Consider the following 41,802-nt stretch of genomic DNA (forward strand, 5'->3'; position numbering starts at 1 on the left):
CCATCAGAGATGTGTATAAGAGACAGGACCGTCTCGGAGGTTCTCTCGAAGTATCTGGGCTCGAGTATCAGAGTGACCGATTCGGATGCCGACTGAGCACAGACCACGTGCCGGTGGGCGATACATCTTTACTCGAGACGCACGTATCGTCGTTTCCGATGGACGGTGAGTACGATTTCTGGCTGCTCGATCTCGACGGGACGCTCGTCGACGTCGAGTGGTCGTATACTCGTGAGGTGTTTGACCGGGTTGGCGACCGCCTCGACCGGGAGTTCACCGACCGTGAAGCCGACGTCCTCTGGAACGGCTTGACCGGCTCCCGAGATCGGCAACTCGAGAGCTGGGATATCGACCCGCAGGCGTTCTGGGATGCCTTCCACGAGGAGGAAGACCCACTGATTCGGGCCGAACAGACCTATCTGCATGAGGATGCAGCGTTCGTCGCCGGCCTCGACGTGCCGGTCGGCCTCGTGACCCACTGTCAGGAGTTCCTCTGTGAGCCGGTGCTCGAGCACCTCGACATTCGGGACTGGTTCGATGCCCGCCTGTGTTGTACCGAACAGACCGGCTGGAAACCTGACCCCGAACCCGTCCAGTGTGTGATGGACGACCTCGGCGTCGGACACAACGGCCATCAGGGGGTGCTCGCAGGCGACGGCTCGAACGATATCGGCGCGGCCTGGAACGCCGGACTCGACGCGATCCACGTCGAACGCGTCGGCCACGAGCGCCGCGGCCAGTGCGTACGTGGCGATTATCGTGTCCGGTCGTTCGACGAACTGTTCTGAGAGCGCTGTTGAGCGTCTCCGTGTGCGGTCTCGAGTCACACCACCAAATCGCGGTCGCGTCCACTCGAGTCAACCGAGACCGAAAAGGATTCACGAGTTCGGTCGGAGAGTGTGGTAGAACCCCGATGAAGTACTGTCTCAACTGCGACTGGCGGGCGAGCGCGACCGACGATTCGGACCGATCCCCATCCCGACGGGCGATCGACCACCACGTCGAGACGGGGCATACGGTCGATTCGAGCGACGGGACCGTCCCGTCGGCGACCGCGACGATTCCCGAGGCGGCGCTCGGTCTCGAGCGCTCGAGCGACTGAGACGGACTGCGGTCGTCACTCACCGCCGATCACTGCTTCGCCGCCCGTGACCGGGACAGCAGGCCGTATGACACCGCTGACCCGGTTATCGCGCTGTCACTCGCTCACTTGAGCGGTGGCTGTTCGCTGGCCGGCTGGAGTTCGTCGTCGACCAATGTCTCGTAGGCGCGTCGGAACCGCTCGGAGAGCGCCTGGTGGGAGATTCCCAGTTCGTCGGCCAACTCCTCCATCGAGATCCCACGCGGGATCTCGAAATAGCCGTGCTCGAGGGCGGCTTCGAGGGCTTCCTGTTGTTCGGGTGTGAGTCGCGTCTCGCTTTCGGTCACGCCGCTGACGTCGGTGACACGCCGCAGATCGGCTGAGAGGCCGTTCGCCTCGAGTCGGTCGTACGCGTCACAGAGCGCCGTTCGATTTCGAAACCGGACCCGTACCTGCCACCAGCCGTCGGTGCCCCACATCTCGAGTAGGGACCCGCCATCCGCGAGCAGGTCATCGCGGAGTCGGGGCGCGTCGTCGACGAAGCTGACATCGAAGAGGAGCCGTGACTGGGTTTCGACGAGCAGTTCGTAGCCCTCGACCGACGGATCTGCCTCGAAGGCTTCGGTTGCCGTCTCACGGTCGACGCCGGACACCCAGAGGGAGGGCCGTGTCTTCGACACGGAGGACTCGAGTTCGAACGTGGCTTCGGGTGCGTACTCGAGTGCCGTCCCCAGTGTCGTCTCCGCCGCGGGTAGCCGGAATTCGGCGATCGTGGACATCACCAGTCGTACACCGTACTGGCGTAAAAATCACTGTTCTGGAGTGTCTGATTGTCTGTTTCGTTGAATCGAGCCGTCCCCGTTGCCCGCGTGGGTTCCCGTCAGTGCTCCGTGGGCGGTTCCTCGAGGGCGGCCGCGAGTTCCTGTACGCTTTGTTTGGCCGTCCGATCCGGGTTTGCGAATACCCGCACTGGCTGGTCGCCGAGGGAGACGAAGCCGAGGTCGAGTCGGTCGGCAGTCGAACGCAGCCCCAACCCAGCGTCGGCGTCGCCGGCGATCACTTTGCGGGCGGGACTCTCGTGGGCACGGAGCCCGAGGTCGAAGCCGTCGATCGCCGCGACGAGCGCTTGGCGGTCCGTGCCGCGGTCGGCTGCGAGATCGTCGATTTCGGCCTCGAGACTCGAGCGCAGCCCCGAGTCGGCCGTTCGGTTGACAAATCGAAGGTCGCGATCGACCAGATCAGCCAGCCCCTCGAGTTCCTGTGGGTTGCCGGCTCGAACGACAAGCCCCCACTCTCGGCTCCAGCGGCCGAGTTCGTCGGCCTCGAGGTCGCGCTCGAGCGGGCCCGCAATCACGGCGACGTCCGGGACGCCCTCGCGGAGTCTGCGCACGGCCGGCCGTGAGCCGACCGACAGATAGCGTGGGTTCTCGAGGCCATCGAGTAGCCGGTTCATCGCGGGGTCGTCCTCGCCGACGCCGAGCAGCGTGGGTGGCCGGACGTCCGACGAGAACAGATCGACGGTTACCGATTCTCCTTCCTCGAGGTAGTCGGTCTCGGGGGCGACGGTGACGACGCCGTCGGCTTCGGCGAGGCTGGTCGTCGCGCCGCTGCCTTTGTCGACGGGGTAGACGAGCGTCTCGTCGTCGTCGTTCTGTGCGAGTCCGACGGGCATCAGTCGAAGCCGTCCCTCTCCGTAGCGTTCCGATCTGGCCATCCGTCCCGACACGGTCGCCGCCGTCGGCTCAGCCAAGCCAGCAGCGTTGCGGATCGCCGGCGCGACGAACGTTCGGAAGACCATCATCGCGGAGACGGGGTAGCCGGGAAGGCCGACGTAGGCCGACGACTCCAGTCGGCCGACAAGCATCGGCTTGCCGGGTTTGACGCTGACGCCGTGGAGCAGGAGTTCGCCTTGCTCCTCGATGATCCGGTAGATGACGTCGACGGCACTCGCGCTGGTCGACCCCGACGAGAGCACGAGATCGCACTCGCTGGCGGCCTCCCGCAGCACGCGTTCCATCTCCGCTTGATCGTCGCCGGCGTGGGGGTAGAGGACGGCTTCACCGCCGGCGTCTTCGACCCCTGCGGCGATCGTGTAGCTGTTGACGTCGTAGATCTCGCCGCGTCCGCTATCGAGATCCTCGCCCGGACGTACCAGTTCGTCACCAGTCGAGACGATGCCGACGCGTGGCTTTGCGCGGACGGGCACCTCGTCGACGCCGAGTGCGGAGAGCAGTCCGATATCCCGCGTCGTGATCGTCGTCCCAGGGCCGAGTGCCCGCTCGCCCGCGGCGACGTCCGCGCCGGCGAACATGACGTTGTCGCCGGGAGCGACCGACGTGCGGATCAGCACCTCATCGCCGTCGTCGGCCGTCTCGCTCACGGCGTTGTCCGTCGAGCGGGCCTCGACACGATCCGTACGCTCGACGGGGACCATCGCATCCGCACCCGACGGCATCACCGCACCCGTCGAGATTTCGACAGCTTGGCCGTCCTCGAGATCGATCGTCGGCTCCTCGCCGGCATGGACCGCCCCGACGACCTCGAGACGGGCGGGATCGGCCTCGTCGGCTCCGAACGTCTCCCGTGCCCGAAGCGCGTAGCCGTCCAGACTCGCCCGGTCGAACCCCGGCACGTCGAGTTCGGCCTCGAGTCGAGCGACGAGCACCCGGCCACGGGCCTCTTCGAGCGTGACGCGGTCGATTCCACCCTCGAGCGACAGCGAGTCGATCGCCTCGCGGGCCGCCTCGGGGGAGGCGAGATCGCGAAACTCCTTGCGGTTCATACCCGCAGTTGGTGGGCCGGGGGTAAAAACGTCGGTCGAACAGGACGCTGATTCCGGGACTCGACCAAGCGGACACCGGGATGCCGTCGTCCACTCCCACCACTACCGCAGCGTTCGGCCCGTCAGAACTGTCTATGATAATCGTGATGAGATAGATGTCTTTTTCACACTGAGTTCCATATCGGTTGGTATGGCTACCCATGGCTTTCAGAACGGCGGTGACACGACCGTTTCTCTTCCCACGGTCATCCCGTTCGATTTTCCGCATCTTACTCGATTGAGCTGGGAGCTCGGATCACGTGTGGTCGACGACGATGGCATCTTACACAGCAAGTGGGAGCAGGCGGGCAGCCGCTGGTCGCTGTCGATTTTCCGTGTCACAGAACACACTGTTATCCTGTGCGTTCGCACCCCTGTCGGTCGCGAGCGGTTTTACGGCGCTGCGAAACTCGACCTCGAGCGGGCGCTGCCACATCTCGAGTCGGCATCCAACTGGCACCGGTGTGAGTAACGGCGCAGGCGGCCGTCCACCGGTTCTCCGCCGGCTCGAGGGGAACGGTTACAACCCTCCCGCTTGAGTCGAGTGGTATGGTACGACTTGCCGACTCCGATCGCGAACGGATCGCTGCCCTGTTCGATCGCCACCTCGAGGTTGGCCTCCACCACGGCGCACAGCTGAGTGTCTTCGTCGACGGCGAGCAGGTCCTCGATCTCGCGGGTGGGACGACCGGGCCGGACGGGATCGAGGAAACGCCGACCCAACGGCACGTCCTCTTTTCGTGTACGAAACCGTACACGGCCGTCACCGCCCACTCGCTCGTCGATGACGGCCTCCTCGCATACGATGACCGCGTCGTCGATCACTGGCCCGAGTTCGCCGCTGACGGCACCGAAAAGGCCGAGATTACCGTTCGACAGGTGCTGAGTCACACTGCCGGCTTGCCTCGAGGGGAGATCGACGACCAGCCCGATCTGTGGACCGACTGGGAGGCCGTCGTCGAGGCGCTCGAGTCGGTGGACCCGATCTACTCGCCGGGTGCGGTGCCTGCCTACCACGCGCTCACGTTCGGCTGGCTGGTCGGCGAACTCGTCCGCCGGGTGACGGGAACGCCGATCGAGACGGTCGCCGCCGAACGTGTCTTCGAGCCACTCGGAATGGACGACACCGGGATCGGGCTTCGGGCGGACGAGGACGACGACGTCGCGACGCTCGTCGCGTTCGAACCGTTCGACCGCTGTCGCGACCCCGGCGAGGGGCTGGGCGATCATACTGCGGTCGCAGCACCGTTCAATACCGAGGCGATTCACCGGGCTGTCATCCCTGCTGCCACCGGCATCGGAACGGCGGCCGATATGGCTCGCTTCTATGCCTGTCTCGCCAACGGCGGCGAACTCGAGGGTACGCGTATCCTTTCACCCGAGACCGTCGACACGATGACCCGACTCGAGGCCGAAACGGAGGCCGACGGCACGCTTGGACGGGAGGCTCGGTTCTCGCTTGGCTTCTGGAAGGGCGGGACGACGGTGGCACCCTACGGCTCTCTCTCACCGAAACACGCGTTCGGACACGCCGGACTCGGCAGTAGCGTCGGGTGGGCCGATCCCGAGGAGACCATCGGCTTTTCGTACGTGACAAACGGCGTCCGAGACGGTTCCTACGAACACGTCGCTCGAGTGAACGCACTTGCGGATGCGGTTCGACTCGCGATACAGTAACAGGCGGAATCGACGCCGCGTCAGCGGCGGCTCAGATCAGTGCCCGGAAGACGTCACTGAGCAGGACTAAGAGCACTCCAGCGGAAATAACCAGGAGTAAGAACCCGAAGAAGATGATAATCGCTTGTTTTCCGGTCAGCGTTTCGCCCTCCAGAATTTCGTTCACGTCCATGCGTACCGGTCGGATACACACACAAACCTCTTAAACGATGGTGTTTTTCGATGCCGTCAGACGCGGTCGCGGCGGTACAGTGGGCCCAGTCCTGTCCGCTACGCGTTTGGCTCCCAGTTCTGGACGGCGACGGATTCACCTGCTGGGACCCCTTCGCGGTCGTCGTCGACGACGACCCAGCCGTCGGCTAACGCGACACTCGAGAGCACGCCCGAGCCGCTCGCTCTGGTCGGCGTCGCCGTGAACGCGGGCTCGTCGCTCCCGATATCGTCCCCCTCGCGGGCCTCGAGTTGGACCCGTGCGAACGTTCGCGTCCCGGGTTCGCTCGGAATCTTGCGCTCGAGTGTCGCCCGTGTCGTCGGATGGGGGTCGGGCTCAGTGCCCTCGAGCCAGCGCAGCGTCGGCCGGAGGAACTGGACGGCGTTGACGATACAGGCGACGGGGTAGCCGGGCAGGGCGAGGACGGGGGTATCCTCGACGAGACCGAGACAGACGGGATGGCCGGGTTTGAGGCCGACGCCGTGGACGAGCACCTCGCCGAGGTCGTCGATCACCTCCGGCAGCAGGTCTCGCTTGCCGACGCTCGAGCCGCCGGTGGTGACGACGATGTCGTTCGTCAGATCCCGCTGAATCGCGACGCGAAGCGACTCGCGGTCGTCGGTGACGACGTCTCGATACGTGGCCCGGCCACCCCAGCGTTCGACCAGTCGGGAGACCGTCAGCCCGTTGGTTTCGATGACCTCGCCCGGACTCGGATCGCCCTCGACGAGTTCTTCACCAGTCGGAACAACGCCGACCGTCGGCCGCTTCGCGACCGAGACGGTGGCGTAGCCGGTCGACCGCAGGAGACCGAGATCGGAAGGCCGCAGTCGATGGCCTGCCTCGTAAAGCGGTTGACCCTCCTCGACGTCCTCGCCGACCGGGGCGACGTTTTCACCTTCCGCCACCGCGTCTTCGACCTCGAGTTCGCCGGCCGACTCGAGCGTCTCGACGTGTTCGATCATGACGACGGCGTCCGCTCCTTCGGGAAGCGCGCTGCCAGTGTGGACGCGCGCGGCCGTCCCGGGATTGACGCGGGCGTCGCCGCCGACGCCGTCGACGAGTCGAAGCACTTCGGGGGAGCGGGCGCTGGCTCCGAACGTGTCCGTGGCGCGAACGGCGTAGCCGTCCATCGCCGCCCGCCGGTAGTGAGGGACGTTTCGGGCGGCCGTGACGGGTGCCGCAAGCACCCGTCCATCCGCGCGCTCGAGGTCGACAGTCTCCGTTCTCGATCCGGCCCCGTCACCGTCGCGTGCGTCCTCGACGGCGGCTCTGAGTATTTGGCGCGCCTCGTCGACCGGCGTCCGTACCTTGAACCCGGCCTCCTTGCGCTCGCTGTCGGCACCTTCCATACCCGAAGTCGGGTTGGGGGCGTCAAAAGCGTAGGGGCCAGCGAGCACTCGCCGTCCGTCGGCCACGGAAGGCGTCGAATCCACCGCTACCGCGGGGTTTTTCGTATCGGCGTTCGAACCTGTGACTATGTCAGCGCTCCGTGATGCACTGCGGGACCTCTCCGAGGACGTCTTCTTCGATCTGCTCGAGAGCGAGGACGCCTACCTGCTCGTGCTCGATATCCCGGGTGTGTCCGCCGAGACACTCGAGCTCTCGGTCGAGGACGGTCGGATCTCGATCGACGCCCACCGCGAGAAAGAACCCGACGGTGACTTTCGCTACCTCGAGGAGAACCGGCCGCTCTTTCTCGAGTTCGATCTCCCGCTACCAGCGGACGCGCTCGGAACGACGTCCGAGGCCATCGTCGAACGCGGTGTACTCGAGTTGACACTCCCCAAATCGTCGTCAGGTGGCGAGACGACGATCGATGTCGTCGACGAGGACACCGACTAATCCGAGGTGAGCAAGACTGGTCTCCCTCCGCGCGTACAAGCGCTTCGTGGTCGTCGTCTGGCAGTTTCTCCCCTTACTGATCGCCTACGCTCGCGATCGACGTCGGTTTTTCCTGTTCGGTCGCCCACGACAGGTTGACCCCGAAACCCACCGCCACCGAGCCGAGGTGTTACTCGAGTCGCTGTTGACCCTCGGGCCGACGTTTATCAAACTCGGCCAACTGCTCTCGACGCGACCCGATATCTTGCCGCCGTCGTACATCGAGGTCCTTGCGTCGCTGCAAGACGACGTGCCGCCCGCCGAGTGGGCGGGCGCGAAGGCGGTGCTCGAGGACGAACTCGGCCCGCTCGAGGACAACTTCGCAGCGTTCGAAACCGAAGCGATCAGCGGGGCGAGTCTGGGACAGGTGTATCGGGCACGGCTCGATGCCGAGACCGATTCGGGGAGGGACAACCTCGACTATGGCCGTGATGTTGCCGTCAAGATCCGGCGGCCGGAGATCGAACCGCTCGTCAAGGCGGATCTGCGGGTGATCCGGTGGTCGCTGCCGATCCTGTTGTACTTCGTTGGTGAGTCACGAGCGTTTTCCCTCGAGAACCTCGCCGACGAGTTTGCAAAGACCATCCGCGAGGAGATGGACTACGAGCGCGAGGCGGCGATGTTACAGGAGATCCGTGACAACTTCGACGGCGACGACCGCTTTGTCATCCCCGACGTGATCGAGAGCCACTCGGGACCGCGTGTGCTCACGATGGAGTACATCGAGGGGACGAAGATCAACGACGTCGAGGAACTCGATCGAAAGGGGATCGACCGCACACAGGTCGCGGAGGACCTCCAGCGGTCGTATCTCCAGATGATCATCGACGACGGCGTCTTTCACGCCGATCCGCACCCGGGCAATCTCGCGGTGACCGACGAGGGCCAGGTCGTCTTCTACGACTTCGGGATGTCCGGTCGGGTCGACGAGTTCATCCAGCAGAAGATCGTCGAGTTCTACATCGCCGTCGCCAACCAGGACATCGACGCCATTCTCGACGCACTGACCGAGATCGGCACGCTCTCGCCCGATGCTGACCGGGCCGTGATGGCCGAGGTGATGGAGTTGGCGATTCAGGACGCCCGCGGCGAAGACATCGAACAGTACCGGGTCAACCAGATCATCGGCCAGATCGAGGACTCGATCTACGAGTTCCCGTTCCGGCTGCCGAAAAACCTCGCGCTCGTCCTGCGGGTCGCGACCGTCGTCGAAGGGGTCTGTGTCACCCTCGATTCGGAGTTCGACTTCATCGACACCGCGACCAGCTATCTCACCGAACAGGGCTACCGCGAAGAATCCATCCGGAAGTACCTCGAGGAGTCGGGCCAGCAACTCCGTCGAACTGGCGAGTCGCTGACCCGAATCGCGCCGAAAGCCGAGCGCACCCTCGACCGACTCGAGCGCGACGACCAGTTCATCCGCATCGGCGTCGAGGACTCAAACGGCGTGTTCACGACGCTCGCCAAACGGATCATCTACGGCCTGTTGCTCACCATGTCGCTGTTTTCGATGGGGGTCCTCTATGCACTCGAGGCCCCCGAAGCGTCGGTCGTCGCTGCGGTCTTTTCGGCCGTGGTCGTGATCCAACTCTACCGATCGTTTCGCAAGCCGCGGTCGACCCGTGTGCGCCCGCAGTTCACCCGACAGAACCTGCGCCAGCGACGTGACGAGGAGTAGCCGAGCCAGCGCGCACAACCGCGGTCAAACGTTTTTCCGTTGGCGCTCTATAACGTGGTATGGCCTACGACCGGCTCGCGGCGCTGTCGCTATCGATCGACGACGTCTCACTCGAGCGACTCGAGCGCGAGACTTCAAGTGAGTTTGCGCGCGTAACGACCGAAATCGCTCTTACTGGCCCCGACGACGACGGCACAACCGTCGTCGGCCGAGGCGAGGACGTCACCTACGAGGCCGACGAACACGACGCGCTGGCCCACTCCGGACTGCCCGACCTGACCGGCGACTACACCATCGACTCCGTTTCCTCACGTCTCGAGTCAGTCGATCTCTTTCCCGCAGGCCCGCCCGACCGCGAAGAGTTTCGAAACTATCGTCGCTGGGGGTTCGAGAGCGCTGCGCTCGACCTCGCGCTTCGACAGGCCGGCACGAACATCGAGAGCGAACTCGGGCGCTCGCTCGAGCCCGTTCAGTTTGTCGCCAGCACCCGCCTCGGCGAGCCGCCGACGACCGACCGGCTCGAGGCGCTTCGCGAGCGGGTTCCCGATCTCGAGTGCAAACTCGATCCGATCCCCGAGTGGGACGAGGATCTCGTGGCCGACATCGTCGATACGGTCGGCTCGGACGGCGTTCGCATCCTCGACTTGAAAGGCCAGTACGAAGGGACCGACGTCGACGTCCCTGCCGACCCCGAACTGTACGCGCTCGTCCTCGAGGCGTTCCCCGACGCCGTCCTCGAGGACCCTGCACTCACCGACGAGACGCGGCCGCTGTTCGACGACCCCGAGGTGCGCCGTCGCGTCTCGTGGGACGCCCCGATTCACGGCGTCGACGACATCGAGGCGCTGCCGTGGGAGCCCGACTGGCTCAACGTCAAACCCTCGCGCTTTGGCTCGCTCGAGTCGCTGCTCGAGGCAATCGACTACTGTGTCGACCGGGACATCCGCTGTTACGGCGGCGGCCAGTTCGAACTCGGCGTCGGCCGCGGGCAGATTCAGTTGCTGGCGTCGCTGTGCTACCCTGACGGGCCGAACGACGTTGCGCCGCGAGCCTACAACGACCCCGAACTCGGCGCATCGTTGCCCTCGAGTCCGCTCGAGCCACCGGCCGAACCGCATGGGTTTCGGTGGTCTGACTCGGGCTCCGACTGATGCGATCAGCCGCCGTCGTGAGTGGCTCCGTCCGCTGGTCATCGACTGCGGCCGCGCCGACAGTTACCCCACAGCACCGTCGGCGAATCGTCGTCCTTGTCGGCGCGTTTGACGTCTCGACAGAGCTCGAACGCACCGTAGCGCTCTCGCTCGAGCAGCCGAGCTGCCAGCTCCGGGGCGACCGAGACGCGCCGACACTCTCCCTCGACGAACAGGCCACCGGGACCGAACGTGAACTCGACGTCGTAGTGGTCGACGCGTTCCTCGCGTTCGTCGAGGATGGGATGGATCGCCTCGAGGACGGCTGCCACGTACTCGAAGAGAAGCGTCATCCCGGGCGCGTCGGTCGTCTCGAGATCGACGCGGACGATGGGAACGACCAGCGGTGTCTCGGTCTCGCTGTCGACGACGGCGATCCGACGAACCGTCGGCGACTGCTCGAGATGGGTGGCGGTGCCCGTCTCGAGGCGCTCGGCGAGTCGTTCGTCGAGGTCGTTGGCGAGTGTATGCCGACCGCGGGGTTGCCACCGCCGGCGGACGACACGCGCCAGCCCCACACCGATCAGCAGGACGACGCTCACGCCGACGCCGGCGATGAGAGTGTCGATCATTGTGGATCGCTTGTCGGGCCAGCCAGTAGTGGATTCCTGTTGGAGCAGTGATGCGTGTCCCTGTTGGCCCACAACCCTCGAGCGGCCGGTGTTGACGTGTTAACGGACCAACTCTCTCCAGCGGCCATTCCAAACGGTTTATGGCCGTCGGTTGATTACCCCGGGACATGGCGAAACAGCAGACCGAAGTTCGCGAACTCCAGGAAGGAAGTTACGTCATAATTGACGACGCAGCCTGTAAAATCAACGCCTACTCGACGGCCAAGCCGGGTAAACACGGCAGCGCAAAGGCCCGTGTCGAGGCCAAAGGCGTCTTCGACGGCAAGAAGCGCTCGTTCTCCCAGCCCGTCGACGCGAAGATCTGGGTCCCGATCATCGAGCGCAAAAACGGACAGGTCGTCTCGGTCGACGGCGATGACATGCAGGTCATGGACTTAGAAACGTACGAAACGATCACCATGCGTATCCCCGAAGACGCAGACGTCTCCCCTGACGAGAACATCGAGTACCTCGAGATGGAAGACCAGCGAAAGATCGTCTAATGTTTCCCGGGGCGACTGCCGAACACGAGGGGACCGACACACACGGACACGAGTCCGATGATGACGGCACCACCGACGCGCGAGGCCGAGAGGCCGGCCGCGGTGGCGCGAACTTCGTGGTCGTCGGTGCGCCTCTGGACGCCACGACGACCTTTCAGCCGGGGACCCGATTCGGTCCCCGACGCATCCGTACGTTTGCAGAACCGTTCGACGATTACGACCGTCGAACCGACCAGTACTTTTCGGAGCTCGGTGTCGTCGACCACGGCGACGTCCGCGCATGGGATGACGTCGAGGCGTACCTCGAGTGGCTCGAGGGAACGCTGCGAGACGTCGTCTGGGACGACGCGATCCCCCTGACGCTTGGGGGTGAACACACCGTCTCGCTCGCGGGTGCACGCGCGGTCGAACCCGAAGTCGTCGTCTCACTCGACGCCCATCTCGACCTCCGCGATGCCTACGACGGGAATCCGCTCTCACACGCCGCCGTGATGCGCCGGATTCTCGACGACACCGACTCGGTCGAGGAACTGATCGTCCTCGGTGCTCGAACCGGCAGCGAAGCCGAGTGGGAACGGGCGGCCGACGACGACGTGACCGTCGTCGCTCCCGAAGCCGTCGGCGACTGGTCGTTCGGGGACCGACTCGAGGGCCGAGACGTCTATCTGAGCGTCGACACCGACGCGGCCGACCCCGCGTACGCGCCGGGGACGGGGACGATGGAGCCCTTTGGCCTCGAGCCACGCGAACTCCGCGATGTCGTCCGCGACGTCGCACCGCACACGAGCGGCTTCGATGTGGTCGAGGTCAACGACCGTGACGACGGCCAGACCGCATCGCTCGCGGGCAAACTCGTCCGGGAGTTCGTCTTTTCGAACGCGGAAGCGGCGTCGGACGCGTCGCGCTCGGCGTAACTGCGCCGTTATTTTTCGTCGGTATCGACGACTCGCGCCGATCACCAGCGTTATGCTCGCTCCAGCGACCCACACGCGTATGTCGATCAGACCGTACGATCCGGCGTCGGATGCCGACGCCCTCTGGGCGTTGAAACGGGCCTTCGAAACCGGACTCGGAGCCAACACCGGCAGCGACGAGAAAGAAAGTCGATACGCCGACAAGCTCACCGACGACTACCGTGAGGGCTATCTCGAGTGGGTCGACCGCTGTGTCGCCCACGACGAGCGGAGCGTGCAGGTTGCCGTCGCTGACGACGGTCCCGACTCTGCCCTGACCGGCTACGTCTTTGTCCTTCCCGACAGCCACGCCTACATCTGGGACGCCGCCGTTCTCAACGAAATCTACGTCGACGAGCCGTTCAGAGGGACCGGCGTGGCGGACGCGTTGATCGACGCCGCCGTCTCCGCCGTCCGCGAGCAGGACCTCCCACTCGAGCGACTCGTCCTCGACGTCGACCGGGAAAACGACCGCGCACAGGCGTTCTACGAGCGCCACGGGTTCGACCACTGGGGCGAGCTGGTCGCTCGGGAGCTCTGAGCAGCCGGTTTACGGTCAGAAAGGCGCTGCTCTCGAGGCCACGGCACCATCGCACGACTTGTGTGCCGCCACCAGCAGGTCGAACGCGCTCCGAGTCGCGAGTTCTCGGGCCGCCTCAACGAGTGGTCGCTCGAGGGACGCATCGATCCGCAGCGGCCAGCAGTCGCTGTGTGTCCCGGTGACTTGCACGTGCACCGCACACGTTGATACTGGCCATCAGTGACGGATGATCTGATGATGGCACCGACACCTCCAGTGAGCAGGCTGTGGCCGTTCGGTGGTGCTCCCGTATGAGTGAACTGCCGCCGATGACGTCGGTCAAGCGGTGGCTCGTCACGACGAACCACAAGGACGTTGGACTCCTCTATCTCGCCACGTCGCTGTTTTTCCTGCTGCTTGGTGGCGTCCTCGCGTTGTTGTTTCGGCTCCATCTGTGGGAGGCGGGCGGGACGGGGCTGCTCTCGGGCAACGAGTTCAATCAGGCCGTCTCGGCACACGGACTGTTGATGGTGTTCTGGTTCCTGTCGCCGATCGCGACGGGGTTTGCGAACTATTTCGTTCCGCTCCAGATCGGGGCGAAAGACCTCGCGTTCCCGCGACTGAACGCCATGAGCTACTGGTTCTATCTGTTCTCGGGGCTCCTGTTCGTGATCTCGTTCTTTCAGGGCCGGACGTTCGCCGGTGGGTGGACGATGTACGCGCCGCTGAACGTGCCGATGTACACGCCTGCGATGGAGGCGGCGACCGGCGGCAACGGGGCAGTCCTCGCGTTGATCCTGTTCGTCCTCTCGATCACCATCGGCACGGTCAACTTCATCACGACGATCCACCGCTCGCGCGCGGAAGGGCTCGGCCTCTGGAACATGCCGCTTTTCACCTGGTCGTGGCTGTTGACGGTCTGGATGATGCTGTTCGCGTTCGCCGCACTGCTGGCCGCGTTGTTGTTGCAGGCGACCGATCGCGTCTTCCTCACGCAGTATCTGGCCACCGATCAGGGCTCGAGTCTGCTGTGGGGGCACCTGTTCTGGTTCTTCGGCCATCCAGAGGTGTACATCGTCTTCTTCCCCGCGTTGGGGATCATGTTCGAGACGTTCCAGACGTTCACCGGCCGACGACTTGTCGGCCGCAAGTGGGTCATCATCGCGATGGTCCTCGTGGCCGTTCAGTCCTTTTTGGTCTGGATGCACCACATGTTCCTGACGACGATCAACTTAGAGATCAAGACGCTGTTCATGGCGACGACGATCGGGATCTCGTTACCGTTCGACCTGATGGTCTTCGCGCTGATTTACACGATGGTCAAAGGACGGATTCGGTTCACGACGCCGTTTCTCTTTAGCCTCGGTGCGCTCGTCCTGTTTATTCTCGGTGGCATTACTGGCGTCTTCCTCGGCGCTGTCGTGCTCGACTACGAGTTCCGTGGCACCTACTGGGTCGTCGCCCACTTTCACTACGTGATGGTCTCGGGCGTCACGGCGTTGATCGGCGGCCTCTACTACTGGTGGCCGAAGCTCTCCGGAAAAATGTACTCCGAGACGCTCGGCAAACTCAATTTTGCCGTCTACTTCATCGGGTTCAATCTGCTGTACTTCCCGATGTTCCTCGCGTGGGAGACGCCACGCCGCGTCTTCACCTACACCGAGGGAACGCAACTCTACCACCAGATGGCGACCGTCGGCGCGTTCGTCCTCGGTGTGTCGTTTCTGATCATGTTCTACACGTTCGCAAAGAGTTGGGTGTCGGGACCGGACGCCCCCGACAACCCGTGGGAGTTCTCCCGTACCGCCGAGTGGGCGACCGGCTCGCCCCCGCCGCTCGAGAACTGGGATGGACGGCCAAGCTACGCCAGTGGTCGCCTCGAGTTCGTCGACGAGGCGTCGGCAACGACCGACGGCGGGGTGGTGGCCGACGACCGCCACCAGGAAGACCACGCCGACCACGCCAGTATCTGGCCGCTCGGTATCGGCTTCGGGATGTTCGTCTTCTTCCTCGGGCTGACGGGGATCACGCCGTACATGGTTGCGTTCGCGGAGGGAACCGGCACGGCTCCCGACACGCTCGTCGGTACTGGTGCCGAGCAGAACATCCTGTATCCGGTGTTGATGGTCCTCGGTGTCGGGATACTCGGCTATACGCTGTTTAACTACGGGCGCGAGCAGTTCATCGCCCCCGAGCTGGCGATCGCCGAGCGCTGGCCGTTCGAAGGCGTCGGGACGACGAAAGTCGGCGTGTGGGTGTTCCTCGCCTCCGACGTCGTCGTTTTCGGGGCCGTGATCGGGGCGTACGTCTTCATGCGCCTCCACATGGGCTGGGGGAACTGGGAGACCGTTCCCTTCGCCTCCTGGCCCGGCCTGCTCAACACCTACGTCTTGCTGACCTCGAGTTTCACGGTCGTCCTCGCACTCGTCTTCGCCGAGCGACAGAACAAGCGGGGACTGCTCGGTGCAATGAGCGCGACGGTGGTGCTCGGCCTGACGTTCATGGGTATCAAGGCCTACGAGTACAGCGTGAAGTTCGCCGACGGCGAGTACTGGTGGTACGGCCTCGAGTACTCGATCTACTACGTCACGACTGGCCTGCACGCGCTTCACGTGCTCTTTGGACTGCTGATCGCGGTCTTTATGATCTACCGGATTGCGAGCGTCAACGCCTATCTCGAGGACGAACGGCCGGTGGAGTTTTTCGGCCTCTACTGGCACTTCGTCGACATCGTGTGGGTGTTCCTGTTCCCGCTGTTCTATCTGATGTAGGCGGGCACTCATCGGTCGTTTTGGAGACCAGTCGGATACAAGGGCGTCGCCGCGCAACCTCGAGTCATGGAACTCTCGGAATTCGTCGACCGACTCGACACGGAGTTGCGAACCGACGACTACGCCGATCTCGACGCCAGCGCGAACGGCCTGCAGGTCGGACCCGACGAGGGGACGGTCGACCACGTCGCCGTCGCCGTCGACGGCGTCCGCGAGACGTTCGATCGGGCGGTCGACGTCGACGCCGATGTGCTTGTCACCCATCACGGGCTCTCGTGGGGTGGCTTCGACCGCGTCACGGGCCGCACCTACGATCGGATCGCGCCGCTGATCGAGCACGACCTCGCGCTCTACGTCTCACATCTCCCGCTGGATGGACATCAGGAACTGGGCAACGCGGCCGGCGTCGCCGACGTCCTCGGCCTCGAGGAACGTGCTCCCTTCGGCGAACTCGGCCCGGAGCACATCGGCCAGCGGGGAACCGCCGCCGACTCGTACACCCTCGAGGAACTGTGTACGCGCCTCGAGGGACTCGAGACCGGCGGCCAGCCGGTCCAGTCGCTGGCGTTCGGCCCCGAGCAGATCGACGAGATCGCCATCGTCACCGGCAGCGGAACCGACTGGCTGGACGAAGCCGTCGACGCCGGTGTCGACGCGCTCGTGACGGGTGAGGGAAAGCAGAAAGCCTACCACGAGGCCAGGGAAGCCGGCATCCACGTCGTGCTGGCGGGTCACTATGCGACCGAGACGTTCGGCGTCCGGTCGCTGCAGGACCTCGTCGACTCGTGGGGCCTCGAGACGAGTTATTTCGAGGTTCCGACGGGGCTTTGACATCCTCCCCGCGCTGAAGTGCGAGGCTGTCGGCTCGAACTTTCCGTAACCGCCGGCGCTGTCGGACTCCTCAGACGATTCCGAGCAGCGAGAAGCCAAACACCGACCCGGCGACCAACACGACCGTCCAGAGCCCGATCCCGACGGTCATCCAGCCCGCGACGGCACGGGTGGGGCTGCCGGCGAGCAAGGCGACGAGCGCGGCGATGTGAACGCCGGTAAGTACCGGCCCGCCGATCGACAGCCCCGCCAGCCCGTACCGATCCCACAGGCCCCGCGCTCGAGCGTATCGCTCGCCGGTGCTCTCGACAGTGTCGGCCCCACCGCGTCGGCCACGCCACCACCTCGAGAGGCGCTGGTGGGCAGCCACGAGCACGTAGACCGAGCCGACGTTGCCGGCGAACGCGGCGACTCCCGTCACGACGGGATCTAATCCGAGCCCGATCGCGACCGGGACGACGACGAGGATCTCGACGATGGGAATCGCCGCGAACACGAAGACGAGCACGTACTGGAGGAGGCCGCCTGCCTCCTCGAGGAGCGATCCGATCTCGACGAACAGCGGTGTCACACTCATCACTCTGTGCGAACCGGCATGTGGCCAGCGCGTTCTCCGAACCTAGTTGGTGGCTCGAGAAATAGCTGCCGTTACCGTTTCTGCCGGCCGGCGACCGACGCTTGCGGCCTCAATACGTCCGGTAGCTCGCCGAGCCGACGTCGATCCGGACGAGCGTGTTCTCGGCGTAGGCGTCCGGCTCGGCGTCGTACTTCTCGTTGATTCGCCGACGTGCCGTTTCCGTTTTGTCCTCGTCGTCGACGACCGTCGCCGTCCCCAACAGCGTTACCATCCACTTCGTGGCCCCGGCCTCGTCGTCCTGTATCGAGAGCGCGACCCGCGGGTTCTCCCGGACGTTGGCCAGCTTTCGGCCCGTCGTCACGATTTCGACGGTGCCGGCTTCGTATCGGTACCAGACGGGCGCGACGTGTGGCCGTCCCTCGAGACAGGTCGCGAGGTGGGCCATCAGCGGCTTGCTCTCGAGGCGGCGTTCGGCGTCCGGTGGAACCGTCACAGTAGGTGTCTCGACGGGAGCGGCCAAAAGCGGTTGCCATGAGACTGCGGTGCAGATCAGCACTGCAAGGTCGTGCTAAACGCTCCCTAGAGACTTGCTTTCATGCGTCTATCGACTCGAGGATGATCTATCATGAACATTTATAGTGGATGAGCCTGTAGGGGTGAGTACAGATGTCGGTCGTACACGTAGCAGCCTAAATTCGAGTTTGCCTCCCGACGAGTTCCGTACCGTTTCCGACGACACATCATACCCGACCGACATGAGCACACAACACTTGCAGTCCCAAACCGAACCCGAATCGTATCCGAACCAAACGCCGACTCACACGACGCCAGCCGACACGACGGCCGTCATCGACGACCCACGAACGGCGACCGATATGGCTCCCCGCACGTTCTCCCACCGAAACACGGCTCGCCTTGAGAACCTGATGGACGAGTGGAATACCGCCTTCGCCAACGCGGGTTCGGACTCGACGACCGAGGCGTAATCGGGCTGTTTTGCGTTCTGTATCCAAACGGTCTTTGGAGCGGCTGCCATAGCATCGGCCGGCCGATGACGATTCACTCGCTCCGAGCCGGACTCGGCACCCGGCTGTGACGAACCCTATGAGTGCCGAGGCCCAACTTCTGACGGAGACGGTGTCTCCAGCGGCAGCTAACTGACTACAGCAATCCCTATCAGTCCCAGTCAGTTCACCGGGAGCGTGGTGTCTGCGAGATCGTGCCTGCCTGTCCGAATTGAGGATATTTGCACAGGACATAGCAAACTGCCTTCGGTGTTTTTCTTATTTACTTCAGTCGTGTCGATCTGTCCACTGAAATGTAGATCCCAGTACAGATACTGTTAAGCTTCCGTGTATCATAAGGAGGTTGATAACATGAGCACAAACAGTCGTCGGCGAGGAAGCGATGGACCGATCCCGAGGCGGGAGCTGCTCGCCGCGGCTGGTGCCCTTGGACTGGTGAGTCTAAGCGGGTGTGTCGACGATATCCAGGGTCGGGTCGAGGACGAAGCAGCCGGAAGACTCGTCTCGATGACAGCGGCAAGCCCGTCGTTTTTCTACGCCGGTGGGAGCCACCGCACCGGTGAGCGCCAGCACGCGGAGACGAGCTACACACAGGAGTCCATCCCTATCGTCGCCAGCGGCGAACTCGAGGGAGTCTCCAGAACGGTTGAACTCGAGGGTATCCACACGGACTCGACGGCGAAAGCCCAGGATTACAACAGCGTCCGGTCGAACAAACGTCGGAGCGAGGTCGATTTCGGCGACGACGGCGACGACCTCGACGAGGACACGCTCGACCGACTCTACGAGTACCTCGACGACGAGCCGACGGTCTCCCAGCGGTTCGTCGTCGTGGTGCCGGACGCGAGCGTGACCGGCCACGAGCAGTCACTCGCGGACGCCATCACGCCGGAGATACTGCTCGAGCAACTCGCTGCTGAGCCATCCCGGCTCGATGGCGAGGGAAGCGTGTACGCGTGGGGACGGGCCAAGGCGGGAACCGAAACCGGGAATCTGTACTGCTGGGGAGACAATCACAGCAGAGCCGCCGATTCGGGTGGCGACAACGAGATCCGCTGTCGGACGACACACCTCGCCATCGATACCGACGGCAGCAGCCGGGGGATCGCCGTCGAACGTATGGGTGAAGGGGTCGCCGTCTGCACCGTTCCCGGTGACGAGGGGGAACCATCGTGGCGGTTCGTCCCGGACGATCTCGATGACGACGACGGCGACGGGGTCCCGACGCGCCTCGAGAGCTGGGGCGAGGAGACGAGCGTCGGTGAGACCACGATGAGCTCCTGTCTCGTCGGTGCAGTTACGGTCCAGCCGCCGGGGTGTCCGTGCCCGATGCCAGCACTGTTTCACGCCCGGCGGTTCCGTCACGACGACCAGTTGCTTTACGTCGGCGGCTGGATCATCGACGACGCGCCACTGTACGAACACAGTGTGACGATGCTGGTCGCCGACGGCCCGAACGATATCGTCGATGTCGAACACGGCGACGACTTCGCGGCAATGCGACGGGCGGCGGAGTCAGGATTCACTCGCGACCGAGGCCGGTTCGGTTCGGTCTGCTACGACGGCGAGTTCAACCGCGAATCGCTCGCGTACCTGCCGCCGGCCTTCCACGAGGGAGACGGGCCACAGCGTCTCGCGTCGATCAGTAAACGCTCCGCGCGCACTGGGCGGAACCCACAGACAGGAAAGGAAATTCAGGGAACCGACGACGACGAGTACCACCACTACGGGGATCGGCTGCGATTTCCACTCGCCGACGGTGATGGTGAGGGAGAAGCCATGCGCGGTCTGGTCGGCGCACTTGACTGTCCAATCGTTCGTGTCGATCCGGGAGAGTCCTGTCACAACGGCTGTTGTTGCCCCTCGAGGGACTGTGAGTGTAACTGGCTGCCGGCGATGAACGGCCAGTCGCCACGGTGAGCGAGCACAGTGAGTGCGACCGAAGATTCCAATGGCCGTCGTCACCCCTATCGGCTCTCTGCACCGATTGTCACAGGACCAACGGAATCGTTGTTGTGTAAACTGGTTGTTGCTGACATTTTTTACCGGGCGCACACGACTCGAGGGCGAGACCACAAGAACGGCCGACTGGGTAGTGATGACACGAGATTACTCGCACACAGTTCGGAATTACTCGCTCGAAGGTGGTGGAACGAACGCGAGTAGTTATTCGCGGTGTCGTCCCACGGTTGATACCCTCAACACGGGGTGTGAGCAACATGGGACCCACAAATCACAAATCGACAGCGGAGTCACAATCGATCAGCAAGGGGACACTCGCAGCCACCGGGCTGGCGGTCGGTGCTGGAGTGGCGGCGAGTACCGCGACTGCACAAGACGATGAGACCGTCGTCGTGCCCGGAAAGAACTACTATCCGGATACCGACTTCGAAGTGGTCGTCCAGTTCAACTCGTCGACGAGAGATGACATTCTCGAGTCCTACGATGACGAGTTCGATAATGTCAGTGATTGGGATGCATACGCGATCTTCATCGATGTCGGCGGCTCAGCAAATGTACTCGGGTATCTCTTCGTCGATGAAGACGATGCCGATGTCGAGACGGGCGATACGGGAACGTTTGGGGATGAACCCTCGTTCCGGAACGCGGAACTCGATCTGATCGAGGTTGACCCCGGCGTCTAAACGACGTTCGAGGGCGACCTCCTCGACCCACCGGAGTCGGGGTAAAGTCCGACAGCCGGCCTCCTGTTTCGTCTCCTCGACAGATCCGTCAACCACTTCCTCGGAGACCGCTCCCGTCGTTCCCACGTCGTACCCGATGTCGTGAGCACGTTCGATCAACGAACGTTACATAAATCTGGACCAGATCGACGCCCGCTCGAGATCACACAAAACAGTCTCCATCCTCTCGAGGTTGGGGCCCTCGAACTGCTCTGTGTCCGCTCGTCCGCCTCGGTGTGGATCGCTTCCGTATCCGGTGTCGACGAACTCGTCGAGTTCGAGGTCGTCGAGTAGCGCCGGCGAACTGATCGACGCGATAAGTCTGAGAATCGACGTGTTCACGCCTTTCATCGCCCGTCGCATCCGTCGAAGGTCCGCGAGTTGCTGTCTCGTCTCCGCCGGCAGATCTGCTTCGGTGACGGACGTGTTCGGATCGATGTCGAGATTGGATGGGTCGATAACGATGTGGACGTTTCCGATGTCGTCGAACTGAACGCGCTCTCTGTGCTGGCGCAGTCGGTTGATGCGGTCGATCGTATCGTACAACTCGAACAGCGACTGGCGGACCTCGGGCGAGAGTCGCAGCACCATCCCGGAGTGTTTCAGCTGTTCGAACGCCGTCGTCGAGAGCGCGCTGGGAAAGGAGACGACGTATCGGATCTCGAACTTCGTTCCCGGCGGGACCTCGATCGGGAGATCGACCTGCTGGCGCTGTACATCGCCCGTAAGCAAATCGGCGAGCTCTCGAACCCGTTCTGTGTTCTGCTCGAGTTCCGCCTGAATCGCCCGGAGTGACTGAATCTCCTGCCACTGGTTGCGCAGATAGAACGTGAGGAAGACGGCAAACAGCGCGGTCACGCCACCGGCAAGGATCGAAACGACTGCTCCCGACTCCACCATGTGGTCTCTAGACGGGCCCAGCGTACAAATGCTTCATACTCCCCCTCGAGAGCGGCTTTCAGGTGTGAGCAGCAGGTACATGACGCTGACGCGACTCCATCGGCCATGGTCTCGGAACGGTATCGGTTCGAGTGTCGCGATGTCGCCGACTGCGACGTGGTCGTCTACAGCGAGTTCGAGGCGTCGATCTACGAGGCGGCACGATCTCATCTGAAAGACGTCCACGGCCGAGACGTCACAGACGACGACATCGCGCCGTATATCGAAACGCTCTGAGACGTGGTCGATCCGCGCCCGATTTTCGAACCATCTCGAGCTGTGCCCGATCCCGAACGGCCCTGCTTCTGGACGTTTGGACACTAGAACACGTTATCTGGCCTGATTCGACGACTGTACTCGATATTCGCAATGCGTTCTTAATATCACCTGTGGCGTACGGACGACCGAGGGAGCGACAATGACTACAGACGACCTGCACCACACTGCAGCGCAGCGAACAGGCGAGATCGAACACGGCCTCGACGCTGGCGGACATCTCGAGTTCATCGAGTGGCTCGAGGCGAATCCGGACGACGGGATGCTCGAGTTCCGGGCGTCCGGCGTCACCGAGGACGTCGCCAACCGAACGACGGCAACGATCGGCGAGTGGGCACTTGGCGGCGAGGAGATGGGCGAAGAGCGCGAACACGTCCTCGAGTTCGGGCTTCCGACGGAGCTCGAAGACGCCATGGCGTATCTCGAGCCGACCGAGCGCTACGAGGCCATCGAAGGCGCACTGGCGGGCCTGACCGCCTGTATCAACGGCACGATCGTCTACAACGCGATCCGTGAGGGGATCGAGATCGATGACGTGACGACAACCGTTCGAGCGCCCGTCGACCTGCGGATGCTGTTCGGCGTTCACGACGCCGACAGGGCACACGAGATGTACGGCGAACTCGAGATCGACATCGCGGTGGCTGGTGATCTGACCCCGGACGAGCAGTCGGCGGTTCGTGAGTACCCGAAGCGGTCACCCGTCTACAACCTCGTGACGCTCGAGCACCCAAACAGGCCGAACGTCGAGATCACCTCGGCAGCCTGACGGCACACTGAACCGTCACGGTCAGCTGTCGGGCTCGCCATCGGCTGACACCTCGAACGGCCCTGCATCGGGCTCTTTTTGCGGTAACATCGGTCCGATCGACGCGGTTCGGTGGGTGACGGCAGCGGTGCGGAGAATGTACGATGCGAGCAACGAAAGCGGTGAGACGACGACTGCGATCAGCGCGCTAACGACGTACGGCAGGTAGCTCCCACTGATCATCGTGCCACTGAACCCGCCGTAGAGCAAGCCGAGCGTCATCGCTGCCAGCACAGCCGGGATGCCACAGTAGATCGTCAACTGCGAGAAACGGGTGAGCTCCCGCTGTAGATACGTCGTTTTGAAGTGCTCTCGAGCGGTGAGAAACAGCTCCAGTGTCTCGATCAACGCCTCGAGCCTCGTCGCTGTCTCCGAGGAGTCGTCGTACCGTCCACGAAGCTGTCTGGCGACGTAGAGCTGCCAGGCGGCGTCGTAGCCGATCGCCGTTGACACTGCCGTGAACGTCCCGAACGTCGTGTGCTCGAGCGTGTCGTGCGTTCGCTCGGTGCTCGCTTCGATGCTGTGTACGAACCGCTGAATCAGCTCGCTGTGTTCGTCGTCGTGTGCTGTCGCGGTGTCGGCGAGCTCGCTGGCCTGGGTCGCGATCGTTTCGATGAGCAGTTCGAGCAGTTTCGTCGGTGACGCCGGCGTCGCCGGCACCGTGGCCTGCGTGGCGATGTCGCTTCGGATGTCCATGATCCCCTCAAGTTGGTCGCGAGCGTCGTTCCCGGAGGCGAACTCCTGTGAGAGGATGAGCTGGTTGATCGAAACGACGAGTGTGACAAGCGAGAAGGTGCCGGCGATCATCCCGCCGGCGAGTCTGGTGACCGAATCGTCGTTGGTAACCGAGATGATACCGATCTCGATCAAACCGAGAAAGAACCCGAAAACGAGAAGCGAGATGCTGGCCGCGATGACCGTCCGATCGCCCTCGACGAGTACCCACTCGCGAACCCGTGTCAGCGAATCGGCTTGGCTTCCGATATCAGTCCCGTGGGACTCGAGCGGCTCGTCGGTCTCAGCGGACCCCATATGTCGACGTCGTTCGAACACCCAATAAGGGCCTGCGTTGCATAGGTCATGGTCGCCGTCTCGAGGAGCACCGAGCGCTGCCGGTTCAGGGCCGACACTGAAATAGGTTCGTGGTGACAGGCCGACTATGGCTCGTCACAGAATCCGTACAGGCCCGGACAGGCGTCAGAGGGGCTGCTGTAACGATTTCCCGCCGGTCGCCGATCCGTGCTGGCGATCGGCGGCAAATCGGGACAGCAATCCGTATCAGTCATGGGGTCGGTGATGTTGCGTTCGACATGCTCCCGCCGACGCGTTCTCACTGTCGTCGGGGCTGGGGCCACTGCCGCGCTGGCCGGCTGCAACGACGGCGGTGTTGGCAGCGAACCCGAGTACGAAGCGGGATCGGTTGGTAGCCTCGACGGCGAGAACCGCTCGGCCACAGAGATGACGGCGGCTGAATCGCTCGCCCAACAGGAAACCAACGACGGTGTGACGCCTCTCGAGGCAGTGACGATCACCGACCACGAGTTCGTCCTCGAGAGCGACTATCGGGGCTCGACAGTGCAAGGGACAGTCGAGAACACCAGTGACGACCGCATTGAACTCCTCGAAGTCCGCGTTCGCGTCTACGACGACAGCGGCGCGCAACTCGGGCAGTTTCTCGATAGCGTCGGCGATCTGGCTGGGGAGGCAAGCTGGTCGTTTCAGGTCGTCATCCTCAAGCCACCGTCGGAGATTACGGACTACGACATTTCCGTCCTCGGGACGCCGACGTGAGGACTGTTCGTCGCTCGAGTGAAAACACGATACCGTCTACTACTCGTGAGATGACCCCTGCCTTAGTGGTCGTCTTCGATGAGGTCGTCTGTGACCCCCTCGTACACCTCCTCGAGGGTGATCGCGAGCGTGTAGGAGGGACGGCCCTTGCCGGTCGGTGACGTTCGACCGGTTTCGATTTCCTCGACGAAGCCCTCGTCCTCGAGACGGTACAGCGAGCGCATGATGTCCGCCTCGGTAATGGTTCCGACGACCTCCGTATCGACACCCTCCAGTTGTGTCTGACAGACCTGTCGAAGGTCGTGTGTTTGAACCGGCGTCTCGTCCTCGCGGTGTTGTGCGGCGACGGCAAGCAGGATGACCTGCTCGGTCAGGGAGATCTCATCAAACCGGGATTCTGTGGCCATAACTGGACTTACACGTCAACCATGGTAGTCGTTGCTTTTCATTTCATGATACGAAATTCAGAATAATAAACTCAACGAGTGTCGCGACCGCCGTCCGGAACGGCGTTCGGCGCGTGATCTCCGTTCTGATCGGACAAAACCCGTCGTCGATCGCCGTCTGACGGAACCTCGCGTCGCCGGTGGTCGATCAGTTGTTCTCTTCGTCCTGCAGTTCCGTGAGTTCGGCTTCGACGTCGGCGTCGAGATCCTCGAGTTCCGCCTCGTCGACGTCTGCTGTTGGTTCGGGTTCGTCCTCACCCATCTCGGATTTGAGCGTCTCGAGTTCCGCCTCGACGCCGCTGTCGGTCGAGAGCGCCTCGAGTTCGCGGTCGATGTTGTCCTTGTCCGACAGCACGTCGTCGAACGCCCCGGTTTCGTGGAGTTCGTCGAGTGCGGCGGCGCGTGCCTCCATGTCTTCGGTCTGTTCTTCGGCGCGTTCTATGGCGCGCCCGACGTCCTCGAACTCCTCGCCCGTTGACGTCATCGCTTCCGAGACGGTCGAGCTCGCCTTGGCGGCCTCGTGGCGGGCTTTCATCGTCTCCTTTTTGGTCCGGAACTCCTCGATACGGGTCTGCAGTTCGTCTTTCTGCTCGATCAGCTGATCCTGCTGGCTCTGGAGTTGTGAGACCTGCCGCTCCAGATCTTCGATCTGGTTCATCTTCGTCTTCTTTTTTTCCAGGGCGCGACGTGCCAGGTCCTCGCGATCCTGCTGGACGGCAGTACGGGCCTGTTCGTTGTGTTTCTCGACGTTCTCCTCGAGGCGGCGTTTCTGCATCTCGAGGCGTTTTTTCTGTGTGGTGAGGTCGGCGATACCGCGTTTGACCTGCTGGAGCTGGTCGCGCATCTGCTCGTAGGAGTAATCGAGCGTCTGCGTCGGATCCTCGGCTCGGTTGAGCACCGAGTTGATCTTCGACCGGATGACGTAGGAGGTCCGAGAGAGGATGCCCATATGCCTACCTATCGCTCGTCACCCTTAAAAACATCACATCAGCGACAGTCCTCGACAAAACGGACTCGTGGACGGGTGTTTCTCGCCGATTTGATTAGCCAGCGCCTCGATGTCTCCGCTATGAGCGACGTTCTTATCCCCGGCGGTCGCGACGTTCGTGGAACGCTCGAGGTGCCAGCCGACGACCCGTCTGCGGTCGTCGTCGCCTGTCCGCCCCATCCCCAACACGGCGGAAGTCGATCCGATCCGCGCCTCGCCGCGGTCAGCGAGACGCTTTCTGACGTTGGAATCGCCTGTCTTCGAATCGACTACGGCCCGTGGGACGACGGCTACGGCGAGCGCGAAGACGTCCGCAACGCGATCCGCTGGGCCGACGAGCAGTACGACGGGCTCCCGGTGGGCGTCTTCGGCTACAGCTTCGGAGCCGCACAGGCGCTGCTCGCTGCGGCCGACGTCGACCGCGAGGTCGCCGCCGTCTCCGTACTCGCACCTCCCACGCGTCTCGATGACGACCTCGACGCACTCGCAGCGCTCGAGGCCCTCGCGTGTCCGGTCCAACTCCTCTACGGCGAGCGGGATTCGACCGTCGACTGCGAGCCCCTCCTCGAGCGCGCCCGCGAGCGCGGCGACACGGTCACGGCGCTGTCGGGCGATCACTTCTTCGTTGGCCAGCACGGAACGATCGCCGACGCAGTCGGCGACTTTCTCGAGGCCGTGTTGCTCGAGTCGGCGTAGCCCTCTCCTATAGTCCCACTGAACGTCAGTGCACATCCGATCGCACTCAGTCTCGGCCGTGACGGGTGAGACACTTCGGGAGGCCGATCAACTCGACGGGTTCGGAGTTGTCCGGCGAGTAGACGACCATCTGCCCTTTCTCCATGTAGGGCACTTTCGACTCGAGGTTGCTGGGGATGTTGACGCTCTTGATGGCGTCCTCGTCGCCTAAGTTGAGAACGACGGTGGTGTTGATCTGCTTGAAGACGGCGTCGTGGATGTCCTGTGGGTCCTGCGTGATGAGGAACAGTCCCAGCCGTTCTTTCCGGCCCTGTTTGGCCGCTTCGGTGAACTTTCGGATGACCTTGCCTGCCTGCACGCTGTCGGCGTCGGTCAGGAAGTTGTGGGCCTCGTCCATCCCCAACACGAGTGGCGTCTCCTTGATTCGGTCGTAGATGGGGTCGTTCGAGAGTTTCTGGTCGATCAGCAGCGAGGAGACCGCGAGGACGATCGCTTCCGTCGCTCGCGTGTCGTTGATGTGGTACGTCGGGACGACCGTCAGCCCACCGGGGCGGACGAAATCGTGGACCAGTTCCGTAATCGGCTGGGCGTCCTGATCGAAGACGTGGCCAAAGCCAAGCACCCGCCGGCGGACGGCGTCGAACGTCGCCTCGTGAACCCGGCCCGACTCGTCGAGTTCCTCGCGCAACGCGGGGTCGTCGAGGAAGGTGGTAAACTCCTCGTACGTCCCGCCGTTGCCGTACTGCTTGCGGAATCGCGGCAACAGAACGCTGACGAGCGCGCCGTACTGGTTGTCGTTCAGTCCGCTGCCGGCGACCAGCCACGGGTTCTCATAGACCATCGAGAACGGAATCGTGAACTCGACCTGTTTCGCGCGATGGTGGCCCGCCGAATAGGTGGCCGAGCCGACTTTCGGGATAAACGCCGTCGTATCCTCGTGGCCGCCGTAGGCGATTCCCTCGCGCTCGAGTCGCCGGGCGAACTCGCTATCGAGGTCGGGGTTGTCGTCGTGCATCTGGGCGTACTCGTCCTGTGGGTCGAACTGGACGACGGCGGTGCCGACCTCGCGGCCGTCGGCCATCGGATACGTCCGCTCTGCGGCGAGATACTGCCGAAGGATGTTCTTTGCGCCGTGGGTTTTCCCGGAGCCGGTGCCCCCCGCGATCAGCGTATGGCGGAAGACGAGCGGGTCGCCGGACGCGTAGTCGTCTTTCAGCCGGTAATCGATCGTCGGCGGCGACGCCGCCGTCCGAACTTTCTCCCCGCCGACGGAGAGGTGGCCGAGGAAGACGCCGTCTTCGGGCATCTTCAGCCCGGTTTTGATCGCCTCGATGTCGTCGGCCGTCCGGATCACCGTCTGCGGTTTCGGGACACGGTCGGTCATCCGCCGTTTCAACTCTCCGTCATCGTCGTAGAGGACGGCCACGGGCTCGAGGGTCGCGACGAACTTGTAGTCAGCTTCGTCGACCTCGTCGGTTCGCATCGCCCGGCGGGCGTGGATCTCCGTCGCGTCGTCGGCGTGGTACTGCTGGGCGTACTCGAGGCCGGTGATCCGACAGAACAGCGTTTCGCCGTCCGGATATGGTGCGAGCAGGTAGCTCCCGATGCGGATCGACGAGCGGTTGTCCTGCGTGACGTACGCGCGCAGGGAAGTGTCGTCTTCGTCCTCGGCGATACGCAATCCCTGAGAGACACAGAGCGTGCCGATCCCGACGTCTTCGCCGCGGGGATCGACGGGCGTCGATTCGAACGCCGTGTTCGAGTCCTCGTTCGTCCCTGTCGAGTCGCTGGCACTCGAGGCAGCCGATGCCGTGTCGCCCACATCGGCAGCGGCGGCGTCTGTCGAGTCGGAATCGCCGTCCGCACCGGCATCAAAATCGCCGAAATCTCCCAGATCGCTCATATCAGTTCCATCCGGGCGGGCCCACAAACGCGTTTCCCTCCGCTCGTCTCGACGCTCGACTACTGGACGAGCGATGGGACCGGGGCGTGACCCGTGACCACTCCAGCCTCGGGATCGAACTCGAGCAGGCCGGCGTCTGCGAGCAGGGGGAGATGCGTGTGATACAACGAGAGCGTCGCCCGTTCCGGGTCGGACGGCGACGCAGCGTCGTGGGAAACGAGTCGCGATGCGAGCGTCTCGACCGACAGTGGGCGGTCGTGGTCGGTGACCATCGTGCAGAGACGGAGCCGGGTCGGATGGACGAGCGCCTCGAGCAGCCGACCACAGTTCTCACGCTCGCACAGCTCCAAGAGCGAGGTGAGCGTCGTGCGAGCGACTGGCAACTCGGCTACGAGTTCCACACCGGTTTCGCCATCCCACGTGATGATACCGTGGTCGGCCAGTCGCGGGAGATGATTGTGTCGGAGGCTGGTCTGGACGTCACGCCGTGCGTGCGCAGTCGAGCCGTCGAACGGCTCGTTCTCGACGATCGCCGTCGTCAGCTCTGTTACCGACAGCTGCGTTCGACTGGCGCCGAGAATCGCAAGGAGACGAACGCGCCGTGGGTGACTGAAGGCGTCGTACCACTCCGCCGGGATATTCTCGAGCGAACCCTGCTCGTTGTCACCGCTGGAGTGAACGTCCGAACTCATTGCTCGTATGGAGCGGTGCAGCAGGCATAAGCCCGTTTCCAAAACGATTTGGCTCGGCTCGGCGTCGAGCGCGGTCGAGTGTGCGTACGGACCTCGAAATCAGTGGTCGAACGCGGCCATCCCGTGGGTACACCAGTCAATCGGTCCCGCGGGCCAGATCAGCGAGTGGGTAACGAGCACTGTCTTTTTGCAGCCAGGAATCCTAGATGAGCGTATGATACTGGTACGCGGTCGTGCCGGCGGCACCGAACTGACTGGCACGCTGTACGAACGGGGCGAGCGAGCGCCCTCGTTCCGTGGCGCACCCGACGAAGACGCCGCGTACGTGTGGGTCTGTGATGAGTTCTACGAGGTCGACAGCGGCGGCTCGATCCAGCTCGTCGACGGCCGCGAGGTCCATCTCGCGTTCGAATCGCCGATGCCACGCGGGTTCGACACTCGAGAGCAAGCGCTCGAGGGAGCCAAAGAACACGTCCGGACGCAGTTCGCCCGAATCGGTGTCGATCCCGACGATGTCACCTTCGACGTCGACAAGAAAGAAGCGCTTTAGTACGGCTCCTCGCTCCAGCGGTGGTCATCGTAGGTTCGATCCTGCGACGTATCGAACTGCGCCTCGAGCGTTTCACGAAGCGATTGTTTCTCCGAGCGACTGATCCGGGCGAGTTCGTCCGCTTTTTCGACGATCGTCGGCGGGCCGTGGGCGATCGCAACGTCCTGTAACACCTGCATCGTCAACTGCTCGCGTGTCTCCGGATCGCGGGTGAACGCATACGGCGCCTCGATCCGGTAGATGAGATCGTCACGGGGGTCGTAGACGATGAAGAAGGTCACTTCGTACTCCTCGAGTGAGTGTTTGCGCTCGACGCCGAGGGCGTTGCCGTCGACCGACAGTGGGCGGTCGACGCCGCCACGCGAGCGAAACCAGTTGGTGTATGTCAGCGCCGACGTCTCCCGCTCCCAGCGGTCGCCGTCGATATCGGGCACGTACTCGCCGCGTTCGAGGAGCCGGGTAAACAGCGCCGAGTCGTCGCTCCACGGACTGGCGATGTCGACATCACGTTTATTCTTCAACGTCCGTGTGATGACTCGAGTCGCCGGATTCTTGACGAAGCCGACGAGGGGAACCTCCCGGTCGACGAACCGTTCGACCAGCCGGACATAGTTCTCGAGAACTGTCGTCGGCCGCGGGTCCTCGAGCAGGAAGTCCGCCAGATCGGGATGCTGGTCGGCCCAGCGGAGCAGTCCGCGCGGGTACAGCGGACCGTCGAGCACGAGCAGGTCCGCGACATCGTCGGCGTGGTCACAGGCGTGTTTGCTCTCGGCGAGATAGAGCGCCAGCGCGTGGACGACACCCTCTGCAAAGCGTGGCAGCGGTGGGATCTTCACGGCTCGGCTCCGACTGTAGCCCTCATCGAACGTCCCCCACGTCTCGTCGACGGTCATCGTCTCGTCGTTCGAGTGGACGGTCATCACGGTGGTTCGCGAGCGGTGGAGGTCGAGATCGCTCGGCGTCGCGCTCATCGCCGCCTGTGCGATATCGATGACGAGCCCGTTTTTGAACGTCGTCGGGTTAATCGTCCCCGCGTCGAGGCCGTGTTCGGTCTCGAAGGGGCGGTCGTGGAGGGCGACGTCCTCGCAGTCGACGAACCGTCGGCGCTGGTCATCGACCGGCTCGAGGATCGTCCGGCCGCTGTCGTCGAGAAGCGGGTCCAGAAACGAGTCCCAGACCGTCTCCGCGAAGGCACGGCGGTCGCGTTCGTCGGCCCCGTGGTCGATCCGTCTCGCGAGCCGTGCGATCCCGTCGAAATGAACCGGATCGAGCGTCATATGCTGTGGCTCCCACCCCACCCGCAAAAAGTCAGCGGTGCGGACACTCCGCAGTAGCCGATGCTATTCACTCGAGTGCGGGTAAATTACTATCAGAAAAATCATTTGATCGGGTCGCATGAGGTCATCTGTCCTGATGTCCAAGCGAGGTCTGGAAGCGGCCGAACCCGACGACGATGCGATCAACTGGCGACAGAACGGCTCGAGTGTCACGCTCTACGACGAAGCGAACGCCGACGCTTGGGTCCGAATGACGTTCGAAGCCGGCATCCCTCCTGAACACCGGCTCTACATGATCTGTGACGAGTGTGGGGCGGTCTTCGCACAGCGAACGACTCCCGGCCACAGCACTGTCTGTGGCGACTGTGGCACGATGTTTGAGCACCGAGCAGACTGAACTGCACCGTTTTGGCAGGCGTCTCTTTCCTACTTGTGTGACACGCCGCACTCGAGTGCAGTCACGCACCCTTCACGTGTCAGTTTCATTTTACGTCGGCCGAGATATTCGACTCCAATGGTCGATCAGCTCACTGTGACGGTCCCTCGTTTACGAACGTGAACTGATACGGGCCGATTCCTTCCGGGTATGGACTCGGGATTATCACCACGGAGTGGCCGGGACCCGACACCTGGGTCACTCCCGAAAGGGTGACCGGCCCTGGCTGTCCAGTGAGCACGTTCGTCCCATCGGGTTCGAGCATCGCGGTATCGATCGTATACGGCAATCCGGGACCACCCCCCGGTTCGGTCAGAGAGAACCCCTGTTGGCCCATTCCGCCAGTTCGAGTCACCTCGAGGGTCAATCGATCCCCGGCACTGGCGTCGTCGTAGGTGTAGATCGCTGCGAGATCACCGGGACGAACCTCTCCGTCGACCGTCTGGCCGGACGCCAAGCTCGTCCCCGACCCTGCAGGCAGTTGGTCAGTTACTTCTTGCTCCTGTATTCCCTCCCCTGTGTCAGGTGAGCCGGTCTGGAGCGAGCCGATTGCGTTGTTGATCGCTCCCATATCCTGTTCCGTAACGAGCTGTGCACCGATAAGGACCAGATACGATCCATCCATCGCCTCGCCGCCTGATTCGCCCATCGGAACGCCCGCCATCGACAGGAACGTCGTTTCCCCGCCCCCACACTGAGTCCAGCCCTGTGAGACGAACTCGTATCCGGGGGTTTGTGCCTGCTGTCGCCCAGCGTCCTCACAGAACTCGCTGAAGTCGGCGATGCTGTCAAGCGCGACTTCCGGGTCTGTCCCCAGTTCCGTCGTCACCACGATCTCGATTCCCGGGACGTCCCACGTGGTGGCGTACCCTTCCAGATCGGGTGCAGCCACCAGCGCTGGACCCAGCTCTCTCGGCGTTCCGGAGACATCGTTCCAGTCGGACGGAATCGAAGTCTGGATCGTCCCGGTCTCGTCGGTGACCTGCTGCTGGTCCCCGTAATCCGGATCTTCGGGCACTGGCTCGTCCCATCCGTCGGCGTCGCGTCCGTCGTCTGGCTCACCGACTGGCCACTCGTCGCCGTCCTGTGCGGCCGCCGTCTGCACCACTGATAGCGTGCCGAGTCCCGCCAGTGTCCCAGCGCCGACGGTGAGGATTGACCGTCGATCGATCGCCGTTCGCCTTGCGTTGCTGTCATCTCTCATGCCACCTGCCGTACACCTGTGAGTGTGAAAAGTGCCCTTCGAGGTATGACTGACAGTTCAACACGCCGTTTTAAACTCGAGTGATCGTCATCGATCACGGCCGTTTCGGCGTCGTGACGGCAGCGACGAGCGACCGCGAGAACGGTCCGGACGCCACAACAGCGGCCGCGCAGGTGGCCGCTTTTTGGCGCAGATCACTCGAGAATGCGATCCTGTACGTTCCCGGTCGGCATCATACACTGCTCTTTCTGGCCGAACAGCCGGTAGCGATGGTCGGCGACGACGTCGTACGCCCAGTCTCGAAGGCGGCGGGGCAGGAATCGAAACGGCCCGGCCAGGGCGTAGACGCCACCGAGTAGTCTCGCGATTCGGAGGACGGCGGCCGATTTGACGTAGGCGTCCTCGCCGTCGATCAGAACGACCGACTCGAGGGCATCTGTCTCGAGGCCGTGGGCGGCCAACAGCTCCTGTCCAACGTCGGACTGTAAGGATGCGAAGTAGAACTGCTCGTCTGTGTCCCGCGGGACGATGAACTGCACGAACCCGTGACAGAGGTTGCAGACGCCGTCGAAGAGGACGATCGGGGCGTCGTCGGGCACGTCCGAGAGCATACCGTGTCTTCGGACACGACGCAGTTCAGCGTTCCGATCAGTCACCTGTTTGGCTCCCAGCCCACGACGACAACGACAGCTAGTTACGACAGGCTGGCGACCCGTCGCACATGGATGCTGCGCTGATTATCCTCGACGGGTGGGGACTCGGCGATGGAACGAGTAGAGACGCCGTTGCGGCGGCCGAGACGCCGACGTTCGATTCGCTTGCCGCGGCGGGTGCGAACGGCTCGCTCGAGGTCGCTGGCCGACGTGTTGGCCTGCCGGAAGGCCAGATGGGCAACAGCGAGGTCGGCCACCTGAACATCGGAGCCGGACGCGTAGTCTATCAGGAGTATACGCGCATTTCGGATTCGATCGCCGACGGCTCCTTCCGGGAGAACGACGCGATCAACACGGCCTTCGACCATGCACGTGAGAACGATGGCCAGGTTCACTTCCTCGGGCTCGTCAGCGACGGTGGGGTCCACTCGGATCACGAGCACCTCCACGCACTGATCGAACTGGCGGCTGACCGTGACGTCGAGGCCGTCACCCACGCCATTACTGACGGTCGAGACACCTCTCCGACCGGCGGACGGGAGTATCTCTCCGAACTCGAGGACGTCATCGCCGACCACGGCACCGGCGACGTGGCGACGGTAACGGGCCGGTACTACGCGATGGATCGTGACCAGAACTGGGAGCGGACGAACCGCGCCTACAAAGCGATCGTCGATCGCGACGCCGAGTGGACCGCCGACTCGGCGCTCGAGGCCGTCGAAGCCTCCTACGACCGTGGAGTGACCGACGAGTTCGTCGAACCGACGCTCGTTTCGGAGCAGCCGGCGCTCGAGGACGGCGACTCGGTCGTCTGGTTCAACTTCCGGTCGGATCGCGCCCGTCAGCTCACACGGATGCTCGCCGATATCCGGCCGGACGACTGGGCAGGCGAGTTCGACACGAACCCGCCCGAGACGGAAGTCGTCATGCTGACCCAGTACGACAAGACGTTCGACCTCCCGATCGCGTATCCGCCGAACCAACCCGAACAGGTACTGGGCGAGGTGCTCGCTGACGCGGGCAAGACCCAGCTCCGGATCGCCGAATCCGAGAAGTACGCCCATGTTACCTACTTCCTCAATGGCGGCCGCGAAGTCGAGTTCGACGGCGAGATCCGCAAAATCGTTGAGAGTCCCGACGTACCGACCTACGACCTGCAACCCGAGATGAGTGCCCCCGAGGTGACCGACACCGCAACAGACACAATCGAGTCGGACGATCCCGATGTGCTCGTGCTCAACTACGCCAACCCCGATATGGTCGGCCATACGGGCGACTACGAGGCCGCGATCGAGGCCGTCGAAGCCGTCGACGAGCAGTTAGGGCGACTCGTCGACGCGCTCGAGGCTGCGGGATCGCACGTTCTCATCACTGCCGACCACGGCAACGCCGACGACATGGGGACCGTAGACGACCCGCACACGGCACACACCTACAACGACGTGCCGCTTATCTATCTCGCTCCGGGCGGCACTGCTGGTGGTCGAACCGTTCGCACGGGCGGCACCTTAGCCGACATCGCGCCAACGATGCTCGAGTGTCTCGACCTCGACCAGCCCCCCGAGATGACCGGCGAGTCGCTGCTCGAGTAACCGACAACACCCTGTCTCAGTTTTCTGTTGGCGTGTTCTCTGCCTCGAGGTCCACTGACGGCGGCTCGTGGGTGCCAAGTTCGGGATGCGTTTCCTCCATCCAGACCACGACGAGCCCGCCGGAGAGAAACATCGCAATCGCGGTGGCGTAGAAGGCGGCGTCGATCGAGATGAGGTCGACCGACAGACCGATGAGGACAGCGCCGACGGCATACCCCAGATCCCGCCAGAGGCGATAGACGCCGAGGCCAGTCGAGCGCCATAGCGGGTGGGCCGCGTCGCTTGCCACCGCGATCAGGTTGGGGTAGTGCAGCGCCATGCCGACGCCAGACAGCGCCGAAAAGAGGATCCACAGGGCGTAGCCCTCGACCAGCACCATCCCGAGGACACCAGCGCCGGCGAGGAAGAAGCCAGCGACGATCGGTGGCTTGCGTCCGACCCGATCGCCCAGCCGGCCGGTGTAGACCTGCAAGAAGTACGCCGCGCTGTGGACACCGACGACGACGCCGACCTGGGCGACGTTGAGCCCCTGGGAGACGAGGAAGATCGGGAAGGCGATCCAGACGAGCGTATCGACGAAGTTCTCGACGTGGCCCGCCTGGGCCGCGGTGAACAGCGTTCGATCCTTGTAGGTGGCCCGTTTGACGATCTCGGTAAACGAGAGATCGGCCGCTCGAGTGCCGCCGTCTGGCTCGGCGTCAGCAGCGGCTTTCGCCTCTGCCTCTGCGTAGGGCAGCGTCTCCTCGATCAGGACGACTGCGATGAGTATGGCGACGATGATCACCGCCGCGAGGAAGTAAAACGGCTCCGGCCGGAGACTGTACTGGGCGGCGATGACGCCCGTCAGCCACGCGCCGGCAGCGACGCCGGTGTAGCCAAAGGCCTCGTCGATCCCGGCTGCGAGCCCACGCTCACCGGGACCGGCGAGTTCGATCTTCGAGATCATGCTCATGCTCCAGGCGACCCCCTGATTGACGCCGAGCAAGACGTTCCCGACGGCGATCCAACTCCAGCTCGGCGCGTAGATCAGGATAAATGGAATCGGGATCGCCGCGACCCAGCCTGCAATCAGGATCGGCTTGCGACCGTAGGTGTCGGCCCACTTCCCGGAATACAGGTTGAGGACGGCCTTGACGATCCCGAAGCTCACGACGAACGAGCCGATCACGAGCAGGGACTCGACGCCAAAGGTCTCCTCGCCCATGATGGGCACGACGTTTCGCTGTGAGCCCATCGTCAACCCAACTGCAAAAACCGTCAGCACTTGGAGGGCGAACTGTCGCCAGTTACGCTTGATCCCCTGTGTGAACTCACCGCTCATTACTTACTCAGCAGCACATCGGTTGGGACCAAGCTCGAGTTCGTCCGCCTCTTCGTCCGAAATCTCCTCCGTGCCGACGTTGGCGAGTTTGATCCGCTGGAAGTTCGCCGGCTGGTCCGGAATGTCACCTGCAAGTGCTGCAACCAGTGTTTCTCGATCCTGACAGAAGGCCTCGTTTCGATCTTTGACCTCGCTCAGGCGTGCGGCGACGGGTGGCTGTGGCGTGCCGGGGTCGTGTGCCGGCAACACGAGTGGGTCGCCATCGACGGTGCGGAGTCGTTCGAGGCTCTCGTACAGCGTTTCGGCGTTCTCTTCGACGTTCGTCTCCTCGAGGCCGGCGTCGACACCGAGTTCGACCCGGCCGACGCTGTTGTGAAAGAGCGTGTCGCCGGTGAGCAGCGCTTCGTCTTCGACAGCGAAGGTGACGCTCCCTGGGCTGTGGCCGGGCGTGTGGATCACTTCGATCTCGACCGCGCCGACCTCGAGGACGTCGCCGTCTTCGACTGAACGCGCCTCGATTCCGGAGGCATCCGCCGGGTGCAGGTAGTAGGGGACGCCGTTGCGTTCGGCGAGTTTCGCGCCGCCAGAGACGTGGTCGGCGTGGGCGTGGGTGTCGAAGACGCCGACGAGGTCGGCGTCGTACTCCTCGAGGAGAGTCTCGTACTCCTCGACGTACTGGGACGGCTCGAAGACGGCGGCTTCACCCGCAGACACGAGGACGTGAGAGAGACAGCCCGTGCCGGGCCGGGCAACCTGGATCAGTTCGCCGTCGATATCGGCCTCGAGTGGTGCGTCGCGATGGACACGTGCCCAGCCGTTCATGCCGTTTTCGAGGGTTGCCGCGTCGTGGCCGGCTGCCTCGAGCATGTCGGCGGCATCCGACGCGAGCACACCGGCTGCACAGACGGTGATGAGCTCCTCGTCAGCCGGCAACTCGGCCAAGGTGGCTGCTGCGCTGTCGGGGTCGTTTTTCAGGTCGTCGTAGACATCGACGTTCTCGCTGCCTGGAATATGCCACTCCTCGAAGTCCGCAGCGTCGCGGACGTCGATTAGTGTGAGTTCCTCGTCGTTCTCGAGCCGTTCGGCGACGGTTTCCGGCGTAATTTCTGCCATCGATAGCTGATAGGGAGAGCAAAGGCATATCGTCAGTGCCAGTTATGACCGGTACCATTATTTAAATTCCACCCCTCAGAGAGAACATGAGCATGTACGAAGTCTCGTTCAAACTTCGCCACGAGTGCCCCTATCGGGAGGTATCCGAACAGTTTCCCGGTCTCTCGATTCGGGAGTGGTACCTCCAGGACTGTCAGGTCCTCGAGATTACCGTCCCGAACGCCAACGACGACGATCTACTCGAGAAGATCAACGAACTCGGAACGGTTCTCCACACCACGGCCGACGGCACTGACTTGCACGTGATCGTCCAGTCCTGTGCCTGCCCCATCGAGGAGTCGATCGTTCGGCGGTTCGAGCGCCACAACTGCGTGCATCTCCCGCCGACAGTATATCGCAACGGCTGGGAGCACTACTCCGTGATCGGTTTCGACGAGGGTGACGTCAACGCACTGCTCGCGGAACTCGACGACGACCGCGAGATCGACGTTCGCTCAAAGACCTCGATCGAACAGCGCCACGTTCCCCACAGCTCGCTGGTCTCGGTCGATCGGCTGTTCGATGGGCTCACCGAACGCCAGCTCGAGGCCCTGCGAATCGCCCTCGACGCGGGCTACTACGACCAGCCACGGGGCGCGTCGGTCGCCGAGCTCGCAACGGAGACGACTGTCGCTCGAGCGACGTTCGAGGAACATCTGCGGAAAGCCGAGAACAAGCTCGTGACGAACGCCGGCCAGTTCGTGCGGTTACTGACCGAAACCCAGACGGACGTGTTGCGAGCCGAAGGCACGAAGCCGACGCTTGCAGACGACTGAGACGGATTGCTGTCCCGATCAACCGACACAACCCAAGATGCTCACGGTCGCGCCGGCCTTGACGGGCAACAGACCGTCTGAGAAGGGCTGTTGTAGTCGCTACTGACTGTCACTGCACACACTCCCAGCACGGGCAGCTCCGAGATCCCGACCGTTTTTGCTGGGAGGAGTGGGGATTATAAGCACTCGAGTTCGTGTTCGGCGTATGACCGATGACGAACCCGAAACCGGCTTTTCGACGCACAGTGTCCACGCAGGACAGGAGCCAGATCCCACGACTGGCGCACGGGCCCCGCCGCTGTATCAGACGACGTCCTACGAGTTCGAGGATACGGAACACGCGGCCGCACTGTTCGGCTTAGAGGAGTTCGGCAACATCTACTCGCGGATCATGAACCCGACGAACGCCATGCTCGAGGAGCGTATCGCCACCCTCGAGGGTGGTGTCGGGGCACTCGCAACTGCGTCCGGGATGGCCGCGTTCGATCTTGCGACGTTCATCCTCGCAGAAGTCGGGGATAACATCGTCTCCTCGTCTTCGATTTACGGCGGGACCTACACCTACCTCACCCACACCGTCGCGAAACGGGGGATCGAGACGAAATTCGTCGACACCCTGGATTACGACGCCTACGAGGAAGCGATCGACGACGACACCGCCTTTGTCCATCTCGAGACGATCGGCAACCCCGCGCTCGTCACGCCCGACATCGAGCGCATCGCCGACATCGCTCACGACCACGACGTCCCGCTCTTTGTCGACAACACCTTCGCGACGCCGTATCTGTGCCGACCGCTCGAGCACGGCGCGGACCTCGTCTGGAACTCGACGACGAAGTGGATCCACGGCGCTGGCTCGACGGTCGGTGGGGTTCTCGTCGACGGCGGCTCGTTCCCGTGGGACGAAGGAGACTACCCTGAAATCGCCGAACCGAACCCCGCCTACCACGGGGTCAACTTCTACGAGACGTTCGGCGAGCAGGCGTTCTCGATCGTGGCTCGTACCCGCGGGCTGCGCGATCTTGGCAACCAGCAGTCGCCGTTTGACGCCTGGGTTACCCTCCAGAAACTCGAGTCACTGCCGCTGCGAATGGAGAAACACTGCGAAAACGCGATGGCCGTCGCCGAGTTCCTCGACGACCACGACGCCGTCGCCTGGGTCAACTACCCCGGCCTCGAGAGCCACGAAACCCACGAAAACGCGAGCAAATATCTCGAGGGCGGCTACGGCGGCATGATTACGTTCGGCCTCGAAGGCGGCTACGACGCCGCCGAAACGGTCTGTAACGAGGTCAATCTGACGACCATGCTCGCAAACGTCGGCGACGCAAAGACGCTGATCATCCACCCCGCGAGCACGACCCACCAGCAACTCACCGACGAAGAGAAACTCGCAAGCGGCACCACCGACGACCTCGTTCGACTCTCCGTCGGTATCGAGGACGTCGACGACGTGATCGCCGACCTCGAGCAGGCGATCGAGTCGGCAGCATAAGGCCGGTGTCGCCGGTCGCGGCGTGCAGCCTCAGCGATCGCGTACCCGATGGGGCGTCGACGACCGTTCAGTCGACTCCGGACGGTCGCGGGCTACTGATTCAGCCTTCCGATCGGTGTGACTCGAGTGAGAACCGATTGGCAGTCCACAGCCGGCGTTGCCGTCTATTCCGAGGAGGCGGGCGAACCGACGACGTTCGGCGGCGTGTCTATCGAGAGTCATGCCACTGGGAAACGACAGTATCCGTTGTAGTTATGCAGGTCGTTTCCCGTGGAAACGGACAACTACGACCGTGAAACGATCCGGTCGCCGTCGGTCAGTTTCAGTCAGTAACGGTTCCATATCTGTTGCCAACGTCGGGAGACAGCGTAACACCCTTTTCTGTGACGCCCCTTCGTTCGGCTATGACTGCTGTTCCTGCTGCCGTCGAACGCGAACTCGAGGCACACGATGCGTTCGTCCCGGCGGACGATGCCGATGGCTACGCTCTGACGACTACCGTCTTCGATGCAACCGTTACCGCCGCCGACGCCGAAGGCAAGCGAGACGGGCGCTTTCTCGTCACGGTCTCGCTGCCGACGCTCGACGCCGCCGTTGCCGGAGAGACCGTCGCGTCCGTCGTCGAGGACGGCTGGTTCGACACCCTCGAGCGCCGCCTCGCGGATGTCTTCACCGTCGCACAGACGAGTACCCACGAGGACCCGACCATCGACCGCAACACAGACGCGATCACGGTCACACTCGAGTACGTCGCCTGGGATGCGACCGAAGGCGTTGCAGACGCCAAAGCGCTCATCGAGTACGTCGAAGGGACGTTCGCTCAGGGGATCATCCCCGGCTACGAGTATCGCGGCGCGGCTGCCACGTTGCTCGAGAGCGCCCAAAACCGCGGCCAGCAGGCCACAGAAGAAGACCGAAGCGGAACGCCGATGTAACGGGGTGCTAATCCATCGCGATGTACGTTTTCGTCTCGCTGACGCCCTCGAGTGCCTGCATGCTCGACGAGACGGCCTCGAGGATCTCGTAGACTTCAGCGGCGTCAATCTCGGCGATGATGTCGTAGTTGCCGGCGACGATGTGGGCGTCGGTAACCGGCTCGAGGTCCCTGATCGACTCGAGTAGCCCCTCGGATTTTCCGGCGGCCGTCTTGACCATAATAAACGCGTGAACCATCTGTCGAGGGTGTGGTACACCATGACACGACTAAAGTCTTTGCCTGTCGGCGGCCGTTCTCACGCAAGTGGTGTGGTAGCTGGGGACAAGCTTATTGACGGGGGCGAGCGTACCCCCGTTCATGCGGTTCGTGATTATTGGTGCCGGACGGGTTGGCCTGCGCACGGCGCGCGTCCTGCGCGATGAGGGCCACGACGTGACGTTGATTGAACAGGACGAAGCGATGATCCGACGCGCCCGATCCCAGGAGCTTCCCGTCATCGAGGGCGACGGCTCCCGCGAGAACGTCCTCGAGGAGGCCGGCATTACAGACGCCGACGCACTGGGTGCGCTGACGAGCGACCTGAACGTCAACTTCACTGCCTGTATGATCGCCAACCACTACGGCTGTCGGACGATCATGCGGATCGACGAGGCCTACCGCGAGGGAATCTACCGCAAGTACGCAGACGAGGTCGACGAGGTGATCTACCCCGAGCGACTGGGCGCGATCGGCGCGAAAAACGCCTTACTCGGAGGCACGATCCGGGCGATCGCGGACATCGCTCCGCGCTTGCAGGTCGTCGAACTGACCGTCGGCAACGGCGCACCCGTCAACCTGTCTCTTATACACATCT

Annotated in this window: 46 protein-coding genes; 26 read left to right on the plus strand and 20 right to left on the minus strand. The window is 63.3% G+C overall.

Going from position 1 to position 41,802, the window contains the following annotated elements; all coding sequences use genetic code 11:
- Nucleotides 1–158: 158 nt before the first annotated feature.
- Together C495_RS09625 and C495_RS09630 are read left to right on the plus strand one after the other, a co-directional pair.
- Entirely contained in the window at nt 159–788 is a 630-nt protein-coding gene (locus C495_RS09625; RefSeq protein ID WP_008162368.1) for an HAD family hydrolase, read from the plus strand.
- A gap of 125 nt (nt 789–913) precedes the next feature.
- Entirely contained in the window at nt 914–1,102 is a 189-nt protein-coding gene (locus tag C495_RS09630; protein ID WP_008162369.1) for a hypothetical protein, read from the plus strand.
- A gap of 104 nt (nt 1,103–1,206) precedes the next feature.
- Here C495_RS09630 and C495_RS09635 read toward each other — a convergent pair whose 3' ends face one another.
- The gene (locus C495_RS09635; RefSeq protein ID WP_008162370.1) at nt 1,207–1,860 is read right to left on the minus strand and encodes a helix-turn-helix domain-containing protein; all 654 of its coding nucleotides are present in this window, start codon (nt 1,858–1,860) and stop codon (nt 1,207–1,209) included.
- Between the two features lie 101 nt (nt 1,861–1,961).
- The gene (locus C495_RS09640; RefSeq protein WP_008162372.1) at nt 1,962–3,863 is read right to left on the minus strand and encodes a molybdopterin biosynthesis protein; all 1,902 of its coding nucleotides are present in this window, start codon (nt 3,861–3,863) and stop codon (nt 1,962–1,964) included.
- A 190-nt stretch (nt 3,864–4,053) separates the two neighbouring features.
- Here C495_RS09640 and C495_RS09645 point away from each other — a divergent pair, with 190 nt between their 5' ends.
- Together C495_RS09645 and C495_RS09650 are read left to right on the plus strand one after the other, a co-directional pair.
- Nucleotides 4,054–4,374: a hypothetical protein gene (locus C495_RS09645; protein ID WP_008162374.1), complete on the plus strand. Its 321-nt coding sequence runs from the start codon at nt 4,054–4,056 to the stop codon at nt 4,372–4,374.
- A gap of 77 nt (nt 4,375–4,451) precedes the next feature.
- A complete protein-coding gene (locus tag C495_RS09650) occupies nt 4,452–5,579 on the plus strand; it encodes an EstA family serine hydrolase (RefSeq protein WP_008162375.1) in 1,128 nt (375 codons plus the stop codon).
- Nucleotides 5,580–5,610: 31 nt separating this feature from the next.
- Here the strand turns inward: C495_RS09650 and C495_RS18100 are convergent, their stop codons facing one another.
- Together C495_RS18100 and C495_RS09655 are read right to left on the minus strand one after the other, a co-directional pair.
- Nucleotides 5,611–5,751: a hypothetical protein gene (locus C495_RS18100; RefSeq protein WP_008162377.1), complete on the minus strand. Its 141-nt coding sequence runs from the start codon at nt 5,749–5,751 to the stop codon at nt 5,611–5,613.
- 98 nt (nt 5,752–5,849) lie between these two features.
- Nucleotides 5,850–7,142, minus strand: a complete 1,293-nt coding sequence (locus tag C495_RS09655; protein ID WP_008162379.1) for a molybdopterin molybdotransferase MoeA — start codon at nt 7,140–7,142, stop codon at nt 5,850–5,852.
- 127 nt (nt 7,143–7,269) lie between these two features.
- Here C495_RS09655 and C495_RS09660 point away from each other — a divergent pair, with 127 nt between their 5' ends.
- The 3 genes from C495_RS09660 to C495_RS09670 all read left to right on the plus strand — a co-directional run bounded on the left by C495_RS09660 (nt 7,270) and on the right by C495_RS09670 (nt 10,503).
- On the plus strand, nt 7,270–7,635 hold the full coding sequence (locus tag C495_RS09660) for an Hsp20/alpha crystallin family protein (RefSeq protein ID WP_008162381.1): 366 nt from the start codon (nt 7,270–7,272) through the stop codon (nt 7,633–7,635).
- Between the two features lie 76 nt (nt 7,636–7,711).
- Entirely contained in the window at nt 7,712–9,352 is a 1,641-nt protein-coding gene (locus C495_RS09665) for an ABC1 kinase family protein (protein ID WP_049890264.1), read from the plus strand.
- Nucleotides 9,353–9,411: 59 nt separating this feature from the next.
- Nucleotides 9,412–10,503, plus strand: coding sequence for an enolase-like domain-containing protein (locus C495_RS09670; protein ID WP_008162384.1), 1,092 nt, complete (start codon nt 9,412–9,414; stop codon nt 10,501–10,503).
- Between the two features lie 38 nt (nt 10,504–10,541).
- Here the strand turns inward: C495_RS09670 and C495_RS09675 are convergent, their stop codons facing one another.
- Nucleotides 10,542–11,114, minus strand: coding sequence for a hypothetical protein (locus C495_RS09675; protein WP_049890259.1), 573 nt, complete (start codon nt 11,112–11,114; stop codon nt 10,542–10,544).
- Nucleotides 11,115–11,281: 167 nt separating this feature from the next.
- Here C495_RS09675 and C495_RS09680 point away from each other — a divergent pair, with 167 nt between their 5' ends.
- The 5 genes from C495_RS09680 to C495_RS09700 all read left to right on the plus strand — a co-directional run bounded on the left by C495_RS09680 (nt 11,282) and on the right by C495_RS09700 (nt 16,731).
- Nucleotides 11,282–11,656, plus strand: coding sequence for a translation initiation factor IF-5A (locus C495_RS09680; protein ID WP_008162388.1), 375 nt, complete (start codon nt 11,282–11,284; stop codon nt 11,654–11,656).
- A complete protein-coding gene (gene speB / locus C495_RS09685; RefSeq protein WP_008162389.1) occupies nt 11,656–12,570 on the plus strand; it encodes an agmatinase in 915 nt (304 codons plus the stop codon). Before C495_RS09680 ends, speB begins: the two co-directional genes overlap by 1 nt.
- Nucleotides 12,571–12,649: 79 nt before the next feature.
- Entirely contained in the window at nt 12,650–13,150 is a 501-nt protein-coding gene (locus C495_RS09690; protein ID WP_049890265.1) for a GNAT family N-acetyltransferase, read from the plus strand.
- Between the two features lie 290 nt (nt 13,151–13,440).
- Nucleotides 13,441–15,900, plus strand: coding sequence for a cbb3-type cytochrome c oxidase subunit I (locus C495_RS09695; protein WP_008162394.1), 2,460 nt, complete (start codon nt 13,441–13,443; stop codon nt 15,898–15,900).
- 66 nt (nt 15,901–15,966) lie between these two features.
- Nucleotides 15,967–16,731: a Nif3-like dinuclear metal center hexameric protein gene (locus tag C495_RS09700; protein ID WP_008162396.1), complete on the plus strand. Its 765-nt coding sequence runs from the start codon at nt 15,967–15,969 to the stop codon at nt 16,729–16,731.
- Nucleotides 16,732–16,801: 70 nt separating this feature from the next.
- Here C495_RS09700 and C495_RS09705 read toward each other — a convergent pair whose 3' ends face one another.
- The gene (locus C495_RS09705; protein ID WP_008162398.1) at nt 16,802–17,308 is read right to left on the minus strand and encodes a small multi-drug export protein; all 507 of its coding nucleotides are present in this window, start codon (nt 17,306–17,308) and stop codon (nt 16,802–16,804) included.
- 109 nt (nt 17,309–17,417) lie between these two features.
- Nucleotides 17,418–17,801, minus strand: coding sequence for a pyridoxamine 5'-phosphate oxidase family protein (locus tag C495_RS09710; protein WP_008162399.1), 384 nt, complete (start codon nt 17,799–17,801; stop codon nt 17,418–17,420).
- Nucleotides 17,802–18,063: 262 nt separating this feature from the next.
- Here C495_RS09710 and C495_RS09715 point away from each other — a divergent pair, with 262 nt between their 5' ends.
- From C495_RS09715 to C495_RS09725, 3 genes are all read left to right on the plus strand, one after another.
- Nucleotides 18,064–18,294: a hypothetical protein gene (locus tag C495_RS09715; RefSeq protein ID WP_049890260.1), complete on the plus strand. Its 231-nt coding sequence runs from the start codon at nt 18,064–18,066 to the stop codon at nt 18,292–18,294.
- A 390-nt stretch (nt 18,295–18,684) separates the two neighbouring features.
- Nucleotides 18,685–20,253, plus strand: a complete 1,569-nt coding sequence (locus C495_RS18255) for an HU family DNA-binding protein (protein ID WP_152418899.1) — start codon at nt 18,685–18,687, stop codon at nt 20,251–20,253.
- A 299-nt stretch (nt 20,254–20,552) separates the two neighbouring features.
- Complete coding sequence (locus C495_RS09725; RefSeq protein ID WP_049890261.1) at nt 20,553–20,978, plus strand: hypothetical protein; 426 nt, start codon at nt 20,553–20,555, stop codon at nt 20,976–20,978.
- Nucleotides 20,979–21,143: 165 nt separating this feature from the next.
- Here the strand turns inward: C495_RS09725 and C495_RS09730 are convergent, their stop codons facing one another.
- Nucleotides 21,144–21,917: a hypothetical protein gene (locus C495_RS09730; protein WP_008162404.1), complete on the minus strand. Its 774-nt coding sequence runs from the start codon at nt 21,915–21,917 to the stop codon at nt 21,144–21,146.
- A gap of 105 nt (nt 21,918–22,022) precedes the next feature.
- Here C495_RS09730 and C495_RS17280 point away from each other — a divergent pair, with 105 nt between their 5' ends.
- Together C495_RS17280 and C495_RS09735 are read left to right on the plus strand one after the other, a co-directional pair.
- The gene (locus tag C495_RS17280) at nt 22,023–22,193 is read left to right on the plus strand and encodes a DUF1059 domain-containing protein (protein WP_083902472.1); all 171 of its coding nucleotides are present in this window, start codon (nt 22,023–22,025) and stop codon (nt 22,191–22,193) included.
- 181 nt (nt 22,194–22,374) lie between these two features.
- Nucleotides 22,375–23,001, plus strand: a complete 627-nt coding sequence (locus C495_RS09735) for an OsmC family protein (RefSeq protein ID WP_008162405.1) — start codon at nt 22,375–22,377, stop codon at nt 22,999–23,001.
- 21 nt (nt 23,002–23,022) lie between these two features.
- Here the strand turns inward: C495_RS09735 and C495_RS09740 are convergent, their stop codons facing one another.
- A complete protein-coding gene (locus tag C495_RS09740) occupies nt 23,023–24,072 on the minus strand; it encodes a hypothetical protein (protein ID WP_008162406.1) in 1,050 nt (349 codons plus the stop codon).
- Nucleotides 24,073–24,336: 264 nt separating this feature from the next.
- On the opposite strand from C495_RS09740, the gene C495_RS09745 reads away from it, so the two are divergent.
- Complete coding sequence (locus tag C495_RS09745) at nt 24,337–24,831, plus strand: FxLYD domain-containing protein (RefSeq protein ID WP_049890266.1); 495 nt, start codon at nt 24,337–24,339, stop codon at nt 24,829–24,831.
- A 62-nt stretch (nt 24,832–24,893) separates the two neighbouring features.
- On the opposite strand, the gene C495_RS09750 is transcribed toward C495_RS09745, so the two are convergent.
- Together C495_RS09750 and C495_RS09755 are read right to left on the minus strand one after the other, a co-directional pair.
- Nucleotides 24,894–25,238, minus strand: coding sequence for a hypothetical protein (locus C495_RS09750; protein WP_008162412.1), 345 nt, complete (start codon nt 25,236–25,238; stop codon nt 24,894–24,896).
- A gap of 187 nt (nt 25,239–25,425) precedes the next feature.
- A complete protein-coding gene (locus tag C495_RS09755; RefSeq protein WP_008162414.1) occupies nt 25,426–26,226 on the minus strand; it encodes a PspA/IM30 family protein in 801 nt (266 codons plus the stop codon).
- A 120-nt stretch (nt 26,227–26,346) separates the two neighbouring features.
- On the opposite strand from C495_RS09755, the gene C495_RS09760 reads away from it, so the two are divergent.
- Complete coding sequence (locus tag C495_RS09760) at nt 26,347–26,961, plus strand: alpha/beta hydrolase (RefSeq protein ID WP_008162415.1); 615 nt, start codon at nt 26,347–26,349, stop codon at nt 26,959–26,961.
- 46 nt (nt 26,962–27,007) lie between these two features.
- Here C495_RS09760 and C495_RS09765 read toward each other — a convergent pair whose 3' ends face one another.
- Nucleotides 27,008–28,864 carry an ATP-binding protein gene (locus tag C495_RS09765; RefSeq protein ID WP_008162417.1) on the minus strand — a complete coding sequence of 619 codons (1,857 nt, stop codon included), beginning with the start codon at nt 28,862–28,864 and terminating at the stop codon, nt 27,008–27,010.
- A 59-nt stretch (nt 28,865–28,923) separates the two neighbouring features.
- Nucleotides 28,924–29,556 (minus strand): DUF7344 domain-containing protein, encoded by a 633-nt coding sequence (locus tag C495_RS09770; RefSeq protein ID WP_008162420.1) that lies wholly within the window; start codon nt 29,554–29,556, stop codon nt 28,924–28,926.
- 214 nt (nt 29,557–29,770) lie between these two features.
- On the opposite strand from C495_RS09770, the gene C495_RS09775 reads away from it, so the two are divergent.
- On the plus strand, nt 29,771–30,106 hold the full coding sequence (locus C495_RS09775; protein ID WP_008162421.1) for a DUF7113 family protein: 336 nt from the start codon (nt 29,771–29,773) through the stop codon (nt 30,104–30,106).
- On the opposite strand, the gene C495_RS09780 is transcribed toward C495_RS09775, so the two are convergent.
- On the minus strand, nt 30,103–31,383 hold the full coding sequence (locus tag C495_RS09780; RefSeq protein WP_008162423.1) for a DNA double-strand break repair nuclease NurA: 1,281 nt from the start codon (nt 31,381–31,383) through the stop codon (nt 30,103–30,105). The two genes, C495_RS09775 and C495_RS09780, sit on opposite strands and share 4 nt — an antisense overlap.
- Before the next feature lie 136 nt (nt 31,384–31,519).
- Between C495_RS09780 and C495_RS09785 the strand changes: the two genes are divergently transcribed.
- On the plus strand, nt 31,520–31,780 hold the full coding sequence (locus C495_RS09785; RefSeq protein WP_008162426.1) for a hypothetical protein: 261 nt from the start codon (nt 31,520–31,522) through the stop codon (nt 31,778–31,780).
- Nucleotides 31,781–31,910: 130 nt separating this feature from the next.
- Here C495_RS09785 and C495_RS09790 read toward each other — a convergent pair whose 3' ends face one another.
- The gene (locus C495_RS09790; protein WP_008162428.1) at nt 31,911–33,023 is read right to left on the minus strand and encodes a hypothetical protein; all 1,113 of its coding nucleotides are present in this window, start codon (nt 33,021–33,023) and stop codon (nt 31,911–31,913) included.
- A gap of 194 nt (nt 33,024–33,217) precedes the next feature.
- Complete coding sequence (locus C495_RS09795; RefSeq protein ID WP_008162430.1) at nt 33,218–33,634, minus strand: thiol-disulfide oxidoreductase DCC family protein; 417 nt, start codon at nt 33,632–33,634, stop codon at nt 33,218–33,220.
- A gap of 110 nt (nt 33,635–33,744) precedes the next feature.
- Between C495_RS09795 and gpmI the strand changes: the two genes are divergently transcribed.
- Nucleotides 33,745–35,268 (plus strand): 2,3-bisphosphoglycerate-independent phosphoglycerate mutase, encoded by a 1,524-nt coding sequence (gene gpmI / locus C495_RS09800; RefSeq protein ID WP_008162432.1) that lies wholly within the window; start codon nt 33,745–33,747, stop codon nt 35,266–35,268.
- Between the two features lie 16 nt (nt 35,269–35,284).
- Here gpmI and C495_RS09805 read toward each other — a convergent pair whose 3' ends face one another.
- On the minus strand, nt 35,285–36,589 hold the full coding sequence (locus C495_RS09805) for an MFS transporter (protein WP_008162434.1): 1,305 nt from the start codon (nt 36,587–36,589) through the stop codon (nt 35,285–35,287).
- A 3-nt stretch (nt 36,590–36,592) separates the two neighbouring features.
- Nucleotides 36,593–37,702, minus strand: a complete 1,110-nt coding sequence (locus tag C495_RS09810; RefSeq protein ID WP_008162436.1) for an MBL fold metallo-hydrolase — start codon at nt 37,700–37,702, stop codon at nt 36,593–36,595.
- A gap of 86 nt (nt 37,703–37,788) precedes the next feature.
- Between C495_RS09810 and C495_RS09815 the strand changes: the two genes are divergently transcribed.
- The gene (locus C495_RS09815; RefSeq protein WP_049890263.1) at nt 37,789–38,517 is read left to right on the plus strand and encodes a helix-turn-helix domain-containing protein; all 729 of its coding nucleotides are present in this window, start codon (nt 37,789–37,791) and stop codon (nt 38,515–38,517) included.
- 205 nt (nt 38,518–38,722) lie between these two features.
- Nucleotides 38,723–40,012, plus strand: coding sequence for an O-acetylhomoserine aminocarboxypropyltransferase/cysteine synthase family protein (locus tag C495_RS09820; protein WP_008162439.1), 1,290 nt, complete (start codon nt 38,723–38,725; stop codon nt 40,010–40,012).
- A 30-nt stretch (nt 40,013–40,042) separates the two neighbouring features.
- Here C495_RS09820 and C495_RS18360 read toward each other — a convergent pair whose 3' ends face one another.
- Nucleotides 40,043–40,234 carry a hypothetical protein gene (locus C495_RS18360; protein WP_083902473.1) on the minus strand — a complete coding sequence of 64 codons (192 nt, stop codon included), beginning with the start codon at nt 40,232–40,234 and terminating at the stop codon, nt 40,043–40,045.
- A gap of 182 nt (nt 40,235–40,416) precedes the next feature.
- On the opposite strand from C495_RS18360, the gene C495_RS09825 reads away from it, so the two are divergent.
- A complete protein-coding gene (locus C495_RS09825; RefSeq protein ID WP_008162440.1) occupies nt 40,417–40,947 on the plus strand; it encodes a DUF5813 family protein in 531 nt (176 codons plus the stop codon).
- 7 nt (nt 40,948–40,954) lie between these two features.
- Here C495_RS09825 and C495_RS09830 read toward each other — a convergent pair whose 3' ends face one another.
- Complete coding sequence (locus C495_RS09830) at nt 40,955–41,185, minus strand: Lrp/AsnC ligand binding domain-containing protein (RefSeq protein ID WP_008162442.1); 231 nt, start codon at nt 41,183–41,185, stop codon at nt 40,955–40,957.
- Between the two features lie 121 nt (nt 41,186–41,306).
- Between C495_RS09830 and C495_RS09835 the strand changes: the two genes are divergently transcribed.
- Nucleotides 41,307–41,802: potassium channel family protein (locus C495_RS09835; protein WP_008162444.1), on the plus strand; the 496-nt coding region annotated here is incomplete at its 3' end.

Origin of the sequence: Natronorubrum sulfidifaciens JCM 14089 (assembly GCF_000337735.1) — an archaeon.
Lineage (GTDB): Archaea > Halobacteriota > Halobacteria > Halobacteriales > Natrialbaceae > Natronorubrum > Natronorubrum sulfidifaciens.

Bases quoted from the DNA above. Each gene is read 5' to 3' on its own strand.
- C495_RS09625 (WP_008162368.1), top strand. From the start codon at position 159: ATGGACGGTGAGTACGATTTCTGGCTGCTCGATCTCGACGGGACGCTC.
- C495_RS09790 (WP_008162428.1), bottom strand. From the start codon at position 33,023: ATGAGAGATGACAGCAACGCAAGGCGAACGGCGATCGATCGACGGTCA.
- C495_RS09660 (WP_008162381.1), top strand. From the start codon at position 7,270: ATGTCAGCGCTCCGTGATGCACTGCGGGACCTCTCCGAGGACGTCTTC.
- C495_RS09635 (WP_008162370.1), bottom strand. From the start codon at position 1,860: ATGTCCACGATCGCCGAATTCCGGCTACCCGCGGCGGAGACGACACTG.
- C495_RS09825 (WP_008162440.1), top strand. From the start codon at position 40,417: ATGACTGCTGTTCCTGCTGCCGTCGAACGCGAACTCGAGGCACACGAT.
- C495_RS18360 (WP_083902473.1), bottom strand. From the start codon at position 40,234: ATGACTCTCGATAGACACGCCGCCGAACGTCGTCGGTTCGCCCGCCTC.
- C495_RS09670 (WP_008162384.1), top strand. From the start codon at position 9,412: ATGGCCTACGACCGGCTCGCGGCGCTGTCGCTATCGATCGACGACGTC.
- C495_RS09755 (WP_008162414.1), bottom strand. From the start codon at position 26,226: ATGGGCATCCTCTCTCGGACCTCCTACGTCATCCGGTCGAAGATCAAC.
- C495_RS09730 (WP_008162404.1), bottom strand. From the start codon at position 21,917: ATGGTGGAGTCGGGAGCAGTCGTTTCGATCCTTGCCGGTGGCGTGACC.
- C495_RS09680 (WP_008162388.1), top strand. From the start codon at position 11,282: ATGGCGAAACAGCAGACCGAAGTTCGCGAACTCCAGGAAGGAAGTTAC.
- C495_RS09705 (WP_008162398.1), bottom strand. From the start codon at position 17,308: ATGAGTGTGACACCGCTGTTCGTCGAGATCGGATCGCTCCTCGAGGAG.
- C495_RS09675 (WP_049890259.1), bottom strand. From the start codon at position 11,114: ATGATCGACACTCTCATCGCCGGCGTCGGCGTGAGCGTCGTCCTGCTG.
- C495_RS09655 (WP_008162379.1), bottom strand. From the start codon at position 7,142: ATGGAAGGTGCCGACAGCGAGCGCAAGGAGGCCGGGTTCAAGGTACGG.
- C495_RS09650 (WP_008162375.1), top strand. From the start codon at position 4,452: ATGGTACGACTTGCCGACTCCGATCGCGAACGGATCGCTGCCCTGTTC.
- C495_RS09700 (WP_008162396.1), top strand. From the start codon at position 15,967: ATGGAACTCTCGGAATTCGTCGACCGACTCGACACGGAGTTGCGAACC.
- C495_RS09695 (WP_008162394.1), top strand. From the start codon at position 13,441: ATGAGTGAACTGCCGCCGATGACGTCGGTCAAGCGGTGGCTCGTCACG.
- C495_RS09765 (WP_008162417.1), bottom strand. From the start codon at position 28,864: ATGAGCGATCTGGGAGATTTCGGCGATTTTGATGCCGGTGCGGACGGC.
- C495_RS17280 (WP_083902472.1), top strand. From the start codon at position 22,023: ATGGTCTCGGAACGGTATCGGTTCGAGTGTCGCGATGTCGCCGACTGC.
- gpmI (WP_008162432.1), top strand. From the start codon at position 33,745: ATGGATGCTGCGCTGATTATCCTCGACGGGTGGGGACTCGGCGATGGA.
- C495_RS09785 (WP_008162426.1), top strand. From the start codon at position 31,520: ATGTCCAAGCGAGGTCTGGAAGCGGCCGAACCCGACGACGATGCGATC.
- C495_RS09630 (WP_008162369.1), top strand. From the start codon at position 914: ATGAAGTACTGTCTCAACTGCGACTGGCGGGCGAGCGCGACCGACGAT.
- C495_RS09815 (WP_049890263.1), top strand. From the start codon at position 37,789: ATGAGCATGTACGAAGTCTCGTTCAAACTTCGCCACGAGTGCCCCTAT.
- C495_RS09805 (WP_008162434.1), bottom strand. From the start codon at position 36,589: ATGAGCGGTGAGTTCACACAGGGGATCAAGCGTAACTGGCGACAGTTC.
- C495_RS09690 (WP_049890265.1), top strand. From the start codon at position 12,650: ATGTCGATCAGACCGTACGATCCGGCGTCGGATGCCGACGCCCTCTGG.
- C495_RS09745 (WP_049890266.1), top strand. From the start codon at position 24,337: ATGTTGCGTTCGACATGCTCCCGCCGACGCGTTCTCACTGTCGTCGGG.
- C495_RS09735 (WP_008162405.1), top strand. From the start codon at position 22,375: ATGACTACAGACGACCTGCACCACACTGCAGCGCAGCGAACAGGCGAG.
- C495_RS09775 (WP_008162421.1), top strand. From the start codon at position 29,771: ATGATACTGGTACGCGGTCGTGCCGGCGGCACCGAACTGACTGGCACG.
- C495_RS09715 (WP_049890260.1), top strand. From the start codon at position 18,064: ATGAGCACACAACACTTGCAGTCCCAAACCGAACCCGAATCGTATCCG.
- C495_RS09780 (WP_008162423.1), bottom strand. From the start codon at position 31,383: ATGACGCTCGATCCGGTTCATTTCGACGGGATCGCACGGCTCGCGAGA.
- C495_RS09640 (WP_008162372.1), bottom strand. From the start codon at position 3,863: ATGAACCGCAAGGAGTTTCGCGATCTCGCCTCCCCCGAGGCGGCCCGC.
- C495_RS09820 (WP_008162439.1), top strand. From the start codon at position 38,723: ATGACCGATGACGAACCCGAAACCGGCTTTTCGACGCACAGTGTCCAC.
- speB (WP_008162389.1), top strand. From the start codon at position 11,656: ATGTTTCCCGGGGCGACTGCCGAACACGAGGGGACCGACACACACGGA.
- C495_RS18100 (WP_008162377.1), bottom strand. From the start codon at position 5,751: ATGGACGTGAACGAAATTCTGGAGGGCGAAACGCTGACCGGAAAACAA.
- C495_RS09760 (WP_008162415.1), top strand. From the start codon at position 26,347: ATGAGCGACGTTCTTATCCCCGGCGGTCGCGACGTTCGTGGAACGCTC.
- C495_RS09740 (WP_008162406.1), bottom strand. From the start codon at position 24,072: ATGGGGTCCGCTGAGACCGACGAGCCGCTCGAGTCCCACGGGACTGAT.
- C495_RS18255 (WP_152418899.1), top strand. From the start codon at position 18,685: ATGAGCACAAACAGTCGTCGGCGAGGAAGCGATGGACCGATCCCGAGG.
- C495_RS09830 (WP_008162442.1), bottom strand. From the start codon at position 41,185: ATGGTTCACGCGTTTATTATGGTCAAGACGGCCGCCGGAAAATCCGAG.
- C495_RS09645 (WP_008162374.1), top strand. From the start codon at position 4,054: ATGGCTACCCATGGCTTTCAGAACGGCGGTGACACGACCGTTTCTCTT.
- C495_RS09810 (WP_008162436.1), bottom strand. From the start codon at position 37,702: ATGGCAGAAATTACGCCGGAAACCGTCGCCGAACGGCTCGAGAACGAC.
- C495_RS09750 (WP_008162412.1), bottom strand. From the start codon at position 25,238: ATGGCCACAGAATCCCGGTTTGATGAGATCTCCCTGACCGAGCAGGTC.
- C495_RS09770 (WP_008162420.1), bottom strand. From the start codon at position 29,556: ATGAGTTCGGACGTTCACTCCAGCGGTGACAACGAGCAGGGTTCGCTC.
- C495_RS09725 (WP_049890261.1), top strand. From the start codon at position 20,553: ATGGGACCCACAAATCACAAATCGACAGCGGAGTCACAATCGATCAGC.
- C495_RS09795 (WP_008162430.1), bottom strand. From the start codon at position 33,634: ATGCTCTCGGACGTGCCCGACGACGCCCCGATCGTCCTCTTCGACGGC.